The 57,671-nt window shown below is 43.0% G+C and carries 19 protein-coding genes, 21 tRNA genes and 3 pseudogenes (1 of these 43 running past the window's edge); 8 read left to right on the plus strand and 35 right to left on the minus strand.

Annotated elements, in window-relative coordinates:
- Window positions 1–825: 825 nt before the first annotated feature.
- Window positions 826–24,624: pseudogene (locus tag FD725_RS29235) on the plus strand (CARDB domain-containing protein); the annotation flags it as partial.
- Window positions 24,625–24,771: 147 nt separating this feature from the next.
- On the opposite strand, the gene FD725_RS32795 reads toward FD725_RS29235, so the two are convergent.
- Window positions 24,772–25,302, minus strand: coding sequence for a pentapeptide repeat-containing protein (locus tag FD725_RS32795; protein WP_256872023.1), 531 nt, complete (start codon window positions 25,300–25,302; stop codon window positions 24,772–24,774).
- A gap of 1,170 nt (window positions 25,303–26,472) precedes the next feature.
- On the opposite strand from FD725_RS32795, the pseudogene FD725_RS32800 reads away from it, so the two are divergent.
- Window positions 26,473–31,314: pseudogene (locus tag FD725_RS32800) on the plus strand (Calx-beta domain-containing protein); the annotation flags it as partial.
- Between the two features lie 165 nt (window positions 31,315–31,479).
- On the plus strand, window positions 31,480–32,253 hold the full coding sequence (locus FD725_RS29260) for a peptidylprolyl isomerase (protein WP_179051755.1): 774 nt from the start codon (window positions 31,480–31,482) through the stop codon (window positions 32,251–32,253).
- 10 nt (window positions 32,254–32,263) lie between these two features.
- Here FD725_RS29260 and FD725_RS29265 read toward each other — a convergent pair whose 3' ends face one another.
- Window positions 32,264–32,446: a hypothetical protein gene (locus FD725_RS29265; RefSeq protein WP_179051756.1), complete on the minus strand. Its 183-nt coding sequence runs from the start codon at window positions 32,444–32,446 to the stop codon at window positions 32,264–32,266.
- On the opposite strand from FD725_RS29265, the gene FD725_RS29270 reads away from it, so the two are divergent.
- Window positions 32,430–35,390, plus strand: a complete 2,961-nt coding sequence (locus FD725_RS29270) for a peptidase domain-containing ABC transporter (protein WP_179051757.1) — start codon at window positions 32,430–32,432, stop codon at window positions 35,388–35,390. The two genes, FD725_RS29265 and FD725_RS29270, sit on opposite strands and share 17 nt — an antisense overlap.
- A 132-nt stretch (window positions 35,391–35,522) precedes the next feature.
- Window positions 35,523–37,154 (plus strand): HlyD family type I secretion periplasmic adaptor subunit, encoded by a 1,632-nt coding sequence (locus FD725_RS29275; RefSeq protein WP_179051758.1) that lies wholly within the window; start codon window positions 35,523–35,525, stop codon window positions 37,152–37,154.
- Between the two features lie 330 nt (window positions 37,155–37,484).
- On the opposite strand, the gene FD725_RS29280 is transcribed toward FD725_RS29275, so the two are convergent.
- From FD725_RS29280 to FD725_RS29295, 4 genes are all read right to left on the minus strand, one after another.
- Window positions 37,485–37,790 (minus strand): hypothetical protein, encoded by a 306-nt coding sequence (locus FD725_RS29280; protein ID WP_179051759.1) that lies wholly within the window; start codon window positions 37,788–37,790, stop codon window positions 37,485–37,487.
- Between the two features lie 19 nt (window positions 37,791–37,809).
- On the minus strand, window positions 37,810–38,751 hold the full coding sequence (locus FD725_RS29285) for a ParM/StbA family protein (protein WP_179051760.1): 942 nt from the start codon (window positions 38,749–38,751) through the stop codon (window positions 37,810–37,812).
- A gap of 614 nt (window positions 38,752–39,365) precedes the next feature.
- Entirely contained in the window at window positions 39,366–40,313 is a 948-nt protein-coding gene (locus FD725_RS29290; protein WP_179051761.1) for a ParB/RepB/Spo0J family partition protein, read from the minus strand.
- The gene (locus FD725_RS29295) at window positions 40,310–41,083 is read right to left on the minus strand and encodes a ParA family protein (protein WP_179051762.1); all 774 of its coding nucleotides are present in this window, start codon (window positions 41,081–41,083) and stop codon (window positions 40,310–40,312) included. The genes FD725_RS29290 and FD725_RS29295 overlap by 4 nt, the downstream gene beginning before the upstream one ends.
- Window positions 41,084–41,444: 361 nt before the next feature.
- Here FD725_RS29295 and FD725_RS29300 point away from each other — a divergent pair, with 361 nt between their 5' ends.
- A complete protein-coding gene (locus FD725_RS29300; protein WP_179051763.1) occupies window positions 41,445–41,633 on the plus strand; it encodes a hypothetical protein in 189 nt (62 codons plus the stop codon).
- Here the strand turns inward: FD725_RS29300 and FD725_RS29305 are convergent.
- The 28 genes and pseudogenes from FD725_RS29305 to FD725_RS29445 all read right to left on the minus strand — a co-directional run bounded on the left by FD725_RS29305 (window position 41,615) and on the right by FD725_RS29445 (window position 53,755).
- Window positions 41,615–41,697: transfer RNA gene (locus FD725_RS29305), tRNA-Ser, on the minus strand. The genes FD725_RS29300 and FD725_RS29305 overlap by 19 nt on opposite strands.
- Window positions 41,698–41,785: 88 nt before the next feature.
- A tRNA-Ala gene (locus tag FD725_RS29310) sits at window positions 41,786–41,859 on the minus strand.
- Window positions 41,860–41,864: 5 nt separating this feature from the next.
- A tRNA-Arg gene (locus tag FD725_RS29315) sits at window positions 41,865–41,936 on the minus strand.
- A gap of 6 nt (window positions 41,937–41,942) precedes the next feature.
- Window positions 41,943–42,018 (minus strand) — tRNA-Val (locus FD725_RS29320).
- Window positions 42,019–42,023: 5 nt separating this feature from the next.
- Window positions 42,024–42,095 (minus strand) — tRNA-Gly (locus FD725_RS29325).
- 121 nt (window positions 42,096–42,216) lie between these two features.
- Window positions 42,217–42,290: transfer RNA gene (locus FD725_RS29330), tRNA-Thr, on the minus strand.
- Window positions 42,291–42,298: 8 nt separating this feature from the next.
- Window positions 42,299–42,375, minus strand: a tRNA-Met gene (locus FD725_RS29335).
- 12 nt (window positions 42,376–42,387) lie between these two features.
- Window positions 42,388–42,461 (minus strand) — tRNA-Leu (locus FD725_RS29340).
- 6 nt (window positions 42,462–42,467) lie between these two features.
- Window positions 42,468–42,542 (minus strand) — tRNA-Lys (locus tag FD725_RS29345).
- Window positions 42,543–42,547: 5 nt separating this feature from the next.
- Window positions 42,548–42,623 (minus strand) — tRNA-Lys (locus tag FD725_RS29350).
- Window positions 42,624–42,628: 5 nt separating this feature from the next.
- Window positions 42,629–42,702: transfer RNA gene (locus tag FD725_RS29355), tRNA-Pro, on the minus strand.
- A gap of 85 nt (window positions 42,703–42,787) precedes the next feature.
- A tRNA-Leu gene (locus FD725_RS29360) sits at window positions 42,788–42,865 on the minus strand.
- A gap of 5 nt (window positions 42,866–42,870) precedes the next feature.
- A tRNA-Gln gene (locus FD725_RS29365) sits at window positions 42,871–42,944 on the minus strand.
- Window positions 42,945–42,949: 5 nt separating this feature from the next.
- Window positions 42,950–43,045, minus strand: a tRNA-Gln gene (locus FD725_RS29370).
- 5 nt (window positions 43,046–43,050) lie between these two features.
- Window positions 43,051–43,125: transfer RNA gene (locus tag FD725_RS29375), tRNA-Asn, on the minus strand.
- A 9-nt stretch (window positions 43,126–43,134) separates the two neighbouring features.
- Window positions 43,135–43,208, minus strand: a tRNA-Phe gene (locus FD725_RS29380).
- A 6-nt stretch (window positions 43,209–43,214) separates the two neighbouring features.
- A tRNA-Arg gene (locus FD725_RS29385) sits at window positions 43,215–43,288 on the minus strand.
- Window positions 43,289–43,482: 194 nt separating this feature from the next.
- A tRNA-Glu gene (locus tag FD725_RS29390) sits at window positions 43,483–43,579 on the minus strand.
- A gap of 5 nt (window positions 43,580–43,584) precedes the next feature.
- Window positions 43,585–43,656, minus strand: a tRNA-Trp gene (locus FD725_RS29395).
- Between the two features lie 106 nt (window positions 43,657–43,762).
- Window positions 43,763–43,837 (minus strand) — tRNA-Cys (locus FD725_RS29400).
- An 85-nt stretch (window positions 43,838–43,922) separates the two neighbouring features.
- A tRNA-Asp gene (locus tag FD725_RS29405) sits at window positions 43,923–43,998 on the minus strand.
- A 201-nt stretch (window positions 43,999–44,199) separates the two neighbouring features.
- Window positions 44,200–44,736 carry an HNH endonuclease gene (locus FD725_RS29410; protein ID WP_179051764.1) on the minus strand — a complete coding sequence of 179 codons (537 nt, stop codon included), beginning with the start codon at window positions 44,734–44,736 and terminating at the stop codon, window positions 44,200–44,202.
- A 705-nt stretch (window positions 44,737–45,441) separates the two neighbouring features.
- Window positions 45,442–46,017 (minus strand): hypothetical protein, encoded by a 576-nt coding sequence (locus tag FD725_RS29415; protein WP_179051765.1) that lies wholly within the window; start codon window positions 46,015–46,017, stop codon window positions 45,442–45,444.
- Window positions 46,018–46,134: 117 nt separating this feature from the next.
- On the minus strand, window positions 46,135–46,782 hold the full coding sequence (locus FD725_RS29420; protein WP_179051766.1) for a type I restriction enzyme HsdR N-terminal domain-containing protein: 648 nt from the start codon (window positions 46,780–46,782) through the stop codon (window positions 46,135–46,137).
- A 55-nt stretch (window positions 46,783–46,837) separates the two neighbouring features.
- Window positions 46,838–47,818, minus strand: coding sequence for a site-specific integrase (locus tag FD725_RS29425; protein ID WP_179051767.1), 981 nt, complete (start codon window positions 47,816–47,818; stop codon window positions 46,838–46,840).
- 127 nt (window positions 47,819–47,945) lie between these two features.
- A pseudogene (locus FD725_RS29430) lies at window positions 47,946–51,691 on the minus strand (plasmid replication protein, CyRepA1 family).
- Between the two features lie 303 nt (window positions 51,692–51,994).
- Window positions 51,995–52,447, minus strand: a complete 453-nt coding sequence (locus tag FD725_RS32805; protein ID WP_256872008.1) for a hypothetical protein — start codon at window positions 52,445–52,447, stop codon at window positions 51,995–51,997.
- A gap of 15 nt (window positions 52,448–52,462) precedes the next feature.
- Window positions 52,463–53,755, minus strand: coding sequence for an NACHT domain-containing NTPase (locus FD725_RS29445; RefSeq protein ID WP_256872009.1), 1,293 nt, complete (start codon window positions 53,753–53,755; stop codon window positions 52,463–52,465).
- Between the two features lie 456 nt (window positions 53,756–54,211).
- Between FD725_RS29445 and FD725_RS29450 the strand changes: the two genes are divergently transcribed.
- Window positions 54,212–56,062 carry a protein kinase gene (locus tag FD725_RS29450; protein ID WP_179051769.1) on the plus strand — a complete coding sequence of 617 codons (1,851 nt, stop codon included), beginning with the start codon at window positions 54,212–54,214 and terminating at the stop codon, window positions 56,060–56,062.
- 153 nt (window positions 56,063–56,215) lie between these two features.
- On the plus strand, window positions 56,216–57,148 hold the full coding sequence (locus tag FD725_RS29455; RefSeq protein ID WP_256872010.1) for a hypothetical protein: 933 nt from the start codon (window positions 56,216–56,218) through the stop codon (window positions 57,146–57,148).
- On the opposite strand, the gene FD725_RS32810 is transcribed toward FD725_RS29455, so the two are convergent.
- Window positions 57,109–57,671: the 3' portion of a CHAT domain-containing protein gene (locus FD725_RS32810; protein WP_306296914.1), read on the minus strand. Its footprint extends 241 nt past the window's final position; the window shows 563 of its 804 coding nt (coding positions 242–804); the start codon falls outside the window, past its right edge — the gene reads right to left on this strand; the stop codon is at window positions 57,109–57,111. The genes FD725_RS29455 and FD725_RS32810 overlap by 40 nt on opposite strands.

The following is a 57,671-nucleotide window of genomic DNA, read 5'->3' on the forward strand; positions in this document are numbered from 1 at the left end:
ATGTCAGGGATGAATGAGTGGTTGCCAAGTACCGACTCACTGCTGTCTCTTGACGGGGCGATAAAACCCGTCATTGAAGATCCATTAAAATTGAGTCAAGGGCTAGGAATTTCTGCCAATAATCCTACGACAGCAACTGTTGGCTCTCCTAGTACAGACCTGATTATTGATACATCATTATCTTCAAGTTCTTTCTTAGAACAATCATCTAACGTAGTTCCAGTTCTACCAGTTTTGGGGCAAACCTTAACTAATATCACAACTGCTAACTATGACTTGATTACAGGTATTAAGGAAAATGAACCATTAGTGGGCTTCTTAGAAGAAGACGGAACTACTCAAAAGTTCCTGAGTGCTACTGCCAAAATAGAAGAAAGCAATATTACTCAACCACCGCCCCAAGCTCAAAATAGCATTCTTAATTTATTCAGTAGCACAAATAACAACCAATATTTAAACCAACTAACACCAGAAACATTAGAAATATTCCGTATTGAAGCGATCGCACGTTGGGCTAGTATAGGTATTACACCAGGACAACAAGGCATTCTCCAAGAAGTACAATTGGTAATTGCTGACCTACCAGGATATAAACTGGGCATAACACAAGGGTACACTGTTACCCTTGATACTGATGCTGCTGGTACTGGGTGGTTTATTGATGATTCCCCGGCAGATGATGCAGAATTTAGCGACCTTATTTATACAACTCAACGACAAGCAATCGAAAGTGACCCAGCTTTTGTCCGTGTAGATTTACTTACAGTCATTCTACATGAATTTGGACACGTATTGGGACTGTCTCACTTAGATTCTCACTCAGTTATGAGTGAGGCATTGTCAACAGGAACAAGACGCTTACCCACACAGCAAGTTTTAGCAAACATTACAGTAAATGAACCAGTCAATGACGCACTTGAATTAGGTTTACCCACAATTTCTGCTCATGATGGCACAATTAACGGTACTTTAAGTACAGATGATAGAGTTAATCCTACCCGGAACGGTCAATACAGTGATGATTACCAATTAATTGATTATACAGTTGGTAAAGTTGTTACCCTCGATCTATCCGCACCTAGTTTTGACACCTATTTACAACTGATTAATGCAGATACAGGGCTAATCATTGCTGAAGATGATGACTCTGGATCTGATTATAACTCACTGCTCAGATTTACTCCTGTTGATGGCATTAATTACATAGTTAGAGCTACCAGTTATGGTAGTGGTAGCACAGGAACATACACTATCTATGCAACGGTAGGATTGCCAGATTTGGTAGTTACAGTAGCCACAGCACCCACAACAGCCCCAGAACGTAGCATAGTGACCTTAAGTTGGACTGTGACCAACCAAGGAGAAGCACGAGCCACAGACAACTGGTATGACTACGTTTACCTATCAGACAACACCGTTTTTGACAATTCAGACCGCTATATAGGTAATTTCACTAGCAGCAATCAAATACCACTAGTCCCTGGTGCTAGTTACACAAGCACTCAAGACATGGCGCTACCAGAACGCATAGGGGCAGGAAAACAGTATTTGCTATTTGTAGCTGACTACGGTAATAACATAATTGAAGAAAAAGAAACCAATAATGTCAGGGCAGTGCCTATCGATATAACTTTACCGGATTTGGTTGTTACAGAAGCAACTGCACCCATTGCTGTTACAGTAGGTAGTACTGCTGAAGTATCTTGGACAATACTAAACCAAAGCAATGTACAAGCAACTCACCCTTGGTACGACCATATTTACCTCTCCAATGACCAGACTTTGGATTGGTCAGACACGCAAATAGCTGGGTTTGATTCAGGTACACCACGCACATCTGTTGCCCCAGGGGATACTTATACCTTAACCAAGACTGTTAAAATCCCCAATACTGCTTTAGGTAGTCGTTACCTGTTATTTGTAGCCGATGCAAATAATAATCAATACGAAACCAACGAAACCAACAATATTAAAGCAATTTCCGTCCAAGTTAACGCTCCTGACTTAATTATTTCTAATGCCTCTGCACCCACCACAGCAACAACAGGTGAACAAATTACTGTCAACTGGCAAGTAACAAACCAAGGTAATGTAAGTGCTGATGCCAATTGGTATGATTACTTTTACTTATCAGATGACCAAATTTTAGATGGTGCAGACCAGTATATTAGCTACAAGTGGATAGATGACAAAACTCCTCTAGCTAGTAATACCAGCTACACCGATGGCTATGACTTGACTATTCCCACCTATGCTAAAGCCGGAAATCAGTACCTGTTATTTGTTGCTGACCGTTATAATTACCAAGGTGAAACGAACGAAGACAACAATGTTTACTCAGTTCCCATTTACATTAATAGCCAATCACCAGATTTAATCGTTTCCAATACCATAGCTCCTACGACCGCTAACCCTGGAGATAGTATAGATGTTTCTTGGACAGTCAAAAACATTGGAGAGACAAACGCTACTAGTGGTAGGTATGACAACGTTTACTTATCTTACGACCCAGTTTATGATTATTCGGATATCTACCTCACTGAAGACTATAATTCAATCGAGTTATTGAAAGATGATACGTACAACATGGGGAGGAGTGTAACACTTCCCAGTTATGGAATTGGCAGTCCAGGAAGACGCTATTTACTGTTTATTACCGATACTTACAATTATCAAAGAGAAACTAACGAAAATAATAACCTTGTAGCTATACCCATCATTATTAATGGAGAAAGTGCAGATTTAGCAGTCTCAGCAGTGACAGCACCAACTCAGGCTATTGTTGGTGAGAAAATTTCCCTAGAGTTGAGCGTTACTAACCAGGGAACTTTAGCAACTTCTAGTTCTTACTGGTACGACTATATCTACCTGTCGAGTAAACCAACATTAGATAATTCGGCTATCTCTTTAAATAGTATTTATTCAGCGCAATACCACTCGTACCAACCTCTAGCACCAGGAGCTAGTTATACCGTCAAACAGGATATTAATCTACCGAGTAATATCTATGGCAATCAATACCTGTTGTATGTTGCAGATATAGATAACTACTTAAATGATGCAGATAGGTCTAACAATATTAGAGCAGTACCCATCAAGATTGACGCTCCCGACCTCGTAATTTCCAATGTTACTGCTCCTACTCAGGGTTATGCGGGAGCGCAGATAGAAGCGAGTTGGACAGTGCAGAACCTGGGGGATAGCCGTGCATTGCCACCCCAAGGGTACTATGACTATTTATCTGATGCGGTGTATTTGTCGGATGATGACACCCTTTCTACCTACACTGACACATTACTAAAGAATGTATCAATACAAAAGTTGTTGCCGTTAGAAAATGGTAATAGCTATACGGTAAGACAACTGCTTTCACTACCTAATAATATAACCAAAGGTAGTAAGTATTTGCTGTTTGTGACAGACCAAGACAATGCGTTGGGTGAATTAAGTGAGAACAACAATGTTAAAGCAATTCCTATCAGCATTGTTGACAAAGATCCCAATTTATCATTACTGCAAACAGATAGTCCCGTCCAAAACCAAAATAGTTCTCAGCCTGCTACTAACCCTAACACAGCCACTTACATCCCCTTAGCTGGTAGTTCAACAACAGGATTGTTAGGGCAATACTATATTTTAGACGGCAATCTTACTACTTTTCCTGATTTCAGCACTTTGCAACCAACTTATACCAGAGTTGACTCACAGGTTGAATTTAGCTTAGAAAATAACAGTTTTGCTGGCATTCCTAATTTAAAAGATAATTTTGCGGCTCTGTGGACAGGAAAAATCAACATTACCACAGCCGGAAACACAACTTTTTATACCAATAAAAGATATTACTCTGATAGTAGTAATCGTCTTTACATTGATGGGCAATTAGTCATCAATAATCAGGGATATTATCAATCAGAAGCTTCCCAAACAATTAACCTGACACAAGGCGAACATGATGTCCGCTTGGAATTGTTTGCACCGAGACAATACTATTACTACGACAGAGGAAGCGCTGTCAGCCTCAGTTATACTCCTACGGGTGGCAATAGGCAGGTAATTCCCAGCAATGCCTTAATACCTACAAATCTCACACCTCCAGCAAACTTATCCGATTTAACAATTGGCAGTGTTGTTGCTCCATCCGTAATTACTCCTGGGCAAACCATTAGTACGAGTTGGACTGTCACTAACCAAAGCAGTAGCACTACCCAGAGTAATTGGTATGATAGAGTATATATTTCAGACGATGCTAGCTTTGACAGTAAAGATATTTTATTAACAGGGGTGACTGGACGGGCTAATTCACCTCTAGCGGCTGGTGATGATTACATCCAACCCCAGAACATCTACATTCCTACCAATGTTGGGTTAGGGAATAAATATTTGTTATTTATTACTAATCCAGATAATACAGAGATAGAAACTGAACGCACAAACAATGCCTATGCTTTACCAATTACCGTCACTAACCCAGATTTAATTATTACACAAGCAACAGCTCCAACAACAGCTGCTGAACGTTCAGAGATTACACTCAACTGGACAGTGAAAAATCAAGGGAGTGTACCAACAATGCAGCCCTACGGTTTATATGATTCCGTTTATCTTTCTGACAACACTGTCTTTGATAATTCAGACCAATATCTAGGTGCGGCAACTGGTGCTAATCTGCTACCGGGAGAAAGTTATAACCAAACTCAGACTTTCGCTTTACCACAGAAAACAGGCTCAGGGAAATGGTATCTGCTTGTAGTTACAGATAACGACAATTATCAAAGGGAAATCTCAGAAACTAACAACGTCTATGCCATTCCCATTGAGATTACTATTCCCGACTTAACTATTACTGGTAGTAATACTCCGACAACTGCGGCAGTAGGTGAAACAGTTAGTGTGTCTTGGACATTGAAAAACGCAGGAGACGTACCAGCAGCAGCATATTGGTATGACGGAATTTATCTGTCCGATGACACCAAATTTGATCCTACAGACACTTATGTTTACAACGTAGGACGCAGTGACTCTTCTGCCTTAGCCGCAGGTGTTAACGAGGTTCGCACAAAAGATATTGTAATTCCCAATTCCAAATTAGGGCAACGTTATTTACTGTTTGTAGTCGATGGTGGTAATAATCAAAGTGAAACCGACGAAACTAATAACGTCTGGGCAACTCCTATAACTATCACTGCTCCTGATTTAGTAGTATCTGATGCTACAGCCCCTATTTCGGCTGGGCTGGGGGAATACATCTCAGTTTCTTGGACAGTAAGCAACCTTGGAGATGTTGTTGCTGGCACGAACCAGTGGTACGATTCTATTTATCTCTCTGATGATGCAATTTTTGATGGCTCAGACCAAGGCATCAATAATAGATGGATTTATGAAAAAACTCCATTACCAGCATCATCTAACTACAAAATTACACAAGATATTATTATTCCTGCATATGTTAAAGCTGGTAATCGTTACTTGCTGTTTCTGACTGACCGCAATAATTATCAAGGAGAAACAAACGAAAACAACAACTTCAAAGCAGTTCCCATCTACATTAAAGCTGCGGACTTAGTAGTAACTGATGCTAGTACTTCAGCCACTACTGTAACTCCTGGTTCTACCCTCGAACTTGCATACACCGTAAAAAATCAAGGACAAGCTGCGACAGTCAACAGTAGATGGTACGATCACATTTATTTATCTTACGACCCAGTTTATGACTACGCAGATACGCAACTTGCCAATCGTTTGATTTCACAAACCCCTACATTAGCTGCTGATGGCAGTTACTCAGGGAGCAACATCAGCGTTACCCTACCCAACAATACAATAGGTCAACCAGGTAATCGTTACTTACTATTTGTTACAGATAGTGATCGAAGTCAAACTGAAACTGATGAGAGTAACAATGTTAAGGCAATTCCCATTACTATCACAGGTAATAATGCCGACTTAGAGGTGACAGCAGTATCAGCTCCCACAGTAGTATCAACGCAACAAAAAGTATCAGTCTCTTGGACGGTAAAAAATACAGGCTCGTTAGCAGCAACAAATGGCAATGGTGGCTGGTATGACCATGTTTACATCTCTAATGATAGTAATTTAGATGCCAGTGACATTAATCTCTATAATGATTATTATTATTCAGGCGGGACTTCCAACTCACTAGCGGTGAATGGAACATATACTCGGACTCGTGATATTACAATTCCTCAAGGACGCTCTGGTAGTCAATACTTACTGTTTGTTACAGATGCTTACAATTATCAAAGCGACCTAAATAAAGCAAATAACATCCGTGCAGTCCCGATTACAGTCCAAACTCCCGACTTGGTAATTACTAACGCCACAGCCCCAGTTAGGAGCTATCCCAATTCGCGTATTGAACTGAGTTGGACTGTGAAAAACCAAGGTAATACTAGTGCGATCGCAGATTGGTATGATCGGATTTATTTGTCAGATGATGAAACTTTAAATATTTATAGTGATACCTTACTTAAAGAAGTATTCACAAGTAATTTAACACCTTTAGCGGCTGGGGATGATTACACTATTAGTCAACTACTAACATTGCCTAGCAACATCGCAATTGGTAGTCGTTATTTGTTATTCGTTACAGATGCCAACAATGCCCAAGGAGAAGGTAATGAAAACAATAACATTAGGACAATTCCCCTAATTATTGGTGATAATGACCCAGACTTGGTAATCACTGCTGCCACTGCTCCTAGCACTGCTATTTTAGGAGAAACCATCACAGTTAACTGGAGTGTCAACAACCAAGGTAATAGAGAAGCGGCAACAGACTGGTCTGATACGATTTACTTATCCGATGACCAGACTCTTGATGCCAGTGACATTACTGTTTTCTCCCAAAGTGTTGCTGACAAAACTCCACTAGCAGTAAATGGTATTTACGATTATAGCCGCAGTATCATTATTCCCAACACTACAACCGGGAATCGCTACTTGCTATTTGTTGCCGATGCTCTGAAGCAGCAAAGTGAAAGGGACGAAACTAACAACCTCCGGGCAGTGCCAATTACCTTAACTGCACCGGATTTAGTCGTCAGTAGTGCCAGCACCACCATGACTACTGCTAGTTGGGGAGAAACTATCCAAATTGATTGGACTGTCACCAACAATGCCACTGTCGCCGCAGCAGCTAATTGGAGCGACCAAATCTATATTTCTGATGACACCACCTTAGATGGGACTGACAAATTTGTTGCCACCTTCAGTGCATCTGCTCAAGTTCCTTTAGCTGGTGGTAGTAGTTATACACAATCTAACAAGAACATCACTATTCCCAACTATTCAGGAACTGGGAATAAATATCTGCTGATTGTGGCAGATGCCAACGATGCTCAAGGGGAAACTGATAATCAAAATAACATCAAAGCCATTCCTTTTGAGGTAAAGGCAGCTAATCTCCAAGTTAGCAATGTTAATGCTTCAACAACAGCCACCTGGGGTGAAAGAATCGATGTTGCTTGGACAGTAATTAATCAGGGTACAGGTAATGCCTTAACAGATTGGTGGGACTACGTATATATTTCTAGTAATCCTACCCTAGATAGTAATGATGTTTACTTAGGTAATTTATCAGCCGCCCCGCAAAGTCCTTTAGAAGCTGGTGGTAGCTATAGTAAAAATCTTGATGTGATTATTCCCAGCGTCACTCCAGGAACTTGCTACTTATTAGTTGCTAGTGACAACTATGGCAACCAACAACCAGAGAGTAATGAAACAGATAATGTACGTGCTGTTGCCATAGAAGTACAAGCTCCGGATTTGATTATCTCTGCTCTCACAGCACCGACCGAAAGTATTTTGGCGGCAACTATTCCTGTGACTTGGACAATAACCAACCAAGGAAATGGCGCTGCTGTTGCAGATTGGTGGGACTACGTTTACTTGTCAGCCGACCAAACCCTTGATTACAATGACACTAATTTAGGCTACCGATGGACAGGAGATAAAACCCCACTAGCAGCAGGGGCAAGTTACACGGCTAGCTTAGATGTAAGAGTTCCTAATGTCAGTGCCGGCACTTGGTATTTATTATTTGCCGCAGACCAAAATAATTACCAATCAGAAACGAACAATAATAATAATGTTAAAGCCGTTGCCATAGAACTGGGTGCGCCGGATATTGAACTAACTGCTGCCACTGCACCTATTACTGCCAGTCCTCTGGAAATGATTCAAGTTGGTTGGACTGTCACTAACACAGGAAATATTGTCGCTCCGGCAGACTGGTATGACTATGTTTACCTATCGGATGATATAACTGTTGATGCCAACGATATTCAACTGAACTACCTCTTGGCCGATGATAAAACACCTCTGAGTGCTGGTACTAGCTATACTCGTAGCTTGCAAGTTACCATTCCTAACACAGCAAGTGGCAACAAATATTTGCTATTTGTCACTGACGGCAGTAATACTCAAGGTGAGAGTAACGAAAACAACAATGTGCGGGCTTTGGCGCTCTCTGTGAACACTCCAGATTTAGTAATCACAACTGCACAAGCCCCAGAACGCGCCATTCTGGGCGAGGAAATTGATGTCACTTGGACAGTGAGCAATACTGGTAATGGCTCGGCTTTTGCTGACTGGTACGACAGCATTTATATTAGTAACGACACCAAGCTCGATGCCTCAGATACTTACGTGACTGACATCTGGACTGGACAAAAAACACCATTAGGGCTGGGAGCCAGCTATACTTTGGCTTCTAAAATTACTGTACCTAATACTACTACAGGTAATCGCTACCTATTGTTTGTCGCTGACCGCACTAACAATCAAAGAGAAACCAACGAAGCCAATAACATTAAAGCTATTCCCATCATTTTAGGTGCTGTTGACCTCGTACCAACTATCACTTCATCTCCAAGCACAGCCACATCTGGTACAAATGTATCTTTGAGTTGGGCAGTAAATAACACAGGTGATGCAGCAGCAACAGGCAATTGGGTTGACCGCATATATCTATCTCAAGACAACAAGTTCGATACTAGCGATTTCTTCCTAAAAGAACGCAACTATAATGGTTCACTTGCTTCCCTTAGCAGTTACCAAGGTCAAGTTAACCTTGATTTGCCCATAGATGTCAGTGGTAACTACTATCTGCTGGTAGTAAGCGATGCCAATAAACAAGTCATTGAACTCAATAGCGAGGACAATAATGTTGCGGCTTCTGCCATTAATATTGCACTAGCTCCTTACGCAGATTTAGCAGTTTCTAATGTGACTGCACCAGCATTAACAATTGGCGACCCAGCACAGGTAACAATTGGCTGGACAGTCAATAACATCGGCAATGGTGTTGGTAAAACTAGCACATGGGTTGACAGAATTATTGCTTCTAGAGATGGCATTGTCGGTAATAGTGATGACATTCTCATAGCTAGTTTCTCTAATCTCAAACCGCTAAATGTCGGAGAAAATTATACCCGCAGTGAAAAAATCAGGCTTGCCCCTAATTTCCAGGGACAATATCAACTGTTCGTCCAAACTGATGCTACAGGTGTTGTCTTTGAGAATGGTTCCGAGGGAAATAATATTGCTACTGCCAATAATACCTTCAGCGTAGTTCCCATTCCCTATGCCGACTTAGTAGTCTCAGGATTACAAGCACAAGCAACCGCAAACAGTGGACAGAAAATGCAGGTTTCTTGGACTGTAACTAACCAGGGTATAGGTATAACTAATAGTAACTCCTGGAGCGATCGCATTCTCCTCGCCAGTGACCCAGAAGGGAAAAACATCATCGCCGACTTAGGCAGCTTTGAACAAGTAGGAGCTTTGACAGTAGGTGGTACTTATAACCGTGCAGTGGAAGTCACCTTACCCAATGGTCTAAACGGTACTTATTATCTAGTTGTCACCACAGGCGGCCCCTTTGAATTTATCTACAACAACAATAATAGCCGCATCTCCAATGCCGTCGCCGTCAACCTGACCCCACCGCCTGACATAATTGTAACTAATGTTACTTCTCCCACCACAACAGTACAATCCGGCAACAAAATTGACGTATCATGGACTGTATCCAACTCTGGCACAGGTGATGCTATCAGTACATGGACAGATAGTGTTTACCTCAGAGAAGCAGGCAACCCCAGCGCCCAATTAATTGGTTTAGGCAGCTTTACTTACGGTAACGGTCTCCAGGCTGGGAAATCCTACACCCGTGCCGAACAATTCGTCCTCCCTTCTACTCTGCAAGGTCTGTACGAAGTTGTCGTCAAAACCAACACTAGCAATTCTCTATACGAACATGGTGCTACTAGTAACAATACCACCACAGCAACCAACACCATACAAGTCAGCCTTGCTCCCCGTCCTGACTTGCAAGTCAAACAGATTATTGCCCCGACAACCGCCAACGCAGGTGGGACAATCTCTCTAGAATTTATTGTTGCCAACGAAGGCACAGTTGCCACCACCAGCCCTAACTGGCAAGACCGAGTTTACTTATCCTTAGATAACCGCATTAGCTACGATGACCTATCCTTGGGTAGCTTTAGTAATGCCGCTGCCTTAGAAGCTCTTGAAAGTTACCGCACCCAAGCCAATACACTAGTCATTCCCAAATATTTCCGAGGCAAAGCCTATCTCATTGTCCAAGCAGATGCTTCTGGTAGTCAAGACGAATATCCACAAGACGGCAACAACACCTCATTTGTGGAACTGAATATCAATTCTCTACCACCCGCCGACCTCGTTACCAGTAACGTCGTCGCTCCTACCCAGGCATTTGACGGTTCCAGAATTAAAGTCCGCTATAGTGTCACCAACAATGGTATCGGTGAAACCGACCGAGATAGCTGGACTGATACTATCTGGTTAACCCGCGATAAAAACCGTCCTGCTCCTGTTAACAGAGAAGGAAAATCTGAAGATATTTTATTAACCAGCGTTGGACATAGTGGCTCTCTAAAAGTCGGTTCTAGTTATGAAAGCGAAGTGGAAGTTACTATTCCTGGGCAAATTGCAGGTGAGTGGTACATTACACCTTGGACAGATGCTTACAACATAGTTTTAGAAGATACATTATCTATTAATAACAATCCTGACGACCCTAACGAGCTAGACAACAACAACTATAAAGCTCGACCAATTACAATCCTACTGACACCGCCACCAGATTTGGTCGTCACGTCAGTAACACCAACAGCACAAGCCATTGGTGGACAGCCATTTAGTGTCACCTGGACAGTACAAAACCAAGGTGCTAACGGTACAGGACAAACTAACTGGGCTGACTACATTTATCTATCTGATAGTCCTACCCTGAATGCACCAGCAGCTAAACAGTGGTTTTTAGGTAGTGTAGAACGTTCTAGCAGTTTAGGCATGAACGAAAGCTACACCGCCCAGTTGAATACAATCTTGTCGCCTGGTGCTACCGGTAGCTACATCATCGTCCAAACCAACTCAGACAACAGACTTTGGGAAGGGCCTTATCTCAATAACAACTTGCGGACAGTAGAAACCAACGTTACCAGTACGCCTGCTGACTTAATTGTTACTAATGTTAAAACCCTAGCGCAAAACTTTTCTGGAGAACGGACAAGCGTTGAGTGGACAGTACAAAATATCGGTGCAGATATTGCCTCGCAGACACGCTACTGGTATGACGAAATCTGGATTTCCCCTGATTCTACCTTTATTCCTGGAAGAGCCACAAAAGTTGGGTTTGTTCCTTACAGTTCCCCGCAGCCTTTACGTACAGGTGAAAGTTACACTCAAAGGCAAGATGTGACTCTGCCTGCGGGAATTGATGGCGAGTATTATATTTACGTCAGCACCAATTACAGCTACGATTACTACACCCAACAATTCCGAGGCAGCATACCAAATGGTGGTGATAACGACTCAACCCGTCGTAGCTTTGAGTACCGGGTCTATGAAAACCCTGCCAATAATTTAGGCAACGCACTCATACCCGTTACTTACAAAGAACCTGATTTACAAATTACCAATCTTGTAGTACCGCAAACACCACCTACCTCTGGTCAAACTATTCCCATTAGTTGGACTGTCAGCAATACAGGAGGGCGCGATACTCGACAAACTTTATGGTATGACCGCATCTACCTGTCTCGTGACCAGTCCTTAGACTTGAATGATACATTACTGGGACAATTTACCCGTCGTGGTGGCTTAAAACAGGGAGAATCATACACGGGTAGTAGTGAAGTTGTGCTGCCTGATAATATTGAAGGCAACTTCTACCTGCTAGTATTTACTGACTCCAACATTGATGGCGGATCATCTGTTAACTTTGAATCCTCCATCAACCCAACTTTGGCTCGTGTACCCGAATTTCAGCATGAAGGCAACAATATTACTTTTGCGCCGTTGTCAGTCATCTTGCAACCACCAGCCGACTTGCAAGTCACGTCAGTACAAATTCCCCAACGCACGACTAGTGGACAAGCCTTGAATCTGGTGTACACAGTGACAAATCAGGGTGCAGGGAATATACCCAACAGCCAAAGTCGCTGGAATGACTTGATTTATCTATCGCGCGACCAATTCCTAGATTTGCAAGCAGACCGCTATTTAGGATATGTAGAACATACAGGTGGCTTAAATGCTGGTAGTAGCTACACAAACAACCCAACTCTACAACTCCCCAATGATCTTGTTGGCTCCTACTACGTCTTTGTCATCACCGATGCCCCGCAATATAATGTTCGCGGTGTCGTATTTGAAGGAAATAACGAAGGCAACAACGCTACTGCTAGTACCCAACCTTTAGTATTAGAACTACCACCACCAGCAGACTTACAAGTTGATCAAATCACCTTACCCAGTGCTGCTAAATCTGGCGAACAAGTGCAGATTAGTTGGCAAGTCACTAACTATGGTGATAATCCAGCTAACGGTCAATGGAGTGATGCCGTTTACCTATCTACAGATGCGATTTGGGACATCAGCGATCGCCTAATGGGACGAGTCGGCTACAGTGGTAACTTAGCAAGCAACACCTCTTATACTTCAACCCTGACAACTACTTTACCACCAGCCACCCCTGGACAGTATCGCATTATCGTCAGACCAGATATCTTCAATCAAGTTTACGAAGCTGATTTAGAAACCAATAACCGCACCTCCTCTGCTGATACTCTAAATGTAACAGTCGAACAGTTGCAATTAAGTGTACCTTTAAATACCACACTTAACACCGGACAAGAACGACTATTCCAAATTAACGTCGCCGCAGGTCAAACCCTGCGAATCAACACCACCTCATCCGCCTTGAATGCTGCTAATGAAGTGTTTGTCCGTTACCAACAAGCACCAACTAGTATTGTATATGACGCTGCTTACACAGGGGAATTAGGGCCAAACCAATCGGTGATCATTCCGACTACCAAATCAGGTACTTATTACGTCCTGGTACGTGGTTATTCCCAACCCAGCAATAATACTCCTATTAGCCTCCTAGCCGACGTTCTGCCCTTTGGAATCACTGATGTCATGACCGACCGAGGTGGAGATGGTCGCTATGTTACTACAAATATTTTAGGAGCGCAGTTCCAGCCGGGAGCAATTGTCAAGTTAGTCCGTCCCGGAATTGCTGAGTATATTCCAGTCAAATCTCAAGTCATTGACAGCACAAAAATTACAGCCATCTTTGACCTTAGCAATGCACCCCACGGGCTTTATGATGTAAAAGTGATCAATCCCGATGGTCGAGAAGCAATTGTACCTTACCGCTATTTAGTCGAACGGGCAATTGAAGCGGATGTCACCATTGGGTTGGGAGGGCCGAGCGTTTTAGCACCAGGAGATGTCGGTACTTATGGTGTATCTGTACAAAGTTTGACTAATATTGACACACCTTATGTACATTTCTCCATTGGCACACCAGAATTAGGAACAAACGTAGATGTCTTTGGTCTGCCTTACACAGAATTTAGTTCTAATCTGCGGGGGAATCCTGAAGGCAAATTACAGGATGTACCTTGGGCTAGCCTCATCTCCGATATCAATACCAACGGTGAAATTATAGCTCCTGGTTACGTCCTCGACCTGCCCAATGCTGGGTTTGTCGGGCGCACATTTAACGTGCAAACTTACCCAGGACTACAAGCAGAACTAGCCAAAGACCCCAAAGCTTTAGAAGAAGTTCCCGACGATGCAATTGCTTTCAGGTTCCACATTTTAGCCACAGCAACGGCGATGACTCGTGATGAATTTATCGCCCAGCAAACAAAACAAGCACTTTTACTCCGAGATGCCATCCTCAAAGACCAAACTGCATCTCAAGCTTTAACTGTGCTGGCGGCTAATGCTACCACCTGGACAAATGCCTACTTGGCTGCATTAGAAGCAGCAGGACTGTTGCGGGAAGCAGATGCAGCGCCTCCTATCCGCGAAAACCCACAAGTTATCAGTTTAATGGCAACTCTTGCTACTGGGTTGTTGCTGGGGCCAGCAGGCAGTGAAATTATCTCCAATGGTAATTTGATTAGCTTCTTTGAACAAGTCCGCAAGTGGTACGGTCACAACCCCAACTTGCAAGGACAGGCATCGCCACCCAACCCGCAACAGTTTGATTTAGGGTTGTCGCGTCAAACCCACGTCCAATCATTTAATGTGTACGTTCCTTTTGGGGAAGCCAGAGAAGAGTTACCCCAAGGTGTTGCCGTACCGCCACCTAATTTCGCCAGTTTCTTCAATGCTGTCGGCACAATTAGTAACCTTGCCACTCTCACCGGCCCAGTAGGATTTGGAACAGAAAATATCGTACCTTTAGGTGCAGCACTCCCCTACACCATCCGCTTTGAAAATGCTGCCACAGCTGCAACTGCGGTAGGCGAAGTCAGGATTGTAACTAAACTCGACTCAGATATCGACCCCCGTAGCTTCCAGTTGGGTGATTTACGGTTGGGTGATATTCAAGTCCACATTCCCGCCGGACGTGCTACTTTCTCTGGTGATTTTGACTTTATTCGCAGTAAAGGATTTGTCCTCAGAGTCAATGCTGGACTAGATGTGATATCTAACACCGTCACTTGGCTAATTCAAGCAATTGACCCCAATACCGGGGAAGTCATGCAAAACCCGAAAATTGGGATTTTGCCACCTAATAATGCCAATGGGGTCGGTAGTGGTTTTACTAGCTACACCGTACTACCGAAAGCTGACAGTACTACAGGTACAGAGATTGTTAGCTCGGCGCGAGTGATTTTCAACACCACTGCTCCCATCGATACAGCACAGGTGACTAACATTATTGATGGTGTTGCCCCAACAACTACATTAACGGCAACACCTTTGGTGGCTGGTGGTTCCGACTACTTGGTGAAGTGGACAGCAACTGATGATAGTACAGATGCGGGAGTTAAGCACGTAACCGTGTATGTAGCAGAAGACGGTGGTAACTACAAAATTTGGCAGCAGCAGACTACGGAAACGAGTGCTGTTTACAGTGGTCGTGCTGGACACAGTTACGAATTTTTGGCATTGGCAACCGATAATGCGGGGAACAGGGAACAACCAGGACTGGGCATTAGTGTACCAAATGACGGCTTCCAAACCAATTTAGGTACGTTACCAACAGTAGAAAAGACCACTGTGCCGGATTTAGGTACTGCCCCCGCACCCACATTAGAAGCATCCACTAATCAACTATTTTTAGAAGCAAAGCAAGGTATTCCTGCAAGTATTCCGGCTACCAACGCATCTGAATTTAAGAACATTCTCCGTCCCTTTGCTGCCACAGCTTTTGCTACAGGCATTCGCACCAGCCACGCTGATATTGCTCCTTTAGCAATTACAATCCTTGAGGATGGCTCAGTTTTAGCCAGTGGTGGTGCTAATCGTGGTTCATTATACCGCTTTGATCAGACTGGTGGTGTCGCCAGCACTCCCGTAGCTACATTATCCCAGCCAATTTTTGACATGGGTGTAGATGGTAATGGCACTCTTTGGGCAACTACAGGTGGCGGCCCCTTAGTGCAACTAAACCTACAAACTGGCAAAATTGTCAAGCAGTACGGCGATAGTATCACTCAAGCACTGGCGATCCAAAAAGAAACAGGACTAATTTATGTTTCTTCTGGCAAGGGCATTGAAATCTTCAATCCCCAAACCGAAACTTTCTCTCATTACAGTGACTTACGGGTAGATAGTTTAACGTTTGCACCAGATGGTAAGCTGTGGGCGACTACTTGGCCAGAACGTGGTGATATTGTTCGCTTTGATGCACAAGGCAAAGCTCAAAGAATGCTTTCTTTTGATAGCCCTGTTGATTCTATTGCTTTTGGCATGAAGGGAAGCCGTTTAGATGGGTTGTTGTTTGTTTCCAACAACAATACCAAAACGGGAACACAGCAGGATGGCCGCGTTTATATGGTTGACTTAGCAACCTTACAATACGTAACGTTGGCATCTGGTGGTAGTAGGGGTGAAAATATCGAGACGACAGCAGATGGTCGAATTTTACTAAGTCAATCAAATCAAATTGATGTATTTAGCCCCTTAATAGCACCAAAAGTTAAAGCCACGAATCCTGCACCCGATGCCATTGTTGCCTTGCCACAGGGGACAATTAGCATCACCTTTGACTCGGATATGTACGCTGGGACTGCTAACGATATCGCTTCAGTTCTTAACCCAGCTAACTTTGAATTAGTCAGTGCTAGTGATAAATTCACACCACAGTCAGTCCGCTACGATGCCCAAACCCGTACTGTACTGTTGGATTTCAATACCATTACCCCTGAACATTATGAATTGCGGGTATCCCAGAACCTCAAGAGTCTTGCTGGGGCAGAACTGATTGGGGGATACAAAGAGCAGTTTACAGCGATTTCGGATTTTTCAGCCCTAGTAGACTTCCAATTTAGCAATGCTCGTTCTGACCGCGCTAACGGGACAATTTCTTATGATGTTACGCTCAAGAGTAAGGCTGATTCTGACTTACTTCTACCAGTAATGTTGGTGCTTGACCCGCAAGAGTACTTTACAGGTGTACCAACAGGGGCGACACGCAGCACTACTGGCGCATACATGATAGATTTGCGGGACAATTTACCTGAAGGTGTGCTTAAACCCGGTCAGTCTACCACTTCCCGTACCATCACGGTTTATAACCCGGATGCACTGCGGGTGGAATTTACCCCTGGCATATATGCGCTACCTTATCCGAACCAAGCACCTATCATCACTTCTGCACCAGTATTAACAGCTTATTCTGGGCAGTCATATACTTACCAAGTGGCAGCTAATGACCCAGATGGGGCTGTGTTGGGGTATTTATTGTACGATGCACCCCAAGGTATGAGTGTTGACCAAAGTACAGGTTTAATTACCTGGACACCAACACAAATAAGCCCTGCAAGTAGCAATGTAACATTGCAAGTATATGACCTACGCGGTGCTAAGACAACGCAGACTTTTAGTTTGAATGTGGTAGGCGGGAATCACAAACCTGTATTTAATACTCCTGTTGTGAGTGGTGGAATTATTGTTTCATCTGCTGGGACAAATTCTGCTGCTACTCCAATTACTATCAAGGGTGCAGAAGGTAAGGCTTTACAAATTAAAGTACAAGCAACAGATAGCGATCTCCCAAAAACGACTAGCGGAAGCGATCGCCATCAGCTAATATATTGGGCAGATAACCTACCTAACAGTGCGATTTTTGACTCCGCCACAGGGATTCTGACTTGGACTCCAAGCTACACTGCTGCTGGCACTTACGAAAATGTACAGTTTACTGTGAGTGATGGTATAGAAAAAGTTACACAAACTGCCACTATCCTGATTGCACCCACTAACCAAGCTCCCACCTTAGTACGTCCAGCCAACACCATTATCCGTGAAGGTGAAAAAGTCCGCATTCAGCTCCAAGCAACCGACCCAGACATCACCAATCCTACTCCCTCACTCCCTCACTCCCTCACTCCCTCACTCCCACCCTCCCTCCTAACTCTAGCAACAGGAACACCTGGGACAGCAGGAGAAGCAATTAGCTACTCTACAAATACACCGCTTTTATCAACCATCAAAGCTGATTTGGGTGGTGCGGTGTTATGGAATGGTCAGACTACTAGTTTGGTTGGTAATGAACGCTTTACTTTTAGTCTCAGACATTCTGAACTACAGTCTACAGCTACAGATACGGTGCTGTTGGGTGTTGAGTTAGAGGGTAATATGACATTACCCACACTACAAGGTTTAACACCTATTGCCACACACAGCGATGCTAATGGTAGTTACGCACTATTCGCCGTCAATCGCGCTGGCTTAAACCTCATTGAACTCCCCAATACTTCCCCCACTCCCTCACTCCCCCACTCCCTCACTCTCTTCATAGCTGGTGATATCAACCGCGATGGTAAAGTTGATGGGGTGGATAGTGGACTGTTGGAGGGAGCAATTTCTTCTGGGGTTTACAATACTAGTTACGACTTCAACCGTGATGGTGTCATCAATGCTGCTGATGTCCAGATTCTGGGTAGTAATTATGGGTTTAGAGCGAATCAAGCCCCTGTGGTGACTCCCAAGCAGGTATTAACTCACGTTGATTTAGATACTACTGTGGCACTGAATGGGTTAGCAACTGACCCAGAAGGGGATGCGGTGTTCTTCCGGATTTTGAGTGCAGATAATGGCACGGCTTCCTTTACGGCTGATGGTAAGTCGGTGTTGTTTACGCCGAATGATGATTACTACGGTGCGGCTAGTTTTACCTTGGTGGCAGATGATGGTTATAGTATGTCTGCGCCTGTGAAGGTGGATGTGAATGTTAGTAATGCGGCGTTGGTGAATCTGGATTTTGCTCGCCGTGGTTTGCGGTTGAATGCTCTTGATAGTACCGAGTTGGTGGTGATTGGCGATTTTGCTGACCAGCAGGATGTTATACTACCGTATTCTTATTTGCAGTTGGCTTCAGATAATTCTGCTGTAGCGGGGGTGTCTCAGGGTGTAGTTACGGGGTTAAGCGATGGTGTGTCGGTGCTAAGTGCTTCCAGAAATGGTATCTCTGCGGTGACGGCGCTGCGAGTGGGTGAATTGAGTGCGCCTACGAATCAAGCTGAGTTTAATTTAGCACTGGCTGAAACCAATGGGCTAAATGTTTACCCGAAAGCGGTAACACTAGTACAAGGGATCACACGCAAATTATTGGTTGGTATCAATGAAATAATAGATTCGCCAGATTTAAGAACGGCAGCTTCTGGCACTCGCTACTTCGTTAGCAACCCCAATGTATTGCAAGTAACGCCAGATGGATTAATTACTGCAACAGATGAAGGAGTAGCGAATGTAACGGTTATTCATGGTGCAGCAGAGTATGTAGTTCCCGTGCAGGTAGAAATTCCACATCTCAACTCGGCGACTTTAGGTGTCAATGGTGGTGTGGTGCAAGCCATTGATGGGTCAATGGTTATGGTTGCTCCTGGTGCTTTAAAAGGAGAAAGTAATGTCAGCATTCAACAGATAAGTAAAGAGAACCTGACGACATTACCAATTACAGAGGATAAATTCTCAATTGCTGGAGCATTCAAGTTAGATTTAGGTGATAAACCTTTAGATATACCTGTCCAGTTGGCAATTCCCGCACCTGACGATTTAGCTGCTGGTCAAGAAGTTTTCTTTATCCGCCAAACAGAACTACCAGATGAAACTGGTACTCTAAAATCTGTTTGGATACTTGAAGAATCTGGGATTGTTGGCGATGATCGCATGATTCGCACTTCCTCACCACCTTGGGCAGGTGCATTTACCTCTGGAACATTTGCTTATATAGCTCCAAAAACTGATAACTCTGAAGTCATAGCTTTAGGTATAGTGACGAGCCTTGCAGCAGGATTTGCATTTGCAAAGCTTTCACCAAACATATTGATAGCAGGTGCTGTCATAGGAATTGGTTTAATTACATTTGGCTATTTGCTATCTGAGGGGCTAAATAAAAAAGATGTAGAGATAGTCTCAATACCACAAGTAGGGCTACCTTATACAACTAAAGCAAATATCCAACTAAACCTTGACCAAATTACCTCCAGGGTTACTCCTACTGCTATTATTCAAGTACCACCGCCCCCAGTAGTGACAAATATTACACCAGTAATTAAAAACGTAGCATTAGACTTTGATCAGCAAGGAGCATTTTTGCGTGTAACAGGTGATAACTTTGGAAACCAATCCGAAAACCTCACAGTTGATTTGAAATTTGGTTTTCAAACTTTTGAGCAACGCAACATCACCATACTAGAACCAGAAGTAGAAGAGGAAGAAGCAATAAAATTCCGTCTGCCTGATTTTGTCCCATACAACAATGACGTAAGCTTCAAAATTGTGCGGCGGACACCTTCGCAAATAGGAACACCCGTGGAGGAAGAAACTGAGCCAGTGAAGATTCCTATTCCCGTGTGTATTGAGACTGTTGTTACAGTCAATGCACTCAGCGATACCGTTAAATTAATTAATGGACTTAATCCCAAACAAGTAATTACAGATGCAGGTGTTGAAAATCTGTTATTAGCAAGTATTCCTGTGGGAACTCCTGATAAGAAAGATAACCCCAGGTATGTTGCTACCACCAGTAATGCCTCTCTTGCTTACATACCTTTAATGGGAGGAAGTGAAATTGCGGTAATAGATGTAGTAGGAATGCGAGCCTTGGATGTAGATCCCACTCAAGCAGGTATTAACTCCATTCGCTTACAAAATGCGGCTGGTGCTGCACCAGCAGATATTGTCATTCATCCAAATAATAAGTTTGCCTATGTAGCAGACAGAAACAGAGCGCAAATTTTTGTCATAGATATCGACCCTTCGTCACCAAATTATCATCAGCATATTAGTACTATTCCCGTGAATAATGCGCGGTCGGGAATACGCCAGATGGCAATGAGCAGTGATGGTACGCGCTTGTTTGTGACCATAGCAACTAGCTCTCAATCTGGTAAGGGTGTAATTTCAGTTATTAACATTGATCCCAATGACCGACCCCGTAGCCAAGCAAACACAAATACACGTAAATGGCATCAACAAATTGGTGAAATTGAAACATCAGCAGGCGTGGAAGGCATTTCTGCTACTCCTAATACCGATAAAATGATTTTCACTAATCGATTAAAAGATTTTGAAGGCTATGGGGTTTTGACAATTACCAACAACGATCCCAGTCAATTTAAAGCTACTACAAAGTATGCTCAGTTAAATTTAGGTAGTATTTATGATTATTTTGATGTCAATGAAGCAGTAGCCGTTTCAATGATACGTGATCCTGGCAATGGTGAAGAGTATGCCTTTGTTGCAGGACGCAATGGTCGTTTATTTGGCAATGAAATTGAAAGTATTGATGGGCCGAAAGCTGGTAGTAACGTTGGTATTATCAAAGACCCATTAAGCGATAACCCTCAATTAATTGCTGCTACTAGACCAGTTCCAATGGGGTTGACGCAAGACTTAGCTATCACTAGCGATAACCGATATTTGTACGCTACTAACCCAGGTGTTAACGGTACTTTCGTTTATGATGTCCAGGAAATTGTTAAAACCATTAAGGAAAAATCGTCTCAGCAGTTAAGTGAAAAGCCACTAGAAGAACTTAACTCTGCGGTAAGTATTGCCGCTAACTTTGGCTCTGGTCGCGGTGCTAATCCTCTTGGTATTGGTGCTTCTTTTGGGTTAGGAATAGCATCCACAAGACCTTTACTGAACTTGATTCAACCTATCCAGGTTACTAACGAAGAAACACTGACACCTACATTTCAATGGAATTTTGCGGGAATGACAGATGATGTATTAGATATATGTTATAACCCGACAAAAGAAGAAGATGTTAAAGAAGTTAATCTCTATGCCAGTGTATTTCCTAAAGGTCAAGGACTACTGCCAGAAGACAGGTGGAGAGAATTAAACGATCTGCCCCAAACAGATGACTACAACCCTAATCGCATATTGACGGCTAATTGGACTAAGAGTGTTGTAGCACCTTCAAATCAACAAGGGGTTTGGACTTGGAATGGTGGAAGTAAAATTGGCAGCAATGATGAATTTATGCTTCCCGAAAAATTAACATTAACTGCGAATCAGACCTATTATTGGGCTGTGGAGGCGGTTACTAATAAAGGCAAAAAATACGTCGTTGAAAATGGCAAATTTGAAACGCCATTACCAAAGGCTAAAAATAATGGAACATTTACTAATGTCACAATATTAACTCGTGGGATAGAACCAGTTTCTCAATATAAAGTTGATAACCAATTAGAGGCGATGGCTAAACACATTGCTGGAGAAGATGGTTCTGTATTGAAGTACGATGCAAAAACTGGTGAGTGGAAACAATTTGCTGGTAAGTCGTTACAAAAAGGTCAACCGTTAGTATTATTAGCAGATTGGATAGAAGCTGCTGCCGACCAAACTAAACTTTATAATGCGGGTTTTGCTGAAGCTGCCGCAGATACTTTATTTGCATCGCTAGTGAAGTTAGATCAAAAGAATGCTAATACTTTAGGAGATGATAAACAGGGAGCAATTTTTGATTCGTCATTACACTTTATCGGTTTTGGTCAAGGTGCGGTTGTTAATAGCGAAATTATTCAACGTTTAGGTACTTATTTCCCTAATGCAGGTGGGATTAGTCAAGAAAACCGCAACTTACAAATGACGACTATTGACCCTCATGATTTTGATGGCAACTCGTTATCAGGAAATGGATTGTTTGGAAGTATATACGATCCAAAAATCACGGTTTGGCAGAATGTCACTTATGCAGATAATTATTATCAAACAACTAGTGGTTCTCAAACATTGGATGGTCGGAAAATTGAAGACATTATCACAATTCCAAATACTTCTTTAATTTACCATTCCAATGCAGACTTCAACCTGGATCTTTCCAAGTTTGCTGGCTTTGATCAAGATAAAAATGGTAGTGTACATCAAAGTGCTTTAACTTGGTATGCCGGAACTGCTGACTTGAATGAAAGTAGATTACCAGCGTCTAACGGTGATGTTGTTTACCGTCGTCAAGGAGATTTGGCTGTAGCACAGAAAAATGAAATTACTAGTAGTAATACTCCTTGGTATATCCCTGAACATACTAAAGCAAATTTTGAACAAGGTGCTGTAAATGCTCCTTGGGAAGGAATTGGTACTGGTTGGTTTTATTCAGTTTTAGGTGGCGGTTCTCAACTGCGTCCGTATGAAGTTGGTGATAGTAATCAAAGCAAGAATCAGCTTGGCAATTTTGAACAATATTTGAAAAATAATCGCGTTGCTGTCAGTTACGATAATACTGCTCAAGCTCGGATGAGTGGTGATTTTGCAGTACCAACACTGTTCAATGGTAATTTTGATGCGATCTCTTTCAATGCTGGTGGACAACAATCTATCGCTGGCTGGTCTTTATACGGTGACAACGGTGGGGCTAATCAAATTACATCGCAAGCGGCTTTGAAAAAATGGACACAAATAACTGGTTTATACAATCGAGCTGATTATCCAGATAATTATGCTTTAGAATTAAGCTCTGGTCAAAGTATTGTTCATAACAGATTTGTTGTTCCTGATTGGGGTGTATTGCGATTCGATCTGCATACAGGAGATATAACAGCAGATGCGACTAATAAATTGCGAGTAACAATTCAAGCTGTGGATGGCAGCAGCGCAGATGTTTCGACTGAAATTAACCTTCAAGAAGCTCGTGGAACAGTAAGTGAGTACTTGGCGGATACGCGGCGAATTGGTTATGGGGAAAAAGGATTTGAGACGTTTACCTTAGATGTTCCAGATACGTTGCGTGGGAAAGTGGCAACTATTTCATTTGTGTTGGATGGTGGGAGTCCGGTTTATTTAGACAATGTATTCTTCAAGAGCCAGCATTTATTGCTGGGAAATCCAACACTAAATGGACAGGAAGCGAGACCAGATGTGTCTACAAATGCTGATAATTATCTAATTGAGAAGCCTCAGTACGCGCTTTCTTATAATTCCAGCGCGAGAATTCCAAACTGGGTTAGCTGGCAGGTCAATCAGTCATGGGTAGGTGCTGCGCCCCGACCAGGTGAAGAAGATGTTACTCCTGGCTATCCATATGGGCCAAAAGACTATCCCTGGATGCCAGATGCAATCCTTCCTACACAATTAACAACTGTTTTACCTACAAATTATTCAGCCGATCCTAATTATGATCGAGGACACCAAACGCCAAATGAACATCGTAATAGAAATCAAAAAGATCAGTTCTCAACATTTTTGATGACTAATTCCATACCACAATATTTCCAGACTCAGCGGACTGGGTCATGGCGTAGATTCGAGAATTTTAGTACCAGTCTTGTCAAAAATAATGGTCTTGAACTTTACAATATTTCTGGAGGAGCCGGAGTATACCCAAATTCTCCCTTGGAGCAAGTTCACGGAATCCAAACGCCTGACTCTATTTGGAAGGTAGTTGTGGTTCTTAATCCAGGTGAGACTTTAGAGGATATAAATGTCAACACACCTATTATCGCAGTTAACATTCCTAATTACGCTTCGCCATTTCCAGATGACCCAGATTTCCCAAATCCAGGTACAAGTGAGTGGAATATCTGGATAGAAACAATTGATCGAATTGAAGAACTGACTGGATTAGATTTACTTTCTAATCTCCCAGATGATATTGAACAATTCATTGAAAGTCGGAAATATGAAGGGCCAATAACAGCTTCAGGATTTCCTACATTTACACCATCTCTATCTGCTTCCTTACTTGCTAGTTCAACACCTATTAAAGATAACTTCTCTCAAGTTTCAGATACAGTTATCATTTCGGACACTTCCGTCAGGCATAGTGGTGTTACAGAATATAGCTCCAGCAACTCTAGGATTATCGATTCCCCCAGGCAAATCAATCAAAGCACTACTCAGGTCAACGTTAGTCAAGTTAGCCCCAATCAGGTGAGGAGCACCGAACATAGCTCCGGTTATTTGAGCATTGGTCAGGTCAGCTCCTGGCAAACCGGAATCAGCCAAATTGGCTCTAGTCAAATTGGCTCTAGTCAAATTAGCCCACTCAAGCGTAGCTTCACAGATGGAGGCTTTAGTCAAGTTGGCATCACTGAAATCAACCTCTTCGAGTTGAGCGCAATCCAAATTAGCTCCACTGAGATTAGCCCCACTCAAATTAGCTCCAGTCAAATTAGCCCCGAACAAAGTCGCTTCGCTCAAGTTGATTCCAGGCAAGGAGGCATCTTCCAATCTGGCTCCATGCAGGTTAACTTTGGAGAAATCTCTCTCCCCAGCAGCGTATCGTTGCAACAATTCCTCAGCAGTTATACTCATCTATACTCCTCTGCATTAAGCAACACATTTAAAGATAACTTACTAAGTATCTTCGACCCCACCTTCAACATCAACTTCCAAATAACCAATCTCCCCACCGGACAATTAGCCGAAGCCCAAATCACTGACTACGACCAATACGGTCGCCCCAACGGTGGAACCATCCTCATCGACAACGACGCTAACGGTGTAGGCTGGTTCATCGACCCCACTCCGCTTGATAACAGCGAATTCACCATTTCCCTCACTGACACAGCCTTCCGAGCTACCACAGGCGACGCATTCGTTAAATACGACCTCCTCACCACCATCCTCCACGAAACCGGACACCTACTAGGTATAATCAACGGCAACCCAGGCTTTGACCGTTACACCCAAACCATCAACGGCACAAAAACCTTCATCGGCAACAACTTTACCGCCACCCTCACCCCAGACGGTAGCCACCTTGACTCCAAAGTACACCCCTACGACCTGATGAACAACACCCTCGCTCCAGGGGTGCGTAAACTACCATCATGGCTCAACCTGCAAATGATTAACGCTATCCGTAATACTACGGCAGCATCAAATAGTGCAACACAACTAACAGCACCACTAACCGCAATACTCCTAGCAGACATCACCAACGGCAACTTCAGCGAAAGCGACACCACCAAACCCGAATACGGCTGGACAACACGCGGTGCAGCCACCATCCTTAACAAAGAAGCCGTCCTCACCGAAGACTCCCCCTTACTCAGCAACTTCTCCCAATCCTTCATCATCCCAGAAGGAGCCAAATACCTCCAATTCACCTTGAAAAACACCACCTTGGGAGCAAACACCCCCACAGCCCCAGGTGACGCATTCGAGGTGGCATTACTCAACGTCAACACCAAACAATCCTTAGTCAACACCAGCCAAGGACTCACCCAAACTGACTCCCTACTTAACATCCAAAATAACGGTACATACTACACCAGCAACAAAGTAACTCTAGTCAACACCACCCCCAACAGCACCCTTACCCTCAACCAACCACTCACATTTAAAGTAGACCTCACAGGCATTCAAGCAGGAACCGCCGCCACTCTGTACTTCGACCTCCTTGGTTTCGGTGCAAAAGATGCTAAAGTCGTCCTCGACAACGTAATGCTGCTAGACAACGACTTCATAGCGCCAGTTGCCAACAACGATACCGCCACCACCAACCAAACTCAACCAGTTACAATCAACCTTCTGGCTAATGATACTGATGCAGACAGCAGCATCAACCCCTCAACCCTGACCATCCAAACCAACCCCAGCAACGGGACAATCCTGCTCAACCCAGATGGTACAGTTACATACACCCCCAACACCACCTTCGTCGGCACAGACACCTTCACCTACACCGTACTCGACACAGAAGGCTTAACATCCAACACCGCCGCCGTCAACATCACAGTCAACAATATTGCCCCAGTCATCACAATCATTACAGGCGACACCACCACCACCGAAGGCAAAACAGCCAACTTTAGTGCCACAGCCATCGACCCAGGTGACGAACTCACCTACCTCTGGAACTTTGGCGACAATTCACAATTAGTAGAAGGTAAAAACGCTACCCACACCTACGCCGACAACCGCACATACATCGCCACCCTCACCGTGATGGATAGCAAAGGCGTAAATAGCTTCCGGTCCCTAGAAATCACCGTCAACAACGCCGCACCCAGAGTGTCAGCAGGTGCAGACCAAAGCATAAACGAAGGTCAATCTGTTAACTTCAACGGCACATTTACCGACCCTGGTATCTTTGACACCCACACCTACACTTGGGACTTCGGTGACGGAAATACCGTAAACGGTACACTCATCCCCACTCACATATACGCCAGCAATGGCACTTATACCGCCAAACTCACCGTTACCGATTTTGATGGTAGTGTAAGTAGCGATACATTAATCGTCACCGTGAACAATGTCGCTCCTGTAATCAACACCATCAACGGCGAGATTACAGTCAATGAAGGCGCAACAGCTAACTTCAGTGCCACAGCCACAGATGCAGGCAACGATACATTAACATATACTTGGGACTTCGGCGATCGCACTGAGCCTGTTGAAGGTCAATCTGTCAGCCACATCTTTACAGATAACAATGATTACACAGTCACCTTGACAGTACGCGACTCGGATGGTGCAGTCACAGTGCAAACACTTAACGTTAAAGTGAACAACGTTGCACCAATAGTTGACGCAGGTACAGATTCTATCGCCAACGAAGGACAAGCCATAGTCTTCAATGGAAACTTTACTGACCCTGGCATCTTAGATACTCATACAATCGAGTGGAACTTTGGCGACGGGAACACTACAACAGGTATTCTCAATCCGACGCATACTTATACCCAAAATGGTACGTACAGCGTCACTCTGACAATAAGCGATAATGCAGGTGCATTAACAACTGACACTCTCACAGTCACCATCAACAATGTCGCCCCCATAATTACTCAAATCACAGGGACAACAGAAGTAGAAGAAGGCACAGCAGCTTTCTTCACCGCCCTAGCTACCGATGCAGGCAACGACACCCTCACCTACACATGGAACTTTGGCGATGGTTCTGACACTGTACAAGGATTTGATGTTAGCCACACCTTCAAAGACAATGGAATTTACACCGTTACCCTGACTGTTAGCGATTCTGATGGTGCAACGACCACCCAAACACTAATTACAAAAGTTAATAACGTCGCAGCGACAGTTGATGCGGGTGTAGACCAAATCATGTATACAAACGAACCCGTTATCTTCGACGGGCAATTTACCGATCCAGGGATTTTAGATACCCACACAATTACTTGGGATTTCGGTGACGGCAACATCGCCACTGGTATCCTCAACCCATCCCATACATACACTCAACATGGGGAATACATTGTTACCCTGGCGATCGCTGACTCGGATGGTGCAATCTCCAACGATACCATGATCATGACCGTGAAGAAACCGCCCACCATCTCTGTGAGCAATATCTCCATCCAGGAAGGGGATCATGGCAACAAGTATGCCGTTTTCACTGCCAGCTTAAGTGAAGCTAGCTTACGTACCATCACCGCCAACTACTCCACTAGCGACGGCACAGCCACTTTTGCCGATTATACTGCTAGCAATGGCACAATCACCTTTGAAAGAGGCGAAATCAGCAAGACTATTACCGTTCAAGTTCTCGGTGATACAACAGATGAATTTGATGAAACCTTCTTCCTCAATTTGAGCGAGGTGACGAACGCTACAATCGTTAATCACACAGCCTCTGCCATCATCTTGGACGATGACGCTGACCCAAGCATCACGATAGGTGACAGAAGCATCACCGAAACAGACAATGGTACAGCAACCATTACCTACACTCTTAACCTTTCTGCACCTAGCGCCAAACCGATCTCGGTAAAATATGGCACAGAAGATGGTACGGCAATAGCTCTTAATGACTACATCGCTACCAACGGTATAATTAACTTTGCTCCCGGTGAAATAACCAAAACTGTTACCGTACAGGTACTTGGTGATACCATCGATGAATTTGACGAAACCTTCTTCCTGAACTTGAGTGATGCTACAAACGCTACCATTACCAACAACCAAGCCGTAAGTACAATCCTCGACAACGACGTACCACCCAGCATCATCATAGGTGACAAAACTATCACGGAAGGTGACAACGGTACAGCAGCAATCACCTACACCGTCAGCCTCTCTGCACCTAGCGCCAAACCAATCTCCGTCAAATACGCTACAGCAGATGGGACAGCAACTGCTGGAACTGACTATACTGCTACCAACGGTACAATTAACTTTGAAAGAGGTGAAACAACTAAAACCATTACGGTACAAGTGCTGGGTGACACTATTGATGAATATGACGAAACCTTATTCCTCAATTTGAGCGATGCTACAAACGCTACCATTACCAAAAACCAAGCTGTAAGTACAATCCTGGACAACGACGCACCACCCAGCATCATCATAGGTGACAAAACCATCATGGAAGGTGACAACGGTACAGCTACCATCACCTATACCGTGAACCTCTCCGCAGCCAGTGAAAAAACAATCTTAGTTAAATACGCTACAGCAGACGGTACGGCAATTGCCGGAACTGACTACACCGCCACCAACGGAACACTCACTTTTGCACCAGGAGAAATCACTAAAACGATTACCGTACAAGTGCTAGGCGACACTATTGATGAATTTGATGAAACTTTCTTCCTCAACTTGAGCGATGCCACAAATGCCACAATTACTAACAACCAAGCCATAAGTACAATTGTTGACAACGATGCACTACCAAGTATAACGATTGGCGACAGAACTATCACTGAAACAGATAGTGGTACAACAACCATCACTTACACTATCAACCTCTCCGCAGCCAGCGCCAAACCCATCTCCCTCAAATACGCTACAGCAGATGGCACAGCAACTGTCGGGAATGACTACACCGCCATCAATGGTACAATCAGCTTTGTACCAGGGGAAACCAGCAAAACCGTTACTGTTCAAGTACTTGGTGACACCATTGACGAATTCGACGAAACCTTCTTCCTCAACTTGAGCGATGCTACAAATGCCACAATTGCTAAGAATCAAGCGGTAAGTACAATTGTTGACAACGATGCACTACCAAGTATCACGATTGACGACAGAACTATCACTGAAACAGATAGCGGTACAACAACCATCACTTACACTATCAACCTCTCCGCAGCCAGCGCCAAACCCATCTCCCTCAAATACGCTACAGCAGATGGCACAGCAACTGTCGGGAATGACTACACCGCCAGTAATGGTACAATCAGCTTTGTACCAGGGGAAACCAGCAAAACCGTTACTGTTCAAGTACTTGGTGACACCATTGATGAATTTGATGAAACCTTCTTCCTCAACTTGAGTGATGCTACAAATGCCACAATTGCTAAGAACCAAGCGGTAGGTACAATTGTGGACAACGACGCACCACCAGCAATTACAATAAGCGACAGAACTGTCACCGAAACAGATAGCGGAGCGATCTCATTCACCTACACTATCAGCCTGAATACCCCAAGCGGTAAACCCATCAGCGTCAAATACTCTACAGCAGATGGGACAGCAACTGCTGGCAGTGACTATACTGCTACCAACGGTATAATTAACTTTGCTCCTGGTGAAACTACTAAAACTGTAACTGTTCAAGTTCTGGGTGATACCATTGATGAATTTGACGAAACCTTCTTCCTCAACTTGAGTGATGCTACAAACGCTACCATTATCAAGAGCCAAGCTGTAACCACCATCATCGACAACGACGCACCACCCAGTATCACGATTGGCGACAGAACAATTACCGAAGGACATAGCGGAACGCAAATACTCAACTTTACCGTTAGCCTCAATAGCGCTTCCCAAAAGACAATTAGCGTGAAATATGACACAGCCAACGGTACAGCAACTGCTGGCAGCGACTATACAGCAACAAGCGGTACAATTACCTTCGCCCCTGGTGAAACTACTAAAACAGTATCAGTACAAGTGATAGGCGACAGATTAGACGAACAAAACGAGAATTTCTTTGTTAATCTCTCTCAAGCCATCAATGCCAACATTGCCGATGCCCAAGCAATTGGTACAATTATTGATGATGATGAATCACCCACACTGACTGTGAAGAGTGTCCCAGGGGAATTATGGCCACCTAATCATAAAATGGTGGAAGTCAAAGTCAACGTTAAAGTGAGTGATGACTTTGATGCTAACCCCACAGTCAGATTAGTATCAATCACCAGCAATGAACCTGATAACGGCTTAGGTGATGGCGATACGGCGGGTGATATTGAAATTCGCCCAGATGGACGGATTTTCCTGCGAGCAGAGCGTTCTGGCAATGGCAATGGACGTATTTATACCCTAACTTACAGTGCTACTGATAGTGCTGGTAATGTAACTTACTCTACCACACAGGTTACAGTCCCCAAAAATCAGGGTAAATCCTAACCGGTTAACAGCTAGCAGTTAGTTCTTAGCATGAAGGCTGTTGCTAATCGCCAACTGCTATAGCCCGAAATTTATTAAGTATGAATGCTGTTGCTTCTAGCACATTTTTCAGCCAAGATACAGAAGGCATCATACCAAAATTCTACACCTGTCTTCTGACGAATAATGGATTCTCAACTCCAAATAGGCGATCGCACAATCTTACCAACGGAATTACCATTACTACTAGCACAGCATAAAATCTTACCTATACTCCAGCGCGAAATCATCATTGAACGTGCAATTAGTAATATTTCCCTCACCCCTGAAGAGAAAGCCGCTACCATTGAGGCATTTTATCAACAAAATCAACTTACAACCCCCCAAGCTGTCGCCGCAGTACAACAACAATTCTGCATTAATCAAAACCAACTCCAAGCACTAGCGACAAAAGAACTCAAACTAGAGAAATTCAAAATTGCCACTTGGGGAAACAAACTCGAACAATACTTTCTCCAATGCAAACCTCAGCTTGATAAGGTTGTATATTGCCTTTTGCGTACTGACAATAGCGAAGTTGCACAAGAACTATTTTTTCGCATTCAAGATGGTGATGCTACCTTTGCTGAGTGCGCGAGTATTTATTCTCAAGGACTTGAAGCACAAACAGGTGGTTTAATTGGCCCAGTACCGATATCCCAAGCTCATCCTATCATTGCAGAAAAACTAGCGACAATTCCAGCCGGGCAAGTATTACCCCCAATAAAGTTAGAAAATTGGTATATTATTATACGACTTGAATCTTTGATTCCAGCACAGCTAGATGATGTGATGAAAACTACTCTCCTCAACCATTTATTTGAACAATGGTTAACCCAAGAAATCAAAAATACACCAATCTCCTTGGTTAGTAACGATCATTCTGCTGAACAAACTCAACTAAAACCTTATTTATCCTGAATTATACTCTTTATACCAAACATAATTTAAGTAAAAACACAGTAGCTTTTTTGATAAATAAAAGCCAAGCTTTGACGAGAGTAATTGCGTAAAAATACATATCCTCTTTTGCCAATTGATCATCTTTTTGAGATAGCAACAGTTGTTTGGCTATCCTGTTCCATTTTTGTAAGGCAATGACGATTGAACTCACAAGTCTCTACCACGAGTTTCTAGCTAAAACCCCACCATTCAACCGAATGGATCACCAAACTATCACCAATCTGATCTTAAAGCTAGAACCATTGCGCTACCGAATGGGACAAGCTATCCTGACTAGAGAAAACCTCCCCGCACGTATCGCAATCCTTTATGAAGGACAAGCACGGTTGCTGGGGTATCCTCTAGGTGGAATCGCACCGCAAACTTTAGAAAAACTTGCTCCTGGTGCAATCATTGGTCTCACAAGTACTATTAGAGGTGTACCATGTGAAACAGCGATCGCATCCACTCTCTCCGTTTGTCTTACCATCAAGGTATCTGATTTCTGTGAATTGCTGGAAAAACAACCCGAACTAGCAGCATACTTTCGCAATCAGTTAAATTTAATCGAAATATATGACTTACTAGCAGCAGAACTGAATCGTCGGGGTAAAGTCACAGAAGATTTCAAAGAACTAGCGATTCGAGCCATAAATCACGCAACTATCCTCAATTTACCTAACGGTAAAACTCAACTCAACCAATTGGATCATAATTTAGTTTGGCTAGTCAGCAGCGATGGTTGTAATTATCCTGTTGGTAGCAGTATTAACCAAAGTGATGGTGATGATATTCAATCTTCAGGTAAAGGAGTACGCCTGATTGGATTTACTGACCCTACATTATCATTCTCCCAAAACGCAACCATCGTTGTTGATGATATAAACATTGTTGCTAACCCTTGGGAAAGTGTTCCGTTTGCACCTGAAAAACCAGAACAACTAGAGTCAACTAACTTACAACAAGTCCAATATCCTTACATACGTGGTAGAAGCCCAGTTGATGCTACACTTGCTTGTTTCCAAATGCTATCGCAATACTGGAATATGCCGTGGAAGAAAGATGTACTTAAACGAGCGTTAGTTAGCAACTATCAACGTACTGGGAAAATTTCTATTGAACTGTGCGGTGCTGTTGCAGAATTGATGGGTTTGCAATCCCAACTTGTGGAAGTACCAGCAGTTGCAGTCTTCCAACTCCCCACTCCAGTATTACTTCCCTGGCAAGATAGTTTTGCCATTATTTATAAAACTACAGAAAAAGAATTAACCTTGGCTATCCCTGAACAAGGGATTGTGCGTAAAAAGCCAGCAGATTTTATCGAAACTTGGGGAGAATCAGGACAAGTATTATTATTACAGCATACATCAGAAACGCCGCAAAAGCGATTTAATTTAAGTTGGTTTCTACCAGCCATCAAAAAACATAAAGTTGTCTTAATTGAAGTTTTTATCGCCTCATTATTTGTCCAACTATTAGGGTTAGCTAATCCCCTGATTACCCAAGTAATTATTGATAAGGTAATTATCCAAAATGGAGTTAATACCCTCAATGTACTTGGTGGATTGCTGATTGTCATGGCAATTATTGAGGGTGTAATTACTTGGTTGCGAACTAACTTATTTGTTGATACTACCAACAGAATAGACTTAAGCTTAGGAAGTGAAGTCATTGACCACTTGTTAAGATTACCACTACGTTACTTTGAAAAGCGTCCTGTCGGGGAAATATCCTCCAGGATCAATGAACTAGAAAATATTCGTTCTTTCCTTACAGGTACTGCGTTAACTGTGGTGCTGGATGCCATATTTTCTGTAATCTACATTGCTGTGATGGTTTGGTATAGTTGGTTATTAACTATCGTGGCATTAGCGACTGTACCATTATTTGCTTTATTAACATTTATTTTTGCCCCAATAATTCGCAGTCAAACTCGCACTAAAGCCGAAAGGAATGCTGATACTCAATCATACTTAGTAGAAGTTGTTTCTGGTATTCAAACTGTTAAAGCTCAAAATATTGAACTGAATTCTCGATGGCAATGGCAAACACGTTATGCACGTTATATTAGTGCTAGTTTTGAAAATGTCCTCACTTCTAATACGGCTGGTTCTCTGAGTAATTTTCTCAACAAGCTTTCTAGCTTATTGTTACTGTGGGTGGGTGCATATTTAGTATTGCAACAAAAGTTAACCTTGGGAGAACTAATTGCTTTCCGCATCATCGCTGGCTATGTCACGAGTCCACTACTAAGATTAATTCAACTTTGGCAGAACTTCCAAGAGACAGCACTTTCATTGGAAAGATTAGCAGATATTCTTGATACTCCTCAAGAGTCAGAATTAGCAGGAAGAAATAATATACCAATGCCAGCAATTGAGGGACAAGTCAAGTATGAAAATGTCACCTTTGCTTTTGCTAAATCTCCCAATCCCCAACTCAACAATATATCAATTGAAATTCCCCAGGGTGCATTTGTCGGAGTAGTGGGACAAAGTGGTGCAGGTAAAAGTACGCTGACAAAGTTAATCCCCCGACTTTACGAACTGGATGCGGGAAGAATCTTGATAGATGGTTATGACATCTCCAAGGTGGAACTGTATTCCTTACGCTGTCAAATTGGCATGGTATTACAGGATACTTTGCTGTTTGATACTACAGTACAGGAGAATATTGCTTTAACGATGCCGGATGCGACACCGGAGGAAATTGTAGAAGCAGCGAGGATTGCTTGCGCTCATGATTTTATTATGAATTTGCCTAGTGGTTATGAAACTCGTGTGGGAGAGAGGGGTGCAGCATTATCAGGAGGACAAAGACAAAGAATGGCGATCGCTCGTACTGTACTACAAAATCCACCGTTGTTGATCATGGATGAGGCTACCAGTGCTTTGGATTATGCTACTGAGCGTCAGGTGTGTTTAAATCTAGCACAGGCATTTAAGGGAAGAACAGTACTTTTTATTACTCACCGTCTTGCGACTATCAAAAATGCAGATGTCATCTTAATGATGAGTCAAGGGAAGATAGCAGAACAAGGAACTCATGATGAATTGATGGAAATGAAAGGTTTGTATTATTGCTTATATCAACAACAAGAAGCTGCTGCTGCTTAGAAGTTAGATTTATTCAATAAGCGAATAAGTTAACTTTTTAAACACTTAAATTAATGATGTAATTTAAGGCTGAGATAATTTTTATGATTTTCCTGCTTAATTTAACAATTTAAAAATATTACCTAATTATTTATGAATACTAATAACGGAAACGGCACGAATGGTAATGGTAATTATGCAAGTAATAGTACACATAAAAATAAAAATAGTAATGCTCATTCATCAATACCAGAAACGGTTTCTCTTCAACAATTAGAACAAATAGTAGCTCAAAAGCCTGACACTTCTGAAATTCAACCATTACCACCCAATCACACACCAAGATATGTCCCTAAATTTGATCAACCAGTAATATTAAAACAATCTCGTAAATGGTCAAGAGCAATTCTTTGGGGATTAATGCTTTCTACAGCAGGGACAATTATTTGGGCTTCGATTGCGACAATTGAGGAAGCTGTATCAGCTACAGGTAAATTAGAAGCATCAGGTGCAACTAAGGAAGTACAAGCACCTGTTGGTGGGGTAGTCAAAGAAATACTTGTTGAAGATGGTCAAACCGTCAAAGCTGGAGAACGTCTTTTATCTCTAGATAATACAACTTCTTTAGCACAGTTAAATTCACTGCTAAAAATTCGGGAAAGTTTAATTCAAGAGAATCAGTTTTATCAATCTCAATTACAAGGCACTGGTACACACGATATCTCGACTTTAAAAATCCCCAGTCAAATGATAGATTTAACTAAAAGTCGAGTTGCCTTAATAGCTGAAAATCAGGTTTACCGCGCTCAGTTGAATGGTAGAAGTAACAATACTCCACTTACTCTAGAGCAGCAGGAACGTCTACAATCTATTGAAACTGAGTTAGATGCGCGTATCCAATCTGCTCAATCTGAAATTGAGCAATTCCGCCGCCAATTACAGCAAGCTCAAGTCAGGTTAGCGAGTAATTTAGATAATTTGGGGATGAATCAAGGGATACTTAATGATGTAACTCCGTTGATGAAAGATGGGGCTATTTCTAGGATTCAATATCTTAAACAACAACAAGAGGTTCGCAATTTAAGAAGCGAAATTGACCAACTTATTCAAGAAAAGGCTCGTTTGCAGTCGGCTATTGCTCAAGCTCAAGCTAAGTTAGCTAATACTATTGCTTTGTCTCGCAGAGATTGGCTCAATCAGATTGCTGATAATAATAAACGTATTGCGGAGATTGATTCACAATTAACGAAAGCTCTTGTCGAAAACAATAAGAAAGTTGCGGAGATTGATTCACAAGTTAGTCAAACGCAGATGAATCTGAAGTATCAGGAAATTGTTGCTCCTGTTGCTGGGACTATTTTTGAGATGAAGGCTCATACTAGGGGTTTTGTGGTAACTTCTAGTGAACCGATTCTCAAGGTTGTTCCTAACAATGCTCTGATTGCTAAGGTTTATATTACTAATAAGGATATTGGGTTTGTTCGGACAGGAATGAGTGTGGATGTCAGGATTGATTCGTTTCCTTTTAGTGAGTTTGGTGATCTTAAGGGTAAGTTGGTGTGGGTTGGTTCTGATGTTTTACCACCGGATCAGATTTATCCATTTTACAGGTTTCCGGCGAAGGTGCAGCTTGATCGTCAGCAGTTAATGGTTTCAAAGCGTAATATGGGGTTGCAGTCGGGTATGGGTGTGAGTGCTAATATTAAGATTCGAGAACGGAAGGTTATTTCCATTTTTACTGATATGTTTAGTTCTTCTGTGGAGAGTCTGAAGAATGTCAGGTAAAATATAATATTCAAAAGTCGCAAGTTACAAGTCGCAAGTCGCAAGTGTACCCACGACTGAAGCCGTGAGATTGAGATAAGGACACTGTGTTTCTCGCGCCCTCTGGGTGACGCTCCTAACGTCGCTACCGCTTCGCTAACGCCAGTTCCCTACGTAGGGAAACCCTTCTACAGGACTGGACTCACTGCGCGTCTCGGTAACACATCTTTTTCTTAAGTGCGGCTCTAAACCCACAACTTAAGTTAATTCTTCTTGCTTGCGACTTGCGACTTGCGACTTGTCGGTAATTACCGTGCAAAAATCAGAAAATTATCCGCTAAAGCTGAAAGTTCATAAATCAAAATCAAGGGTGAATGTGTCGCTATCAGAATCGAATTCTGTTTGAGGTGTGGATGCAGTTAGCTCTGGTGGCTGTGGTTGGTTTTGGTTTATCGTCACTGGAGTGGAAACTGGTGTATGTACGATTCCTTGTTGTATGGGAAATACACCCTTTTTGAAGGCAAAATAGCAGTCTATAATAAAGTAGAGCGTCTCTAGATAACTTTTATCTAGTAGTTGTGATTCGGCATATATACGTTCCCGATAGCTATCTTTGATGCGGATTTTTTCGGGGGTCTTGTCTTGATTCTCTGCCATTTTTCCCTCTCAATTGTAATTACCCGTTCTTGTTTACAATCGCTTTTGCCATTTCTAAAAGCCCGACAGCATTAGCTTCTACTGGATTGTCTAAAACTTTGAACCCGTTCTTCTCTAGCAGCTTCTTCAGTCCAGGTAGCAGACACCCTCCACCAATCGCCCAAATTTCATCTCCTTGGTGTTTGGCATCAAGTGCCATATTCACCATTTTTTTTAGGTATTTCTCGTACCAATCTTTTAAACAAGCACTATAGATATCTTTGATATCGATGTCACGACTATATCTGGTATGCCCCATTTCTAGACAAAATCTAATCTTCGATACCTCACCGACTTTACCTCCATTCAGATGTTTCATTTTCTGGGCAATTTCATCTATGAGAACTTCTACACCTGTTGGATAGGGTGTATGTACTTCTCGCTTTCCTTGGTTGTAACGCGAATATAGTGTTGTACCATTACCAAAGTCTAAAACTGTTAATTTTTTGGGTAGTTGCTGCCCAAATAATGCGCCTATTCCCTCTGGTACTACTTTCAGCACTTCTATCTTTACGAATGACGCTTTCCCCGCCAGTATTGGCTGGTATTCTCCATTTAATACTTTCTTCAAATTCTCGGCTAATGCTACATCATGTAAGCTGACTACTAATTTTAAATGCCACGCTTTACGGTGTGGCAAATGTGCTAATGCTCCTAACAACGTCAATAGTGCATTCTTGATTTTGTTTTCATTGCTATCTGTGTTGCGCTCGAAGTGATTTCCGGCACGGAATGCTGATTCCCCAACTGTGTAAGCATTCCCGTTGAGAATTACTCTTCCTGCTACGTCTTCCATTTCTGAATAGGAAATATAGCTAGGGACGCGAATGACTTCAAATCCTTCTACTAACAGTTTTAGACTGCCGTAACCGTTATCAAATCCTGCTGGGAAAATTTTTTGTAATACGTGAATATTTGACATGGGTGTTATTTGGGGTATAAAATTTTGCTGGCGATAAAATACCCTAAGCATTACCTAAATATACCCTATATAGGTGTTATTTTTCTAAAAAACTTCTCTACTGTCTTTGGGGTATATATAACACCCATATATACCCCACAATGATTTTTGATTTTAAATTCGGTTAATGTATTCAGATTTGAGAAAAAGTTGACTCAGGGGTAAAAAGCAGGGGAGCAGAGGAGAAAAACCACCCACTAGGGGAGCCAGTCTCGTGGGCGGTGAGTGCAGCCACACGTGCAGCTATGCCGCCGAGTGGACTGCCGTTAGCGTAGCAGCGACTGTGCGTAGCGTCACCCGAAGAGGTTTTCCCCAGACTTGAGAGAACTGGCGTTGGGGCTTCAACTAAGGAAGCGAGGAAGCAAGGGAAGCTATCGTCCACCCTTTTCTCCGAGAGGCTGCGCCCTAAGCGTAGCTATGCCACAGGCTTTACGGCAAGATCCCTTCAACTGCGCTCAGGGCATCGCCAGGGGCAAGGCTTTGAACCTTATCTGGACAAACGATGTGGATGAAAGCAATGTAACCTCTTGGCAAACAATTTTTCCCCGCCCCCTGTTTTCGTTCAACATCTTGGTTCACAGGTGATTGTCATCTTGCATCAATTCATCTAACTGAGCCAACAACTTCTCTACCTTTGCTTTTTTCTTGGGGTCATCCCAAACTTGGGATTTTTTAAAGCGACGAAATGTGTCATCAGCTTTGTCTTTTAAGGATGGAGTTTCTGATTTAGTCTGCTGCTCAATTTCTTTAATCTTGCGCTTGATTTCACTTAATGAGAGGTTGTAGGCGATCGCATCTTCTAGGAGTTGCTTTCTGGTTTCCTCATCTTGAAGTCGGGCGATCGCTCGTGCTTTGGTATATTCGATTTGTCCCTGACGCAGCGTTTCTAGTACATCAGCCGGGAGATTGAGTAAAGGAATGCGGCTGACGCGAAAACTTTCAGCACTAAATCTACCGATAGCTGAAAGGATAGTTTCAATAGTTTCAAGCTGACGGAAAACGTTTTCCGTCAAATCTAAGTTTCGCTTTTTGGCATTGGCAGCAGAGTTGAGGACGGAGATCACCTCGTTTTTACTAATACTGAGTTCAATGCTCAATAGTTCAAGTATGCCCTCAGTTTCTTCTACAGGATTTAGGTCTTCACGCTGGAGATTTTCAACAAGCTGCACCTTAGAGGTGGTGATATCATCCATTTCGCGGATAATCACGGGGACTTCCGTTAGGAGAGCAAGTTGGGCAGCCCTGAAACGGCGCTCCCCTGCCACAAGTTCATACTCTTCACCCACTAGGGGACGCACCAACAGAGGTTCAAGGATGCCTAGTTCTTTGATGGAGCGTGATAGTTCTTCCAGCTTCTGCTCGTCAAAGTAGCGGCGAGGCTGTGAGAGAGGCAGCTTGATTTGGGTAATGGGGACAGTATTAGCAGGGTTGGTTTTAGTGTCAGGCTGCGTAATGCTGCTGCCAAACAGCAGATCAACGGGTTTTTTAATGGCGGCGTAAGGTTCGTTACGTTTACTGCTCACGGTTTTACTTCAAGTTTATCTATACTGTTGGCAATTTTTTTGAGTACACCCACAGCCGGGTGATTTTTATCAAATAATCCTAGTGGTAGTCTGCGCTCAGAGGCATCAGCAAAGGCAATAGTTTTGGGGATTGGTGGGTAGACAGTGCCAATGTCTGATAATTGTTCTTGCACAGCTTTAAGTGTACGCGACTCTTGGGCAGTACGACCATCAAACATTGTGGGTACAAATCCCGCAAATTGCAAGCCGGGATTGGTATGACTGCGTACTTGGGTGATTGTATTGAGTAAAAGTTCTGTTCCCTTGAATGACTTAAACTGGCATTGGATAGGGACAAGAATATGAGTTGCCGCAGTCAGGCTGATAATGCTGAGTAAGCCCAGTGATGGGGGACAGTCAATCAAAATAAAATCGTATTTATCTTGTACTGTGACCAAGGCATTTTTCAGACGATATTCTCTAGCGATCGCACTTGCTAGCTGCATTTCACTAGCAGCAAGGTTAATATCAGCCGGGACAAGTGCCATACCGTGAATTAGTTCAGGATGAATGGGTAATGGCTTGTTATCTACTATTGATTGCTGGATGCTGATGCTCAATTCGTCGGGTTCAAGTCCCATGAAAGTAGTCAAACTAGCTTGCGGGTCCATATCCACTAATAAGACTTGACGTTTTTTGAGTGCAAGGTGGTAGCCTAAGTTTTGGGTAAGTGTGGTCTTAGCAACCCCACCACTTTGGTTAAATAGCGCAATAATGCGGGTTTTGCTCACAAGTAATAAATTACAGTTGTAATTAAAAATGCTTCTAATACAGGCAGATTGTAGCGCTAGGACAAGGGTAATACAACTGGGGACAGTGAAAAATTACAAAGTAGGCGATGGCGCAAGCGCCCACCATAGGTGATCGCTATTTTGCTTGTGTTGGCAATAACTATAAAGTCGATTGTAGACCATCACTCGTTAGATAGAAGGACATTTTTATAAACAAACACAGTTTTCCGAAATTGTTAACGCCCAGGTGGTAGTAATTATCAGAATGGCGAATTATATATAACTTCTATAAATAACCAGGGGAATATACCCCACAAAAGCCCGGTCACAACGACTGTTTTTTTTGGTGGAGGTACAGATAATGCAGAGCGATCAATGTCTACGACGGGCTGCACCTACGCATCCAGCAGTTCTCTTGGAAACTCTTACTAGCATTGAACCAATTGAAAAGCTAATCCACCAGGGAGGTACTGCCCCTCCTATTTCTGTGTTATCAGCACAGCGCCTCACTTTTCGGCTTCAGGTGGAAGGCGGAAGATGGAGGAATTGAACCCCCAGGTGTTACCCTGCTCTAGTTTTCAAGACTAGTTGCCCTCCCTTGAGCAGCATCTTCCATTCAGGGGTGTCTAAGGAGACTTGAACTCCCTAATGACTGGTTTCACAAACCAGCGCCGCGACCGCTTTGGCTTCAGACACCATCAGTGGATACTGGTCGGATTTGAACCGACATCTTTCTGCTTGCAAGGCAGACGCTTTCCCAGTTAAGCTACAGACCCATAAGCAGGAGCGGTAGGAATTGAACCTACATCGGTCGATTTAGAAGATCGATGCCCATCCATTAGGCGACACTCCCATAAATTGGTAGCCCTGGCAGGAATTGAAAGAGTGACTTCCTCTTTGTAAGAGAGGCACTCTCCCCAGTGAGTTACAGGGCTATGAGAGCGAGTGATGGGACTCGAACCCATGCGCTGAGTGTGGCGCACTCAGATGCTAGCCACTACATCACACCCGCATTTAAGAACCTACATGGTTCAAAGCGATCAACGAGACTCGTAGCTTGCTTCCCGCAGGGTACTCGTACCGTGAGTTTGGAAAACTCTGATGCTGCCATTACACCATGATCGCGTTAGTCAAGCTGGTGACAGGAGTTGAACCCACAACCTACTGATTACAAGTCAGTTGCTCTGCCACATTGAGCTACACCAGCACTAATTTTGGTGACGGGGGTAGGAATTGCACCTACTGATTTTCAGCTTATGAGGCTGACGAGCCAACTGTTACTCCATCCCCGCGATGTCACCAAATACCCCTGACAGGATTTGAACCTGTAGAAAACCTGTTTTAAGCGGGTCATGTCTACCAATTGCATCACAGGGGTATTATTTGGTGGGCGCTACAGGAGTTGAACCTGCATTTGCCTGATTAAGAGTCAGGAGCATAACCGTTCTGCCAAACGCCCATGTTTGGTGGGTCGCCAGAGAGTCGAACTCTGATCAGTCCGCTTAAAAGGCGGCAACTCTAGCCATTGAGCTAACGACCCATGAATCCGAGTGGTAGGATTTGAACCTACGACCGCCTGTTCCCAAAACAGGAGTGCTGCCAAGCTACACCACACCCGGATAATACAGAAGAGTGGGAGTTGAACCCACAACCTCTGGTTTCTAAGACCAGCACCTCTTCCAGTTGGGTTACAGCAGCATAATTTGGTACTCCTGACGGGAGTCGAACCCGTACACAGACTGTTTTTGAGACAGCCGCCTCTTCCAATTGGGCTACAGGAGTATAGACTGGGAAGGAAGGAATCGAACCCTCAAACTTCGCATTCAAAGTGCGACGGCTTTGCCTATTTGCCTACTTCCCAATAAATGGCTGCCGAGGTAGGGTTTGTAGCTTGCTTCCCGAAGGGTACCTACAAACTCCTGTTTCAGAGACAGGTGACTCTACCAATTCGTCTACTCGGTAATAAATGGCTGCCCCAGTAGGACTTGAACCTACAACCTCGCGGTTAACAGCCGCTTGCTCTGCCATTGAGCTATAGGGCAATGTGCCAGTCCCCCAGGTCGGTTTCGATCCGACGACCTCCTGTTCTTCAAACAGGCGCTACTACCAACTGAGCTACCGGGGGGTAAAGCGAGAACGGAAGGACTTGAACCTTCACTTTTCAGTTTCGTAGACTGATGTGTTATCCAGTTACACCACGTTCTCATAAGGCGGAGAGCAGTGGACTCGAACCACAGATGCAATCCCATCTGTTTAGCAAACAGCGCCGATCGCCTGATCGATTTACTCTCCATTGTTGATAGGTCGGGCAGGAGTCGCACCTGCAACGCAAGAAGCGGCTGTTTTACAGACAGTTAGTTGCCCACGCTGATAGGCGAGCCGACCTATGAAAGATTTAGTAGTGCAGACGGGACTCGTTCGCGTTAGCGTTCTCGAAGAGTACCCGCTAATTACACGCTTGAAAGACGTGTCGCTCGACCACTTCGCTTCTGCACCATCAACGCACAGACAAGGATTTGAACCCAGAACAACAGTTTTGGAGACTGTAGTGTTGCCAATTACACCATCTGTGCATTTGGTAGCAGCGACGGGAGTTGTTCGCGTAAGCGTTCCCGAAGGGTACCCGTATACTCAAGGGATAGAGCCGAGTACCTTGCCGTTAGGTGACGCTGCAATGCTTGGAGTCCGAGGTGGGAGTTGAACCCACGATGATTGGTTTTGCAGACCAACGCCTTCCCACTTGGCTACTCGGACACATTTAGAAGCCTCGACGGGAGTTGCACCCGCTTCTCTTTGACTGAGAATCAAAGCGACTTATCTAGTCGTCCACAAGGCTACACGGGGATGATGGGATTTGAACCCACGTTCTTTCGCTCGACAGGCGACTGCTTTAAACCGGACTAAGCTACACCCCCACGTTAGATGGCAATTATTCAGTTTTCATGGTTCTGATGTGTTTGCTCTATGCCTTTTTGAGAGGCTGTAGTCTTCCGCTACATTTATACTACATAATGTATTACAAGGTGTCAAGGGCGTACTACAAACTTTTTTGAGAAATGAGAGGGCAAGGGTTGCTTAATAGCTGTATTGCCCTCTGTGACTAACGTTGAAGTAAATTACTCGTTCTCGCTTAGGCGTTGCATATTCCAAAACTGTTCAGCAAATGCTACTGCTGGATGAATTGGAGCTTTGGGCTTGTTTTTCAGTACCATTCCCGCTTCATGAGGCAAGCGATCGCCTTTGGTTGAGTTACACTTCTCACACGCTATTACAACGTTGTCCCAGGTATGCTGCCCACCCTTGGAGCGAGGGATTACATGGTCAAGTGTGAGATGCTTGGTACTACCGCAATATTGGCAGGTGTGGTTATCACGCTTCAAAACCTCACGACGGTTTACTGGCGGTACTTTCCAGTGGCGTTCGGGATTACCAATGGTTAAGCGAATGTGTTCTGGTACTTGTAGTACAACACTAGGAGAACGCACTTCCCACTGCTTTGTAGTACCAAAATTCACAGACTCTGCTTGACCTGTGACTAACAGTACTATTGCTCGTTTGATGTTGATGCGTGCTAGTGGTAGGTAGTTTTTAGAGAACACCACCACTGATTTTTGTAATATGTGTGCTTGCTGAAAAGGTGGTTGAGCTTCCATGTGATTCACTCCTAAAAAAATAACCCCCGCCTCTGGATGAAAAGAAGCGGGGGTCAGGTAGTTGATACTTTTGTCCCTATGTTGGTGCTAGACATCTGCACCTCCCGCTCTGAATAAGTTGATCTGGATTCAGCCATTCAGCAATTGCTCCTAAAATGCCAACACTTGCAGATTTACCGCCGACAAAGCAATATGTTCCCTCAAACGCAAACAGCGCAATTACTCCGCCTAAACCCTTGTTGAGTCGGCAATGCACCGCGTTACTAATGTTTGAAGAGAATCTGCTGATCATTGAAGATTTGTAGTATTTGTAATTGAGATTAATATCAATAATACAGTTGTAGTATGTTTTTGTCTACTGCACAGTTTTGGGGGATGAGCGATAGCGCAGCGTTAGCGAGTTTACGAGCGTCTGCCAAAGGCGGCAAGCTACGCACTGGGTCGTCTTTTCCTCTAAGAAACTGATCGCTTCCCCCACTTCTCTGATCCAGCCTGTAGTTCCGGTGCTGTTTTGGCTGAGATTGTACGAATGCTACTGGATGAAGCACTTAAGGATGTAGAAGAGTAATGCAGTAATTAAGTTTACTGCCACTGATTTAGACTCTAAATCATCAATAATCTTCTCAGCTTCCTATTTTACAACTGAACTATCTCAGATGACTAACAATACACTAGTGATAAATCTTACTCTATATAAATAGTCTCTCATTTGATGGGGTGGTACAGTCCATCATCGCGCCTTTGCCACGCCACAGAACCAGGATCTCTCGATCTACACCACCTTTCAAAATCCTTTGGAGTCTGAGTACTCTGCTCTCGCTCTAAAGTTGCCAAATCGACACCCAATCTTTTAGCTAAATTTTCTCCCTGATATGCTTGCAGTTCTAGGTGGGGTGGGTGATAGTTAAAAGACTGTCGCCTCGAACCCGTTGAAGAACGTTGAGAGAGTATTGAGATTGCTCCTTCTATTTTTGCTAACTTTTGGGCGATCGCTTCAGTTTTTTGCTCCAGCAGAGAGAGCCTCTGTTGTGAGCTATCGTCTACACCAGATTCTACACCAGGTTCTACACGAGTTTCTATTTGGGTAAATTGGGCTTCGAGTTGGTGTAGACGACTTTCTATACTCAATTCTGTACCCGCTACTTGTCCCAGGACTTGATGCAAGCCTTGGATCACTAAATCAGTTGCAGTAGTATTACGTTCTCGTGCAGCAGTGCGGAGTGCCATTGTCAGGGGTTTGGGGAGCTTGAAGTTAATCGATTCACGTTCTGTGTTACCCATGTCTACACCATATATATACCAAAGTATATAAATTTTAGGGTTTATGCTAAAAAAGTGGAAGCCTTAGCCGGGGACGATTCAGACCAGAGTTAATTTTCCGCCAGGGTAACACGAGACTTAAGGCGAGATATCACAGATTACCTGACCAATACGCTGAAGAATCTGTAAAATCTTGTAGAGTTCTTTAGCAGATGTAAACAGGGCAAAGACCCGTGACAAATCATATTGTGGTCTGCCTGCTTCCCACTTTACCTTGATAAATAAAACATCGTCCCCATTTGTTACCATACCAAACACGGGTTTATCGGGTTGAGGGTTAGCCATTAGATAAGCTAGGGCTTGCGGTACAGCCGACCAAATCGAAAGTGTGGTTTTTTTGGACTCTAACACCATCACCCATAACTGATTTTGTAGTACCAAAACATCAATTCGACCACGCAGCACTTCTTCGCCATCAGAGAGTACCAAATCCACAGATGATTCTGCTTTAATCCTGAATGGTGGATCGTAAAATCCAGACAGTGCGAGTAACGGCGACACCACTAGCAACATGACTGTTCCTTCTAATAAATCACCTTCGCCACGGTGGTATAAATATCTACGTCGTAGTACATCAAGCGTTGCTTTTCCTGCTTCTGTAATTTCAGGTAATTTACTAGACCACTCTGGAAAAAATTGCTCTGACTCAACGCGAACTAAACCAAAGCGAGTTTCTGCTTCGCTCAAACTGGTAATCACTTCTGTGATTGCTGTTACCTGTGCCATTCTTTCTTCACCGTTAGTGTTCTTTTCTGGTTCACCTTTCTTTTACTTTATCTGGTCAACTTTGAGATTTTTTGCGAGAACCAGGGATGTTCAAATTTTGAACAGCACGTTTTTTGGTTTGCTCGTCGCGGCGGTCGTATCTAGCAGTTAACTCAGGACTAGCATGACCAGCCAGTTTTTGCACTGTAGAAATATCAACGCCAGAGTCCAGCAATTCAGAAATAAAAGTGCGTCGGAAATCGTGAGCCGAAAAGTCTCTCACTCCCACTTGCTGACCACGCTTTTGCAAAATAAACAACACAGCTTGAGAAGTTAGCCGTCGTAGCACCACCCGCCCTGATTTATTGACATGACATAACAAAGGGCCAGCAGCCACCCCCCTAATGCTCAACCAATCTAACAACACATCTAGACCGCTATCTGGTAAATACACACTCCGGTCTTTCCCACCTTTACCTCCACGTACTTTTAAAGCACTTGTGCTTTGCTCAAAATCACCTAAATCTAAATTCACCACTTCAGTTCGGCGCAATCCAGCACCACGGAGGATAGTTAACAAAGCTGCATCTCTGTAACCAGTGGGTGTAGGGTCATCAAAGCAAACTGCCATCAAAGCAGCAATTTCTGTAGGACTCAGGGCGCGTCCCCGCAACTGTTTACTAACCTTAATATTCGCAATATCCACAGCACGAGCAAAATCTTGAGCAGTCATCAACTCTAACCGTAAAGCTTCTTTTAAAACTCGCCGCAAAGCGCACAGCATTTTGTTGGCATAAGCTGGTGTGTAATTTTCCATCAACACTGCACGTACCGCCGCAGTATGTTTATAGCGCAATGCAGCCCAATTGAGAGTCATGGCATCACAATTGCCATTGGTGAGTAAGCGAGCGATCGCCGACAGAGCATAACGCATAGCAGGACGTGAACCGACTCCAAGGGATGACAAATAGACAGCCGCCGGATGCTCAGACAAAGGAATAGGAGCCGCCAACACCAGGGGAGAGGCGAGGGATTGCGTGTCAGTCGTTTCAGGCATTTACTTATTAGAACATGGATTCTCACAAGCCACATTCTGATAACTAATTCTCTCTCCTTATGGGGACAAAGTGATCACACGGGTCACCTCGCTGCGCTCCGAATTCAAAATTCAAATGGTTACTAGATTATGTTTCCGTTGGCAGCACAGCTTCATCAAGTAATTGATAAAAATCAGGCACAGATTGCTCAAGATGGCGCAGTTCATGTGGAGCGATCGCCTCCAACTCCAACACAGTCTGCCAGCGCCAATCCCCAGCCCAGCGCTTGAGAATACCTTTGATTGCCTCTACCCCTTGGGCAATGCTAGAACGCAGCATTTCCACGCAATGAAGCAAGGCAGTTCGTTCAGTAGGAGAAGAATCTTGCTCCCCTGCTCCCCTGCTCCCCTGCTCCCCTATTTCTAGTTCAGACTTCGTAGTATCCACCCCTCCCGATAGGGGATTTCCTATACCATCATGGGGGGGGGTGAATACCAGCGGATCGCCGTATTGTGCGTGATATTGCGCCTCCTTTTCGGCACGTTTGTTTTGTCGGTGGGCAATAACCTGGAATGCAAATTCCAGTTCTTCCTTCGATAAAGAGAAGATTTTCACTTGTTGACCACGCGAGCCAAACTTGCGATAACTCAGCTTTAGCCCCAGTTGATCTAACAAAACCCCCAACAGCCAGATAGGTTGACAGTTGGGGGGAATAGTAAAACCAAGAATAGCTTTGATATGGGCTGCACAATTAAGTGCGATCGCTGTCATATTTAATAGATGTGGATCATGAGATGTAATTTCCGCACCTGCTACTAAACGCTTGAGAATGTCATGCAGCCCCAGGTTAAACCGAGCTAACCACTTGGCGGAATAATTACCCCAGTCCATACAAAATGGTAAATTGTCTCGCTCGGTGCGGTCTTTTTGACTGACAAAGACTGGTGGTGTAGGGTATTGCTTGTTGGTACTCTCCTCAACGACCATTGCCGATGGTGGTGAAAGAATGCCTTCCAGGGATGCGATCGCGGCGATTAATCGACCGCCGTTATCTTTCTCTACTAAAGATTCCGTAACTTCCATACCGTAAGCATCTTGAATACGGAATTTTTCACACTCGTAAATCTCTTCAGGTGATAAGTAATCCTTACTTTGACGTGAGCGGTACTCACTTTTAGAAATATTATTAGCCCTAGAGACAGCATGATTATGGGCAGTATCAAGAGCCACCGCCGCATTTTTCAAATATTCCCAAGCTTGAGCATCATTCTCATCACCCACTGACATGATAGTATTGCCCATTTGGGTTAATAAATCGCGCAGATCAGCACGTAAATTGTTGAGAGATTGGTGACGGGCTGCTTTAATTTGACAGTAAGCGTCCAATGCCCAATCTTTTTCAGCACCCCGTTTGCCTGTTTCGCGGTCAATCCGCAAGAGAAAAGCCGTCATTTCGTTGGTTTGAAGTAATTGCTCTTTAATCTTGGTAGGGTTGGTGTCGAGGTAACCAAAGGGAGGTTTGCTCGCTACCCAAACATGAAGCGGAACTTTTGGGCGATAGCGCCACAGCTGTTGAGCGCACTCAGTCGCCGTCTGTGAAACGCCATGAAATACACCAAATACCAAATCAAAATGATAGTCGGGGATATCCACTCCAGTTCCCAAACTGGGAGAAGTAAACAGTGCATCTAAGTTTTTGACTGCATTGGTAATGTCTTTAATGAAGGCTACATTCTCTTCACTACCAGAATTGTCGGAGTGAATCGACCATATTCTTAGGGGTGTAGGGGGACAACTGAGCAAGGGAGCAGGGAGCAAGGAGCAGGGAGAAAGCTGTTCCCCTTGTCCTCCTGCTAAGAGATCCCCTGCTTCTTCTTCAACTTGCACACTAAACATCTTTTCAAGTTTCTTGATGAATCTTTTTGAATCGGACACCACCATGATTTTCTGCCCTGCCATTAGCGCCGCCGAGATTTGAGCCACCAGGGCGGATGAATCATCACCTTCGTACCAATAAATAGTGCGATCGCCGTTCTTCCACTCGTTTTTGATAATCACGGGTTGTTCGCCAACGGGTCGCATGGCGAGGAAGAAGTCAATAGTCACATCATCCATGTGGGCATCGGCAATTACCACAAGGGGTGCATTGTAGACAATATAATGTAGTACTTCCAAGATGGCGGCGCGATGTTCCTTACAGGTTTTACTGAGTAACAAGTGCGTCAAGTATTGGCAAGTCTCATCAATGAAGACACAACCATAAGTTAATGCCTGGGTATTGAGCTTGTGTAAGCTGTCGATAGTGATGCTGAGTGCTGTAGCTTTGGTCATGCCCACATAGCCAAGTTCAGAGTACATTGCGGTTTCCAGGCGAACAGCTAGATTTTTCAGCAGGTTGACCCGATGCCCATTGTTAAGAAATCTTTCATCTGGGTGAGCATCCCGCCACTGGCGCATGAGTTCAGTCTTACCAGTTCCCATGTCGCTAATCAAGACTACCAATCCTGAACGAGGGAAGACAAAATATTTTGGTTGGGGATTGTGAGCTTTGAGCAGTCTGTACTTTCTGGGTGAGTCAGTGCTGTCAGTGCGGTAAATGGAAGCCGAGAATATAGATTTATCAGGCATGGGAGAATCTTGCAGCAAGTTCTCTCCCCTACCCCCTGCCCCTCTGCCCCTCTGCCCCTCTGCCCCTCTGCCCCTCTGCTCCCCTGCTCCCCTGCCCCCTTGCTCTCTTCCTCCTCTTTCACCAACAGCGCTTGAGTTAAGTATTGTACATCTACGATGATTTGTGGTTTGTACTTCCTCAACCCCCGGTGCTTCACCAAAAATGAGCTTTGATAATCTTTGAGTGACAGGGCATCGTTGGCGATCGCTGTTAGTAAAGTGTTGGCATTTTCCCCTCGCTCGACTACAAAATCATCCACACCTTTTTCGGGGCCTGGCAGTAATGCTACTTCGCAAACACATCCAGCCGCCTCAATTGCAATGCCTGTCCGCATCGTTGCTTGAAAAACTGACCAACGGGTTTTTAGTTTGGTTTCGTAGTCGAACAGAATTTGGAACTTGCGCCCCGGCTGGGCTAGTGGTAACAAGTCTGGGTGCAGTCTTTCGTCAAAATCCTTGCGTCCCACTCGTCCGTTCCAAATGCCAGGGAGTGCGATCGCTACAAATCCCAAACTTAGCAAACAGGCTGCTTTCTTCTCTCCTTCACAAAGAATGATCGGAATTTCGGGGTGTTGCTGTACCCATTCCCAGAAACAGAGCAGGGGAGCAGGGGAGAGGGGGAGCAGGGGAGAGGACTTATACAAGAATTGCCCCTCTGCCCCCCGGCCCTTCTGCCCCCCTGCATCAATAAAGTATTTATCTTGTAATCGCAGTGCTAGAGGGGAGTGATATCGCTTGATGTTATACCGTTGTGCTACCAAGTCCCAAACATAGTCGGATACATCGAAGTAAGTAACTCGGTTTGGAGTTTTGGGTGGTGACTCGTACTTAACAGGCTTACCTTTTTCTAAATCAATTCGGGGATTGGTAGGTTTAAACCGTCCCCACTCCATTGGTCGCCAGTTATTGAAGGGGTCTAGCCCCGATATCCATATTCCTCCAGTCGTCACATATTGATACGCTCTCAAGAATCCATCTGTAACTCGACCTGCGTTTTTTCGGGGGATAGCGGTAGAAATGAATAGATAATCGTAGACTGCTTCACCTTCAATGTGAGAAAAGTTGCGTTCAATCAGCGATGGATGAATAGCACTGCCCACTGTTAGCTCATGGTACTCGGCGGCAGTGAGATTATTGGGGTATTCAGAAAATGTAGTATCTGAAATCTCAGACAACACTTGCTCCCCAATACCCGATTCTTCTTGTGGGCATTGGTCATTTAACACAGTAGATTCCTCTGATAGCTATGGTTTTCAGCTTCAGAGAGGTGCTGCTTTACAAAAAGTTATTTAATGTAAATATAAATTTTTTGCCAATTTGCCAAAAATAAGACGTAGAAATTAGCTCTACTTTTCGCTTTTGGTTATAATGGCAAAGTAAAGCAGCGTGGGATCTTCTTGACAAGTTAGTGGTTTCGAGTCGCCAAACTATACGCCACTCTCTTAGTCATTCCGAGATTAACCCCGCTCTGAAATTATTTAATTGTCTGATTTCTGGGCAAAGCAGTACTCCTTAGTACGTTTTGCCCTTTAAATTTTTATGTGTGTCTTGTTTTCCTCCATTGTTGGTTGACTTGTTGACAAACTTGATCTTACAGAACTTCGGTTATTTTCGCATCCAGCAAGATTGTTGATTTTCTTCACCTCCTTTGTTTGGGAAAAATTTCCCGTTAGTAGGGTTTTCTCAAGCTGTCCCAGTGTAATTGTTGATTCTTTGGGCTGGCGCTCGAAAACTTGTATATTGGGTTCATCTAAGACGAACCCATGCTCAGTTGGCTGACCGATTTTACCGGATATTGCTGCTACCCACTGGGGATAGTTACTTGCAGCATCGGATAGCTTCCTCCAAATCTTTGGTTTAACTGTGAGTGTTATGATGCGTCCGTCACAATCAATATCAAACTGTTGCCAATTGTTTTCTACTATTTTGGCTTGAGGTAGTTCGTTGATTTTTATAGTTACTTCTAGTTTTCCTAAAATCATGGATAGCAACCTCTGTTAAGATGCAATAGCATTCTGCCCCTTGTAGTTTATAACTGTTGGTGATGAACTGTCAGATGAATGAACTAATCCTAGTGGATCTGTCATAATGTACTTTTTTACAACTGGTTGGAGTGTAAAACTAATTTCTTTAGTGATTGGATTTTTATGAGACTCTATCAAAGAGAGTCTTTCAAGTTTTTCTAAATTTTTAATCAATTCTAGAGTTGATACTACTTTTCGAGAATTGAAGTCCTTTAATAAATCTGTAAAGTTGACATATTCTCCTGGAACTAGGTTTTCAGCTAAATAAATTAAAAATTGCTTCTCAACATTGCTCAGTGTTCCACCAAAAATCTGATTGAGCATTGTTTCAAATCTAAAACTGATGAGAGTTGTGGGATTTTCAAAAAAATTATCTTGATTTCCAAAGAAATGAGAAACCCTATTTAATGCTGCTTCCATTTCTGAAGGATTACCACGATAGGTCTTGATTAATTGCCGACATTTTTCGGGATTACTTACTCCTTTGCTATGCAAAAAATCCATTGCAGCAGTTGTATCTAATCCCTCAACTCTAATGACTTGAAAAAACTGTTTATTAATTACATCATCAAATTCTTCTAATAAAAATCTGCTAGTTAATATCAAACAGCTTTTATGGTTTTCTTCGACTAAACGACGAATAAAAAATTGATAATCTAAAAATTTTGACTCTACATTTTGATGAAAAATTTCAAATTCGTCTAAAACTAATAAACAACGTTTTTTTTGTAAATGCTTAAGCAACAATGTGATTGCTGCTTGTGTAGATGAGGGCTGGTTGAATTGGGGTTCTAGTATTTCCAGTAATTCTGTAACTAACTCTTCGATTCTGGGTGTATGAGCAACTGATTTCCAAAGTAAACAGTCAAATTTTGACTTAAACTCTTTACTGGCATCTGTTAAGAGTCTGGCTGCTAATGTACTTTTGCCAATACCTGCAACCCCTACTAATGCTATACAATGCTGCTGTGTAATTAAATTTTTAAGAAGGTTTAATTCTTTTGTCCGTCCATAAAAGTTATGTATATCAGGTAGTTGTCCTCCCGGAATAGTCAATACTTTATCTTGACCAAGATAAGCCTCTAAAAAACTTCGCAAATTTCGTTTGCATAGTTGTTCTTCAAAAATTTCATTGAGTAGTTCAAATAACCTAGTAGCTACTCTACGTTGTAAATAATTAAGACTATATGGCGATGTTTCAGCCATCTGCTCGTAGTTTTGCCCGTTCCAAGCTCCTCTGATGACGATAATTTCTGGATTAGTCAAGGGTTTTCCCCTTGCCTGAAGCACTAGTTGATTTACGAACTCTAAGGCTATCTCATAGGTTGCTGTGGTTACTTTTTGTGGATACTCTTGACTTTCAGGAACATTTGTTGTGAAATTCATAAAATTTTAGCTAAAACTGCCATAATTTATCTGAAAGCATCTGAGAGAAAATGATACAGTATCTTTAGCATTTTAGCTACTTAACTGAGGTAGAAGTTAAAAATTTTTATTGAGAGAGCCTAAAAACCTATCCTATGGGTAACTTATAGGTGGGGTGGTTGATAAAGCCCCGTTGTGGCGGGGTGTAGTGTAAGAAAAGAGATAGTCCCAAAAACCTTTGGGATACAAGTCCTGAACAATGAGGTTTTCACTACCCATAACCCCCTATTTGTGACTTAGACTGATTTTGGATAAATACAGTTACTAACTATATATAGGAATCCTATTAGGATGTGAATGCCCAGCTATTGTATAAACCCACTGTGCGAAGCTAGAGAAAATCCAGAAGATGCAGAGAATTGTCTTGCTTGTGGGACATCTCTGGTACTGAATGGGCGTTTTCGCCTGCTTAGACCATTGAGGTCAACAAAAAATCTGCTTACTTATACTGAAATTTTTGAAGTGGAGGATGCAGGAAATAAGTGGGAAGAACCTAAGCGGCGAGTGATGAAAGTTCTGAAGTGGAACGATCCCCAGTTAGTAAGAATGATTGAGCGAGAGTCGATAGCTTTACGAAGACTTCGCCATCCATGCGTTCCATACAGCACCGTAGATGACTTTTTTATTTTTGAGCCAAACAATAGCCCGTTTACATTGAGGTGTTTGGTGATGGATAAATTTGAAGGGCAAGATTTGGCGCAATGGTTGCAGTCAAATGACAAGATTTCACAATCAATAGCAATAGATTGGTTCAAGCAGCTAGTGGAAATTTTGGATATAGTACACCATACAGAGTTTTTCCACAGAGATATAAAACCTTCTAATATAATTCTTCAGCCAAGCGGAAAACTAGCATTAGTAGATTTTGGGGCGGTAAGACGAATTACTGACACGTACTTGGCGAAAATCAGTGCTAGTGGGGGAACGAGTACAAGGATGGGTAGCTATGAAATAACCTCTGTAGCTACACCTTGTTATACACCGTTAGAGCAAATTCATGGTAAAGCAGTGCCACAGTCAGATTTTTATGCTTTAGGCCGGACTTTAGTAACTTTAGTTACTGGTGTACCATTAATTAACATATCCGAAGATATAGAAACAGGAAAATTAAACTGGAGAAAACACGCACCACAGATTGATAAACCATTTGCTGATTTTTTGGATGAATTGATGGCAAAGTCTCCAACTCAGCGTCCGCAGACTACTGAAATAATAATGCAGAAGTTGGAACAATTACCATTGCAATCTAAGATTAATCGAGTAATTAAATCAAAATGGTTCAAAATTGGGGTGATTATTTTAGGTTCAGTAAGTTTGGTGAGTTTATATAATGTATCACGTCCTATAATAGCAGAGTATTTAGTAAACCAAGGGAAAAAGGCTCAACAGGAAAATCGATTTGATGATGCTAAAAGCGATTTCCACAAAGCAGTTAATTTTGAACCTGAAGTAACAAAATTAGTATCTGAATTTTATGTTGAGCAAGCAGATCGTCGGAATATTTCGCCTGAAGATGCCAAAAAATATTATGAACTAGCTATTAAATTTAATCCTAAAAATGATGTTGCATATAATAATTTAGGATTATTGTGTCAAAGACTACAAGATTTTGGGTGTGTTGATAAGAGTTATGCAGTATTGTTCAAATTAAAACCTAATAGTTGGGAAGCTCATTATGGTTTAGGAAATTTTTATGATGATTTAGGTAAATATGACTTAGCAGAAAAGCAATATAAGTTAGCTATAAAAAATAGTGAATTAGCTTTAGATGCTATCAGCAATTTAGCGAGAATCCAAAATCTACAAGGAAAATATGAAGATGCTATTAAGACAGCTAAATCAGGATTACAAAAAGCCAAAGAAACTGAACTAAAAGCAGCTTTATATAAGAGTATAGGTTGGGCGAGATTTGAACAAAAAAAATATCAAGAAGCAAAGAAAAATTTAGAAAAAGCAAAAAAGTTAGACTTTAAAAGAACTGATACTTTTTGTTTACTAGCACAAGTACAAGAAGCTGTAAATGAAATTAATGCAGCGAGAATATCATGGGAAGTTTGCTTAATTGTAGATTCTAATCTGCCGGAAGTTCAACGTTGGCGATTACAAATATTAAAGAGATTATTAGGAGATTTTGTACCAGAGGAATGAATTTTATACAAAATATTGATATGCTCAATAATATGAGTATTAAAATCAAAACTTACTATGCAGATTGTATCTTATACTGAAAGAAAAAAAATCTTCACTGCTCAATTTATAGTTATCACATCAATAATACTGTTTTTCAGTCTAAGCAGAGCTATGGGGCAAAACCAACAGTTAACTAAGCCTCATTGTATTGAGCCGATTGGTCGAATTATCAGTGCAGGTGATCGTTATTTAGGATCTGGTAGTTTGTTATGTCCAGGAGATAAAATTTATCCAAAAGAAGGTGCTACAGTTGAGCTACTGTGCTATTCCAGTAAAAAGTATTTAGAACTAGAACAGGCTGGTGTTTTTGATGTTCAAAACATCTGTAAGGCAGTGGAGGTTTCTTCAGTACGAAGATGTACACCAATAAACAGACAAAGCTGCCCAAATCGCAAGGGGCCAGGTGAAGATGAGAACACGCCAAGGATCATTCAGCCCTACGGCCAAATATTGATAGATAATCGTCCTTTAATATCGTGGTCGGCAGTGCAGGGAGCGACTAGCTATTCAGTACAAGTGAAGAATGGAGATGTGCGTTGGGAAAAAGAGGTAAAAGGCACAACATTAGCCTACCCTGAAGATAAACCAGAATTAGTTTATGGGACTGCGATTAAAATTGTAGTGATCGCAAACAAAGGTATAGATCCCATCAGTGCTGAAACTTTAGTTGTGCATTTGTTACGTGAAAAACAAATCAGAGAAATTAATCAGGCAGTTGAACAAATAAAAAAATTGGGATTGCCCCCTGACCAAGCAGCGTATCTTGATTTGGATACAATTTATATGTCTAAGCGCATCCTCAACACAACAATTGAGACTTTGGAAGCGCGAGTGGCAGCAGGTAGTTTAAATCCTACTGTTTACAGAACATTAGGAGATCGCTATATAGAAGCATGGTTGCCCAAAAAGGCTAAGAGTGCATATACAAAAGCGCTTCAACTAGCCAGATTTCAAAAGAACTCGGAAGAAGTAGTACTCGCTCAGGAACGTTTGCGATCGCTGAATCAAAGCCAGCTGCCAACAAGAATAAATCCTGCCCAGTAATAAGGATGTTGATACTGAGGATTCGATAGTAAGCTCAATTGAGCTTGTCGGAGAGCTTCTGCTTTAGTGAGGTTGTGATTAAGACCTTTATAGAATTCTTCGACAAGCATAGCTGTAGATTCTGCGTCTACTAGCCACAGACTAGCAACTGTGGTACGTGCGCCAGCTTGTGCAGCAACGCCAGCGATACCCAAAGTAGAGCGTTTGTTGCCTTTAGCAGTTTGGCAGGCACTTAAAACCAACAATTCTATAGGGTCTTGATTATTTTGTACCTTCAGCCAACCATCAAATTCTCGAATGTTAATAGGTTTATCCCAAGCCAAAAGTACCGTTCGTTCAGGGTCAGAGCTAAATTGACCGTGGGTAGTAACGTGAACAATAGGAAATTTAGCAGCTTTTAACTCTTGTTGAAATCTAAGACTTGTAAAATCCTCATTAAGTAATTTGGTTGAATTATTAATTTGTTGTTTGACATCGACTATTTCTTTTTCGACTTCAGGTAAAGGTGTTAAATCTTGGGGAG

It is taken from the genome of Nostoc sp. TCL26-01 (assembly GCF_013393945.1).
Classification (GTDB): Bacteria; Cyanobacteriota; Cyanobacteriia; order Cyanobacteriales; family Nostocaceae; genus Trichormus.

Coding starts and splice junctions, on each gene's coding strand:
- FD725_RS29420 (WP_179051766.1), bottom strand. CDS start 46,782: ATGGCACAGGTAACAGCAATCACAGAAGTGATTACCAGTTTGAGCGAA.
- FD725_RS32795 (WP_256872023.1), bottom strand. CDS start 25,302: ATGAGTATAACTGCTGAGGAATTGTTGCAACGATACGCTGCTGGGGAG.
- FD725_RS29415 (WP_179051765.1), bottom strand. CDS start 46,017: ATGGGTAACACAGAACGTGAATCGATTAACTTCAAGCTCCCCAAACCC.
- FD725_RS29260 (WP_179051755.1), top strand. CDS start 31,480: ATGGATTCTCAACTCCAAATAGGCGATCGCACAATCTTACCAACGGAA.
- FD725_RS29450 (WP_179051769.1), top strand. CDS start 54,212: ATGCCCAGCTATTGTATAAACCCACTGTGCGAAGCTAGAGAAAATCCA.
- FD725_RS29410 (WP_179051764.1), bottom strand. CDS start 44,736: ATGGAAGCTCAACCACCTTTTCAGCAAGCACACATATTACAAAAATCA.
- FD725_RS29300 (WP_179051763.1), top strand. CDS start 41,445: ATGCAGAGCGATCAATGTCTACGACGGGCTGCACCTACGCATCCAGCA.
- FD725_RS29425 (WP_179051767.1), bottom strand. CDS start 47,818: ATGCCTGAAACGACTGACACGCAATCCCTCGCCTCTCCCCTGGTGTTG.
- FD725_RS29455 (WP_256872010.1), top strand. CDS start 56,216: ATGGGGCAAAACCAACAGTTAACTAAGCCTCATTGTATTGAGCCGATT.
- FD725_RS29285 (WP_179051760.1), bottom strand. CDS start 38,751: ATGTCAAATATTCACGTATTACAAAAAATTTTCCCAGCAGGATTTGAT.
- FD725_RS29275 (WP_179051758.1), top strand. CDS start 35,523: ATGAATACTAATAACGGAAACGGCACGAATGGTAATGGTAATTATGCA.
- FD725_RS32805 (WP_256872008.1), bottom strand. CDS start 52,447: ATGATTTTAGGAAAACTAGAAGTAACTATAAAAATCAACGAACTACCT.
- FD725_RS29270 (WP_179051757.1), top strand. CDS start 32,430: ATGACGATTGAACTCACAAGTCTCTACCACGAGTTTCTAGCTAAAACC.
- FD725_RS29280 (WP_179051759.1), bottom strand. CDS start 37,790: ATGGCAGAGAATCAAGACAAGACCCCCGAAAAAATCCGCATCAAAGAT.